This window comes from Sphingobacterium sp. xlx-130 (assembly GCF_011007405.1).
Classification (GTDB): domain Bacteria; phylum Bacteroidota; class Bacteroidia; order Sphingobacteriales; family Sphingobacteriaceae; genus Sphingobacterium; species Sphingobacterium luzhongxinii.
In genome coordinates this window covers 57,672-115,342 of sequence record NZ_WFKN01000002.1, presented here as the reverse complement: position 1 = coordinate 115,342, position 57,671 = coordinate 57,672, and the positions used below count along the sequence as shown (strand labels likewise).

The window sequence follows — 57,671 nt, the reverse complement described above, 5'->3', positions numbered from 1 at the left end:
CTTCTTTAGTAGAAGTGTCTGATGGTGCACAAGCTATAGCTGCCTGTGTGGATCACGTTTTTGATATTATTCTTATGGATGTACAGATGCCTCAGGTCGACGGCATCGAGGCTACCAAACAGATTCGACAACTTCTAGGATATACTGATATACCTATCATAGGTATCACGGCAGGTAATGTCGTTGGTGAGAAGGAAAAATGCATAGAAGCAGGAATGTCTGATTTTCTAGCCAAGCCTATACGACAGAAGGATCTACAAACTGTATTGCAAAAGTATATACGGGTTGAAAGTAATGAACTTGGGGCTCGGGCTGTCTTGGAAGAGCATTTGGACATGCGGGCACTAAGAGAACAGGTGGGAGACGACGAGGATTTTAGATCTTTTTTCTTAAATCTAGTGATCACGGAGATCCGTCAATCGGCTTTGAACTTAGAACAGGCTAGTAAAAACTACGACTTGCAAGCTATAGGAATGGTCTTGCATAAATTACGAGGAACAGCCGCTACAGCTGGCTTATTCAGACTAGATGGATTGGCTACTCAGTTGGAAAATGATCTTACTGTTACGAAAGACTTAGCAAACCGCATCCATGCCATCAGGGAAGAGATCGAAATAGGAATACATTTAATTACTAATTTAAAAGAGATATAATATGTTGATTTTAATAGCAGAAGATGATGAACTGATATTACGTACTATCGAGCATAAACTAGTGAAGGAGGGGCATGAGGTCTTATTGACTCGAAATGGTAAAGAAGCCATCGATACAATACGGGAAAAAGATGTTGATCTCGTAATAACAGATATAATGATGCCTTTTGCATCCGGGATTGAAATTCTTTCTTCTATACGTACATTTGGAAAAAAAGTGCCCGTTATTGTACTTTCTAGTATGGGGCAAGAAGAGGTCGTGGTGGATGCTTTCGATCTGGGAGCATCGGATTTTATGGTCAAACCCTTTAGCCCGAATGAACTGGTTTTGAGAATCAAGAGGTTAATAAATTAAAGGTGTTTTAATTAAGAGTTATGTCACAATTGATCACCATTCATGAACTGGTTGTAGTAATTATTGTTGTATTGCTAATCGTTTTGATCTTGATTATATCTGTTTTGATCTTTAGCTTTTACAGATACAGGTCGCTACAGCATCGGTTTGCGTGGTCAACAATTATCCAACAAAAAATAACGGAAGCTATTGTGGAAGGGGCAGAGAAGATGTCGGGAGATAATTCGTTTTCACTCCATCTCAAGGAGCCTTCTTTTCGTCGTTTTTTCTTGTCCACCTTAGTTTCGTCTGAACAGAAATTTATGGGTAAAGCAAGGGATGAGATAAATAACCTTTTTAGGGTTTATGATCTAGAACAAGAAGCTTGGAGGAAAATCCGTTCCAAACGGGACTATCTCATAGCCGGAGGGATACAGGAGCTCACCGTGATGAAGGTCGAGTCGGCGGTACCACAGATAGCCCTTTTTTTAAACCATCCTCGTCGACAGGTCTATCAAGAAGCACAGTATGCTATTGTGAGTTTTAAAGGGTTTGATGGTTTGTTTTTTCTGGATAAACTTGTAACACCGCTGTCCGATTGGCAACAATTACGGTTGCTACGTTCTATAGATACAGTACCCGACGGACAGATGCAGCACATTGTAAGTTGGTTGGGTAATAAAAATGAAACGGTGGCTGTGTTCGCATTGCGGCTTATAGGGCAGTTTCAGCTTCTTTCCTATTATCCAAAAGTGTTATCTATGTTAGACCACGAATCAATAACGGTACGTAAACATACTGTTCGGATATTACAGAAACTAGAGAATAGTTACACCGTAAGCCAATTGATTTCCTCTTTTGGTCAACAGCAATATGAAGTGCAGTTGGAGATATTAAAGGCTTTGAAAGTCGCAAAAAGTAAGCAGGCAGAACCGTTTCTTCAAGAACAGTTATGGCAACATCCTAATGTAGGGATTAAGGTGGCGGCAGCAGAGGTATTAATGATCTTGGAAGGTAAGTCTTATTTAAAGGATATCGCGGAGTCGCAGGATACGCCAATTCAGATTGTACATATTGTTAAACATGCTTTACAACAACAGATATGTTAGAATTTGCTCATATTCTATATGAAGTAGTAATATGGTTGTTTATTTTATATGCTATAGCCATATTCTTGATTTACAGCTGGGTGGGCTTATATGCCTATGGGGCGGTATTACGGTATAAGCATGAAAATACTTTCACAGATTACAATCTGATTGCAGTCAATCCGAATGCCCCTCGGTTTAGTATTATTGCTCCCGCTTTTAATGAGGGAAAGACTATAGTTGACAATGTACGGTCGCTTCTTTCCATCTATTATCATAAACTGGAAATTATTATCGTTAACGATGGCAGTCGGGATGACTCTATGGAGCAGCTGATCCATGCTTATGATCTGGAGATGGTTTCGTTCTTTATTCAGGGCAATATATGTACGAAGGAAGTAAAGGGAGTATACAAGAGTAAAAACCCAGCTTTCAAAAAACTCCTTGTCGTGGACAAAGAGAATGGAGGTAAGGCGGATGCACTCAATGTCGGGGTGAATATATCTTCAGGCGAGTACATCGTATGTATAGACGTCGATTGTATTTTAGAACAAGACGCTATTTTAAAACTAGCTAAACCCTTTTTGGAACAGACCAATAAACGGGTGATTGCCTGTGGAGGAGTAATCCGTCTAGCTAATAACTGTAAAATTGAAAATGGTAAAGTAATTGAGGTCAACCTACCCCAGACCTGGTTGGGACGTACGCAGGCTTTGGAATATATTCGGGCATTTGTCTTGGGACGCATGGCTTGGTCCAGGGCATCGGGTTTGATCTTGATCTCTGGTGCATTTGGTGCGTTTGATAAGGAGATTGTATTGGCTTGTGGGGGCTATGATAGCGATACGGTGGGGGAAGATATGGAACTCGTGGTACGCATGCGCCGTTACATGGAAGAGGAAAAGAGACCTTATGAAGTGGTGAACATACCGGATCCGTTGTGTTGGACCGAGGTGCCAGAATCAAGGGATGTGTTGAAAAAGCAACGCAACAGATGGATGCGAGGTACAATAGAAACCCTGTGGAAGCATCGTAAATTAATGCTTAATCCGAAATATGGAAGGCTCGGGATGGTCAGTATTCCATATTGGTTTTTCTTTGAACTCTTGGGGCCTATTGTTGAGTTTACGGGGTATTTTATCTTTTTAATATTTTGGATCTTAGGAATCATCAATTGGCCATTCTTCTTCGCACTATTGGCATTAGTAGTTTCATCAGGTATATTATATTCTATTTATGCAGTTTTGATCGATCTAGTGGGGCATCAGGTATATACAAAACGAAAAGATCTATCTAAACTCATAACGACAGCAATATTAGAGCCTATTTACTTCCATCCTATAGTGGTAAAAGCGGGAGTAGAAGGAGCAATCGATTATTTTCGAAAAAAACAGGGATGGGGAGAGATGACCCGACAAGGATTTCAGCAAGGAGTAAAGGGACTGCCATGGTGGCAACAGTTTGGAGAATACCTGCGGATGGTAGTGAAGAACTATACACCTATAGCTGCTGTTTTTTTGCTGTTCTTTCTTTTGACGGTTGGTGTAGAGCGTTGGTGGTACGCTCGGCAATTTGAACAACTGGAAGGTGCTGCTATAGGATGGCCGCTTTTTACAGATAATTTTTGTGTAGGCTTACAGTTTGCGCTTGCGGGGGGGCTTTTCTACCTCTTAATAGGTGCCATCAGTAGTTCCTTAGCAAGAACCTTTGCCATCGTTTCATTTTCGCTGATCATTATCACACAGTTTGTGTTGTTTTTATACTTTTCCGAATCCCGGAATCTACTCGGTGCAGATATATTTTACTATACGACAGAGGAGTTGAGTCAGATTTTGGAGGCAAGTGGTATGCTGAGTTGGACCAATATCGGATTGTTCGCTACGCTACTGCTACTGGTGGGCACACCTTTTTGGATTGTTAGCAAATGGCAGATGAAGACCGTTTTGGTTGGCTGTGTTTTCTTTGTGATCGGACTTCTCGTTTGTTTTGTCCCTATAGACCGGATTAACAATTCGCTTAGTGGAGATGAGTTTGTACAGAATGCCGAACGCAGTAAATGGCGGTATTTCTTGGCTTCGAATGCGACTAATTACATTCAGGAGCATCCATCGATTGCCGGTATATTAGGAGACGATGAAGTCGATGCCATGGGAAAAGATGATGAGTTTCCATTTCTACGTGTAGAAGATACTAAAGATCTGTTAGGACCTTATTTCAATTTAGCAGGCAGTCCTCCAAATCTCGTTGTTGTTATTGTAGAAGGATTGGGGCATGCTTATAGTTCGCCATCCGGATATATCGGTAATTTTACACCGTTCATTGATTCGTTAACTCGACGAGCATTGTATTGGCCGAACAACCTAAGTACATCAGGTCGGACATTCTCCGTGTTGCCTAGCCTATTAGGGTCCTTGCCTTTTGGGACTCATGGTTTCTTGGAGCAAGAGATCCTGCCCAAACATTTTAATCTTTTTAATGTGTTGAAGAAAAATGGGTTCCACACGGGATTCTATTATGGAGGAAATGCTGATTTCGATTTTATGAAGAAATTTGTTCGCTATAGTGAAGTGGACACGCTTATCGATCAATGGGCATACGAACCCCCTTATAGAAAGCTGCCTGCAAATGGTGGTGGCGAGAGCTGGGGGTACGAAGATCAAGCAGTATTTGGTAAAGTGTTAGAAACACAACGACTGCAATCGCAACCGTACCTTAATGTGCTGCTCACCCTATCAACGCATAATCCATTTTTGATCAATAATGTGGAACATTATGAAAAGATCTTTGATAAGCGTTTGAAAGGGGCCGATTTGTCTGCCGCAAACCAAAAATGGGCATTGGAAAATCGTAAACAGTTGGTGTCTGTATTGAATCTGGATGAGGCCCTCCAGCAATTTTTTAAAAGCTATGAGAAACGTCCAGATTTTAAAAATACCCTGTTCGTTATTACAGGAGATCACGCTATGCCTGAAATACCGTTACAGAGTAAGATTGATCGCTATCACGTTCCTTTAATTATATATTCACCCTTGTTAAAGTCTGCTCACACCTTTCGCCATATCGTAAGTCATCTCGATGTTACACCTTCGTTATTGGCTTTTTATAGAGAAAACTATAAGCTACAGACACCTGATCAAGTAACCTGGATAGGCCGTGGGCTTTCTGAAGGGCCTTCTAGTCGTAGCGCTGGTGCTGCGATGATGCAAAGTAAAAATCAGTTGATCGATTTCGTATGGGGCAATTATCATATCTCGGATAATAAACTCTTTAAGCTAGATGCCAAACTAAATGAAGAGCCTATATCGGACGACGCTATGAATGAAGCGCTAATACGTCGCTTTGAAGCTTTTAAGAAGGCTAATAAGAGGTCTTTTACGCAGAAGCAATTGATTCCTGATAGCCTTTATACCCGATATTTTCAGGGAGTTACATCAAGACATTAAAATGTTTTGATGTAACTCCCTGTAAAGTCAAACTGATTACCTTTTTCCTTTGGTCTGAACTCCTGATTGTAGTATGTGGATGATATCGAAAAAAGATTGGTACGTTTGATGGAGAAGTTGTATTCTGCTCCTACTTTAAATGTCTTTAGCTTGTATATGTTGTTGTCTAGTAGGTTGTTGCGGTTTTCTTCAGGACTTAATCCTGTCCCTATGATAAATCCAAGATAGTCATTAGCTCCCTTTGTATAGTAGCGCACTGTTCCAGCGTAAGACTGCGAGATGTTTTTGTTGTCCGGTGTGAGGTAGGTCTTTAAATTGAACCAGAAATTTTGATAATATTTACCCACTGAGGCTGTGTACATCCAAATATTGTCACTGAAATAGAGCTGGCGGTAGCCTATTTCCCCTTCAAAGCTATGAGGTAGGTTTGCATACAAAGATACGCCTGTCCTATATTTTGGGAAAATACCGACATTGTCCGAATAACCTGCGCCTACATATAGATAAAACATTTTTGAAAGTCTGGGGTAAGCTTCCAGTTCGAACTGCACACCATTGTCTGCAAACTTGTTGGCATAATTGGTACGGAATATCACAGATCCAATAGGAGTTGCTCTTTTATAACTCAGCCCTACAATATGCCAGTTGTCTGCAAATTGCTTGTCAAAATGAGCAAAATTGTATGTGAGACCTATTGCATTTTTGGCGGTGTACTCTTTGATACTTATGGATAGAGCCCGAGCCTCAGTATGTTTAGGGTTAATTGCTAAAAGCTGATTTATCGTTTTCTCTGCGAGCTGGTAGTTGCTACTGCTGTTATTTATTTTTGCTTTTAGTAGGAGTAGGTTTTCTGATGATGGGTGAACATAAAGACCCCTGTCAATTAGTGTATTTGCTTTGTTATATTGATCGTTCCAGTATTCCAAGGATCCATAGGCTAAAAAGAAATCTTCATCTTCTACTTTTTGATTATCCAATTGTTCGAATACATATCGCGCAGAATCGATTTTATCGGACCAGGTGTAGAGTCTACCTAAAAAAATACGGATATCCGTGTAGTTTGGTGCCTTTTTTAAGGCTTGCTTACTGAGGTCAATTGCTGCAGGGTAGTCTTTTCGATCAAAGGCACTACTACGTGCGCGTAGAAACAATTCATCGGCAGTGAGATTGCTCTCTTGCCCGGTACTATACACAGGCACAATGAAAAGGATAAGCAGAAGAGAACGCCATTTTTTCCAGATGAAAAATTGTGTTGACATAGGATGATGATGATTACTTGTTAAGTAGGTTAAAGATAACAAAAAAGTGTTTGTACAACGGTGATTTTTTTTGTTACAACTCGATCATTTTTGATAAAGTCGTAGAAAGGTTTATTTTCATTACAACGGTAAAGATATTTTGTTGCTTTTTGCCCCTAGCCATTATGCCGATAGAAATACGTTGTTCCGTATAGAGCCGTACGAACTTAATCGTTTGATAAGTTGGTCCATTAATAAAGTCACCCTTTTTGAAACCTTTAGATTACCATTTGCTAACTTTTAGGTCGTTCACCGCTGATAAACCAATATTTCTAAGCGCCTTTGTAATTGTTTGGTGATAGGGCCTGCGCCAGATTCAAAATCTTTATATCCCAGCACAGAAGTGATAGGAGTTATGTTTTTGGTTGTTGAACTAATAAAAGCTTCTCGTGCCCATTGCAGATCCACTATACTTATGTCTCGGACCTCGACTTCAGTTACTTCCCTTGCTACTTCAATGATTTTTTTACGCGTTACCCCTTGCAATACATCATCGGCTGCTGTTAATAGATTCCCTTCTGAACTCACCAAAAAGAAATTGGCACGTGGACATTCCGAGATGAGCCCATTTTGCACATAGACTACGTCGTCTGCCCCATGCGATTTGGCTACTTTTAATGCCTGTATCCCCATGACATAATCTATCGATTTGACTTGGCTGAAAGGTCGGTGATAGTCAAAGGGGAAAAGTCGTATTCCTTGTTCTTCTTGACCAATATTCCGTGTGATAGAATGTTGACTGATAATCAGGTTGGGCTCAGCGATACTATACCCATCGCTGCTGTATCCGCCGGTTAATAGTATCTTGATGCCCGATTGGGGGATGTTATTTACTTGCATTAATACCTCTATAAAATTCTTGAGTTCGTCTCTAGAATATTTCACGGGGAGATCCATCAATTCTGCAGATCGATAAAAGCGGTCCAGATTGTCTTCTAGAAAGATTGCTGTATTGTTTACTGTTTTGAAATAGTCGAATATACCATAACCACGGGCGATTGCAAGATCATTTGTAGCTAATTTTGCTTCTTTTTCTGGAATCAGAACTCCGTTGAAGTTTACATAGGTTGCGTGCATTTTTGTTTTTTAGTTAGAACTGAATAAATCCGTACGGCTTCCTATTCCTAAAATAGTATAAATCGTTTTCAGATGATATTTTACCGTATTTTCTGAAATAAAGAGCTCATTTCCGATTTCCTTATTTGTTTTACCTTCTTTTAATAGTTCAATGATTTGTTTTTGTCTTGGTGTAAGTGAAAATTGCTCTAGATCTAGGCTATTCTCACCTTGATCATTTATTGCCATGGTCACTCGTTCCAACTCTTTCCGCATCAGTAAATTTTCGTGTTCCAAGAGGAGATTACGTTGTTTACTTACCTTAAATAGGCGTAATAAGACAGTAATTAATACAAGCAAGAGAATAGAAAGTATAGTGAAAAAAAAACGTGTTTTTCCAGCATATTGAATTTCTACATTCTTTCGTGTTGCGAGAAGCTCCTTTTCTAGAACGGTAAGTTTGCCATTCTCAAAAGGTGCATTATACGTACTGGATATCGCTACACCTTGTTTTTCATGCATTGATGCATTTTTATAGTCCTCAATTACGGTATAGAAGTGACTCATGGCATAGTGTAATATGATTTTGTAAAGATCCATATTATACTTTTCTGCGTAATGCATACCTTGGTCAAATGCCTGCTTTGCCTTTTCCTGGTCTTCGAGGTGCTCACTAAGCCCTATTAACTTGGAATAGATAATGGGTAGGTGTTTCGGACTTTGTATCTCTAAGATCGTAATCCCCCTGTTTAATATGGACTCTGCTTGTTTAAATTCCTTATTTCTTATAGCGAGTACAGCTAGCACATTCATATAGAAGGCATGACTTTCCGCATTTAGTAAGTTTAAGTTCTTGAAGTCAATCTCTAATTGTAATTTTGTCAGTTCTTCATAGTTCTGACTATCAAATGTAATTAGCGCTTTTTCAACAAGTACTCGAATTTCCGCTTCTTCCTTTTTGTCTGTTTTTATCCCATATTCGAGTGCTTTATCCAGATTGTTAATCGCCTCTGGATAGTTGAATACCCTTTTATAGGTTAGTGCTTTTTGGAGGTAGGCATTGTATCTGTCATAATTTGAGGCATTGTCGGTATGGATGATATTATCTAGTTTTAATAGGGAAGCCTCATAACCTTTTTTATCATTGAGTTCAGAAATTTCTTGATGCAGTTTGACTGGATCAATAGGGCTGTGCGGGGTACAAGAAAATGTAAAAAGTAGTACAGCAAATAATACGGATAATCTCATTTTTAACGAATCGTAACAAAATATTGGAATTTAATCCATCGCCTTATTTTTCAAATGTAAATAATTACTTCATAATCCGCCAGCTGACGGGGCCAAAGTGTTTTCTGCACGTTTTTGTTTCGAAATGGTGTACATGCTGCTTCGCGCTCATTTCTGTTTGTGCAGTTCCATTACATGGATATTTTATACTTACTAAGATTACAAAAATAGAAAGTTAATATTGCTTTCTGTAGAAATCTCTTGATTTGTTTTTGTTTTTTTGGTCAGTAGGAGCGCGGAAGAATTATTGGTTCTGCAATAGGTTAGTACTAGTGTTATTGAGTATTAGTATTGTTTATCTATTAGGATGACATGTGACTATGTTCAACTTGTTTTAACCTGTGTTTTTTTGTTATAAATGTAATTTTAAATTTCTTTTTTGTTTTTTTCTGCTTTTTCTGTACCGCTATACGGTCTTCTTATGTTTTTTTATAATTCATTTGTTTATAGTTTTTTAGGTTTATTAAGTCCAATTGCGTGGTTTTATTTTTTTTAAAAACTACCCATAGAATAATAGTGTCTACTTAAATCTGATTACAATATTTCTTTTTCTTCCAAACTTCACATTGTTTTTCACAGTGAAAGGCCCAACCAAGAAGTGTGCAGATCAGCGGATTTGGCCTAGAGCTATGAATGAATGTTTGACAATTGTTAAATATTGATGTTATGAAAAGCTATTTAATTGAATGGGACGACTTAATCTTTTCTAAAAAAAGGTTAATTAAATCAATTAATCGTGTGTTTTTTCAGGTTATTAATATGTGTTTGGGACATTGTCCTTAACTTTGTTTTTAGAAAAACAGGTGTTTCACTCTTCTTTCTTGTAATGTTTGCACATGAAGTTAAGTCGCAATGTACATATAACATTGATGCAGGATCTACAGTTGTAAATCTTGTCGGGGTATCTACAAATGGACCTATGGAAGCAGCATTTGTATGGACGTTTAATAATACAGTATATGTCGCTATAAATTCTACCCACGACTTGGCCGATATGTACATTAACTCGCCTACCGTTACCACAACGAATAAGGAAGCGTGTGGAGTTGGGGTTAATTTGATCGTTAATAGCAATTCTCCAGGGACAGATCCAAAAACAGGACTAAAAGGTAATCTGAATGATGCTAAATGGACATTTAGGTTTGACAGAATTACATTGCTCCCATACTTGAATGATGGAATAAATTACATTACGATTCATGGAATTGGTGGAGGTCATGATGTAAATGAGGCACAATACACATTTGTAGTTCCAAAAGTTGACGTGACTGTTTATAAAAACTGGATAGGTGGATCGAATTATCCGAGTATCAATGTAACGCTATATGGTATGGAGGCGAACAGTACAACTGGAAAGATGCAGCAGTAGTATTGGATCAACTGGTACGTACATTGAGAGGCAATCCAACGTTTAAGATTGAGTTATTCAGTCATACAGATAGCAGGGGTAGTCATCGCTCTAATGATCAACTTTCTTAACGTCGTGCAGAGAGCGCTGTAGATTATATTATTTCTAGGAGAATCGAATGGGGCCGGATTGTCGCCAAAGGATACGGAGAGCGTCGCTTGTTAATCATTGTGCCGACGGGGTTAAATGTACAGCAGCAGAATATCAGGCTAATAGTAGGACCGAAGTCGAGGTGCTGAAGTATTAGTTATTAAGTTTCATATTTTACATGGTAACCGATCCCCTCGGTGCCAGATTTGTTTGGACAGCCCTCGCTATTGCGAGGATTTATTTGGTGTTATAATGCTTTTTTTTCCGAGTAATCTTACGTGTCGTGTGGTTCGTAGTTGTTTTCACGCAGATGATTGACCAAAAGCTAGAGGTCTTTTTCAAAAATCTGGTAGAGAGGTGTTATTCAGCTTATCATGCGTGCACTTATGTCTCTTTCTAATGCGAAATGTAGAATGAGTAGTTGATCGCTTCGGTGTTGATTATTGGTGTGCTATGGGATTTTAGGATATCTAGGTTTTCTAAACTATTTGAACCTAATTTCAGCTGATATGTTACGATTTGAAGCTTTGATCCAAATGAGACCGTTATATCCAATACACCTTCTATCGATAGAATTCTTCCGATGAAAGTATCGACGTAGATACCTTCGATATCCGAATTGATGGAGATCATGACTACACCCAGAATATCGGTTAGTGACTGCGATACAATGTATAGCTGATGAGTTGTTTTGGTGAGGATAAGTTTCAAAGTATGCTAGCTGTACTGAAATTCCATTATTGCAGACCTACAGTCAGGCGCGAGCTTTAACAGTCAAGCACAAAAACGCCTGAAGCGGGGAACTTCAGGCGTTTTAAACTAACCAATTATTAACCTAAATTATGAATACTAATATAATATCCAAATCTGTGCCAATTTAATATAATGTCATTTTTGTTTAACCAAAATTAACGTTTTTAGCGTGTATATACTTGTTGTTTTTCGTAACCGGGGTTTTGAGATAAACTTGGGTTTGCTTCTATGGCGCTGATCGGAATAGGAAGCAGTACTTTATATGCTGCGGATACAAAATCTTTCTCTTCTCGGGCGTCAAGGTATTTACCGAAGCGGATTAAATCAGTACGACGATTACCTTCCCAGTATAATTCATAACCTCTTTCCTTTAATATTTTATCCAGATCTACCGTGGTATAGGCAGGCATGCCCCGTTTTTTGTTACGTAGATAGTTGATGTCTTCAAGGGCTCCTGTAGCATCACCAGATCGGAATTTTGCTTCTGCACGCATGAGGTACGTATCGGAAAGCCTATACAGCGGGAAATCGTTTCCTGCATTGCTCGTGTTGGTCGTGGATGGATTTGGAGCAAACTTAACAATTCGTACACCAGCCTCTTCTTTGGAGTTTTTGATACTAAACTCTTTAGTGAAGATCAATGGTGCTCCAGTGCGTGTCTTTAGTGCTACACCTGTAGGCGAGTACTGCTGCCCGATGAGTAGACCTTGGTTAAATCCTAGTTGTCCAATAAGGCGTTTGTCTTTATAGCGTTTGTCGGATGTATCCCAGGTGTCGACAAAGGAAGGAGTAGTACAGCAGCCATTCCATAGACTGGTAAAGTTGCCAAACTTTTGGTTGTAATGCAGTGTTATGGGGATCCATACCGATCCGGTTAGCCCTACGGTCTCATCGTATATAATTGATAAGATCGACTCTGTGCTGTGTAGGTATTTGGCATTGTCATACTGAAATAAACCCCAATAGTCATCTGCAATGTTATATTGCCCCGAACTGATAATGTTATTACACTGCTGTATGGTTTCGTCCCATTTAGGTGTACCTAGAAAAACCTGATGGTTAAGATAGATGTTTGCCAAAAGCATTTGAGCAGCGGCTTTGGATACACGTCCATAAGGGACATCGGTTTTGGATTTCAATGCTGGAATAATTTCATTGAGATCTGAGATCATGCGGTGTACTGCCGCGCTACGGTCTAGAATTACCGGTTTTTTTGAATAATCAGTTTCAGTATGTTCTCGGAACGGAAATTGGCCAAAATTATCTGTTAATTTAAACATACATAACGTCCGGATGAATTTTACCTCGGCTATGTACTGATCTATCTCAGGTGATTTTGGAAAAGCAGATAAATACTGCAGAGCGACGTTGCAACGGGTAATTCCCAGCATAAAGCTGTTCCAGGTATTCCGTATATAGATGTTGGTAGGCGTGTATTCATGTGTGGATAGTGTCTGAAGATCCGGAGTCACCCAGTCCGAACCGCGTGCAGGCCAGGCCAGCTCATCTGTAGTCGCGAGTAGCGTTCCCCATACACCCGATCGGTTTTGCAGATCGCGCATGTAGGCATAGGCCGGAGCAACGATCATTTCCACATTTGCGGGATTGTTGACTAATTTATTGCCATTGACCTCATCAAGTATCTGTTCTTCTATTTTACAGGAGTGAAACAGCAAAAATGTAAGACAAAGTAATAGAAATGTGGGTTTCATATGTGCTGCATTAAGATTTTTCATAATTAGAATTCTACGTTTACGCCAAAAAGTATTGTCCGTGCTTTAGGATAAGTCGTCCAGTCTATCCCGATAGATGGTACTCCCCCAGATGAGTGGTCCGCATTCACCTCAGGGTCATATCCTGAATATTTTGTTATCGTGAATAGGTTATTGGCCGAGAGATTAAAACGTACTGAATTGATCCAATCTACATCCCTTAGCTTGAGATTGTATCCCAAAGTAGCATTTGAAAGACGCAAGTACGAACCGTTTTCAATAAATCGACTACTATAGGTCAATGTTCCATTTGGATTTTCATCGGTCTCTATGGCTGAGTTGCTTGCGTTCCATTCCTTCGCGATGAGTGTATTCTGATTGATGATATTTGCGACATTATTGTATACTTTGTTGCCATATACACCATTGAAAGCTACGTTTAGATCGAAGCTTTTGTATGCTAGAGAGGTGTTGATGCCGTATGAAAAACGGGGTAGAGCCGATCCCAAAGTCTGTTGAAGTTCAATGCCGTTTTCATCCTTTTCAAATAGGCTATTACCCTGTTCATCAAAACCTAAGAATTTTCTGCCCCAGAAGGTGCCTATAGCATAACCGTTTTTGATAATCTGTGAGGAATGGCCTGTGATACCTGGCCCACTAGGCGATCCAGTTGTGATCTGGCTAATAGGCAATCCCGATACCCGATTTTTTATAGTCGTGAAGTTGAATCCCAAATCCCACGTGAGATCTTTCTTTTCTAAGATAACACCGTTTAGAGAGATTTCTATTCCTTTGTTATTGATTCGCATATCCTCAACATTGGTCCACACTCTGGTGGTTGGAGCAGGAGAGACTGAAAAGACCTCTAAAAGCACGTCTTTTGTAGTTTTGTCAAATAAATCTATTGTACCATTCAGACGACCTTGTAGAAAGCCGAAATCTAAACCTAGGTTTAGCTGATCGGTTTTCTCCCATTTAATATCTGGATTTGGGGTGCGTGTCAAGGTCACACCCTGAATAACATTTTTGCTTGATCCGTCTAAGATAGCACCACCCGATGAGCCTAGGAGCATTTGTGAGATTTTATTGGGTATTTCTTGATTTCCTGTAATACCCCAGCCTGCTCTTAGCTTCAAGTTGCTAAATAGATCGATGTCTTTAATGAATTGTTCTTCATTCATACGCCAGGCTGCAGATGCCGAAGGAAAGTAGCCGTACTTATTGTTGCTACCGAACTTTGTCGAACCGTCTGCCCGCATAGTTGCTGTCAATAAATATTTGTCGGAAAGGTTGTAGTTGGCACGACCGAAGAATGATTGCAGTGCATTTTTTAATATGCTTGAACTGACCGCCGCTTGTTTTGAATTACCTAAACTGAGATCGTTGACATAGTCAAAGTCATCAATAGTAAATCCTTCTTCAGTAAGCTTATAGGATTGCGCTTTAAACTGTTGATAGGAGTGCCCCGCCAAAAGATTGAATCGGTGTTTGTTATCAACGTTGAAGTCATAGGTCAGGAAGTTTTCAGCCAAACTACTATTCTGCTCCACATTACTGATATCGACTGTGCCCTTATTGGTCAAATAGATGAGGCTGTGGTGTTGTGTCACTTTTCGTGAAGCATTGGAACGATCCGAAGCCAGATTGATTTTGTATTTTAAGCCCTTAATAATATCCAATGACGCTGTTATATTCCCCAAGATACGGTCATTCTGGTTGTTATCGTTGGTCAGGTTGATCATCGCCAAAGGATTTCTAACATCCTTGCTTAGTTGATAATAACTTCCATCCGGGTGGTAAATAGGTAGTGTAGGGTTGTTTTTTAAAGCCGAAAGAATGACATCTCCCTCAAAACCTCCGGTTTCGCCTATAGGTACACGTCGGTCTTTTGTACGTGCCGCCGTAATATTGGCCTCGATTTTCAGCCTATTGTTGATTAGGTTTTGACTGATGTTGAATCTTGCGGTTAGTTTTTCTAATCCGGTTTTACGGATGATACCTTCTTGATCCATGAAGCCAAGAGATCCCCGATAGTTGCCATTTTCATTTCCTCCTCCATACGAGAGATTGTGGTTTTGGGAATAGGCTGGCCTGTATATTTGATCTTGCCAGTTGGTGCTTGCTCCATAGTCTCCACCCGAGATCCCCTTGGAGGTACGGTAGGATTTGAATGTTTCGGCACTCATGACATCCAGTTGTTTCGGCAGCGTAGATATGGAGGCATTGGAACTTATGTTGAGAATACCTTTGCCACTTTTTCCTTTTTTTGTGGTGATGATAATAACTCCGTTGGCTCCCCTGGATCCATAGATAGCAGTCGCCGAAGCGTCTTTCAAGATATCCATGGAAGCAATGTCATCGGGATTTAGAAAGTTTAGCGGATTTTTAGTGGCATTGCTTCCAGCACCCGATATTGTTGCACCAGAGGGTTGGATATCGGTAATGTCGAGTGGAACCCCATCGACCACGTAAAGTGGGTCTTGCCCCGAACGTACCGAGTTGGATCCCCGTACACGAACCATTGCACCAGCGCCAGGTTCCCCTCCATTGGTGATAATATTGATCCCAGGAGCTCGCCCCTGCATTAACTCAACAGGGTTGGTCACCAGTCCTTTGTTAAAGTCTTTGTCTTTGAGTGATGATATCGATCCTGTTAAATCTTTTTTATTCACAGCACCATAACCTACCGATACGACAACTTCGCTCAGTCCGACAGCGGAATTGCCTAGCGTAACATCGATGTTGGATCTCCTCGCGGTAGATACTGTCTTATTTTCCATACCTAAGTATGAAAAAATTAAAGAAGCATTGCCTGTTCCAACAGTGATTTCATAGCGACCGTTATTATCGGTACTAACTCCACTCGAGGCGCCTTCGCTTTTGACAGATACACCGCGGAGAGGAGTTCCCATTTCATCTGTGACAAGGCCTGTTACTTTTCGTTGTTGCGCACTTTCTTTGGATCTCGTAGCTTTCGTTTTCGGTTTTAAGACGATTAGGCCATCAGGCTTAATCTCGTAGCTGATCGATTCGTTTGGAAACAACTTGTCGAGCACTTGCTGTATAGAATTGTTTTTTACATGGATACTCACCTTTTTAGGGATATCTAGTTGTTCTCTTTGGTAGAAGAAACGATAGGTTGTTTGTCTCTCTATTGCTTTGAGAATGTCGATAATACTTGTTTGATCATAATCAAGATCAAGGGACTGATTTTGTTGTGCAAAGCCGGTATTTAAGCAGAGCATAAATAAAAACAAGTGAGTCCCGTACCAACATCTTTGAAGAAGACGTTGTTTTTTAGGTGTTTTTTGCATAGTTTTAAGTAAAGATTAGTTTTTAAATCCTTTATTAATTGGTCTTTGGTGCCGAAGGAGTTTTCGAAGGGTCTTTCGGCATTTTTTAATGCTTCTTCATTTTACATAAGCCTAGGTATTAAGGTTTGTTTTATTTTATTTTTTGATTTCTACTGTATTATTTTCTCCCATGCGGTACTGAAAAGGAAGTGTCAGTCTGAGAATGTCTAGTACAGAAGCTAATGTTTCGTTGCGAATCGTACCATCATAATGGTAGTCAAATAATTCGGGGTCTTTAACGATAAAATGTACATGGTATCTACCTTCTAGAATTTTAAGTAAATCCTTGAAGTTTTTGTTCTCGAATTTAATCTCGCTTTCTTTCCAAAGTGACGCAAATCTGCTGTCGACTTTTGATAGATGCGATTCATTGTTTTTAGGGTCAAAATAGTATTGTTGACCAGGTTTCAGTATGACTGCTTTAGGACTTTTATTATTCTCAACCAACGGCAGTATTTCTATGGATCCATGTTCCAGTGTGGTGACTACCGGGCTGTTATCAGGAAATGAGCGGACATTGAACGCAGTACCGTGGACCAATACTTTATAAGAATTTGTGCTTACGATAAATGGGGTTTTGGCGTCTTTAATGACGTCAAACCAAGCTTCACCTTCTAAGGATACTATGCGCTGATGATCCCTGTTGTCTTTATGATAACTGATTTTTGAGTTAGCATTTAGCATGATTTTGCTCCCATCTGGTAGAATAGCCTGTGTGATAGCGTTGGTTGGTGCTATAATCGTAATCGGAGTTTCTTGCTCAGCAGAATTAGGGTAATTGTACCAGATCAGCATACTACTTAGTAATCCGAGGACAAAGATCGCGGCACGGGATGTTATTGCTCTAAAGAGCTTCGTACGGGCGATGCGTTTATTTTTAAGCACCTCTTGCTCTATTCTTACTTGTACGCGACGATAGACGTGATTTAGATCATGGTCTGATTCATAGTTTTCAGCTCCAGAGTCTAGCAAATCATATAATTCTTTTTTTGCCTCAGATTCCAATTGAGGTTCAAAAAAGGAACGATCTATCTTCTTTTGAAATTCTTCGTTGTGCATATATAACTATATACGGACAAATCCAATAAGGTACTCACTCCGAGCGAAAATATTTTAATAAAAATAGTAGAATACGAGATAGAGCATATATTTACTGTCGATATGCTGTTTCAAAAAGGACAGTGCCCTATAAATTTGGTTTTCCACTGTGCGGATGGATAGACTTAACTTTTGAGCAATCTCTTCATGCGTTAACCCTTCGACTCGACTCATAGTGAATATAATTTTTCGCTGATCAGGTAATTGTGCGATTAACGTATCGATTTGCTGCTGTAGTTCATTATACTGCAATGTATTCCAGGTGCCGTAATCCAGTTCTGTAGCTGTCATGGCGTTCAATTCCAGTGCAAGCTTATCCAATTTACGTTTTCTTAGTTGATCATAGATGAGATTAATTGCGATTTTGAAAATATATGCTTTTATGTTTCTGTCTTCGTCGAGTTGATTTTGATGCTGCCACAATTTGAAAAAGACGTCTTGAACAAGTTCCTCGGTATCTTCTACAGATTTCAGGTAGGAAAACCCAAAATTGTAAATCCGTGGTGCGTACTGTTCAAAAAGCGTTTTAAAAGCTGGACTATTTCCATCTTCAATAATACTATTATTAGAAAATAGTTTCATCGCTATACTGTGATTAATCTTAATTCGGTTTTTTTTGCGCCGAAAGATACGCAAGTAGTCGAAAAATGCAAAATTAATCTTGTTCCTTCCTTCTTTTGTTTATTGGTAGACCTATGTTCCGGAGAGTCTCTTGTGCGGGCTGATAAACACGGGAGGGATTCTGTGGTTTTCAAAAATCATAAAGAGAACGGCCTGTCTAGCGAATGAATGTGAAATTAGCCTCTTTAGTATCGTGCGAATTGGTGCCTATATATACTTTAAAGTCTCCAGGTTCAGCAACGTAAGCCAAATCTGCATTATAGAATTTTAGATCTTCTTCCGAAAGTATGAATTCCACCGTCCGGCTTTCCCCTTTCTTTAAGAATATTTTCTGAAAGCCTTTTAATTCCTTGACAGGCCGGGTTACACGACCGACCAGATCTTGTATATACAGCTGTACGACTTCCTCGCCATCATAGTCACCGCTGTTTTTTATGCTTACGGATGCTTTTATTTTTACTTCAGGAGTGAGGGTGTGATGATCTAATACGATCTCACTATATTCAAAATCCGTATAGCTAAGTCCATAACCAAAAGGGTATAAAGGAGCATTGTCTACATCGAGGTAATTGGATTTGAATTTTTGAAACCATGGGCTATTTCCCAGCGGTCTACCTGTGTTTTTATGGGCATAGTAAAGTGGAATCTGTCCTACATTTTTAGGAAAAGTAGCTGTGATTTTTCCAGAGGGGTTGACATCGCCGAAGAGGACATCTGCGACAGCTTTACCTGTTTCTGTACCACCAAACCATACATTGAGTATGGCTGGCACATGCTTGTGCTCCCATGTTAATGTCAATGGTCTTCCTGTGAACAATACCAGGACTACAGGTTTTCCTGTAGCCAGTAAAGCCTTTAACAGATTTTGTTGTGTCTGCGGAATATTAAGATCGGTACGGCTTGAGCTTTCTCCTGACATTTCAGAAGATTCTCCCAGAGCGGCTACGATAACGTCTGCCTGTCTAGCTATGGTCAATGCTTCTTTGATAATGTCTTGCTCTGGCCTCTTGTCGCGAGGTATTGTCCGTCCAAACATGGTTGCTCGCTCTTGGTATAAAGAATCCGTCAGCAGATTGCTGCCGAGGTGTGTCAGGATTTCGACTTGATTTCCTAAGGCTTCTTTCATCCCTTCTACCAGTGAAGCCGTAAGGGCATGGTCAGCACTGACACTCCAGGTACCGGGCATATTAGCCCCGGTATTGGCCAATGGGCCGATTACGGCTACAGTTCCTTTCTTCTGTAAGGGGAGTGTCTTATTCTCATTTTTGAGTAGGACAAATGTTTTTGTCGCAGCTTCACGCGCTTTCTCCCTATGCGCTGCCGTGAATATATCCTTTTTTGCTCTTGTCTCGTTGCAGTAACGGAAAGGATCTTCAAATAGTCCAAGTTTATATTTCAATACCAAAACATTCCTGCAGGCATCATCAATCCGTTGTGCTGTGACTCTTCCTTCTAACAAAGATTTCTTAAGTGTGTTTAGAAAACCTTCACCCACCATGTCCATATCTAGTCCTGCCTGCAACGACAGTGCGGATACTGTCTGTAGGTCGCCCAATCCGTGGTCCATTAGTTCATTGACTGAAGTATAGTCAGACACGATCATACCCTTGAATCTCCATTGCGCGCGTAAGACATCGGTTAATAACCATTTGTTAGCTGTTGCAGGGACACCGTTTATATCGTTGAACGAAGTCATAATACTTGCCACACCCGCATCCACAGCTGCTTTGTAGGGTGGGAGGTACTCGTTGTACATTCTGTGTAGGCTCATGTCGGTGCTGCCATAATCGCGACCAGCCTCAGATGCACCATAAAGTGCAAAGTGTTTGACACAAGCAGCCATCGTATTGGGGGCTTTAAGATCATGGCCTTGTAAGCCCTGGATCATAGCCGATGCTATCTGTGCGCCTAGATAGGTGTCTTCACCTGAACCTTCAGAGATACGTCCCCATCTGGGGTCACGAGATATATCTACCATAGGTGAAAAGGCCCAGGAAATACCGTCGGCTGTTGCCTCAGTAGCCGCAATGCGCGCGGTCTCTTCAATGAGAGGCAGATCCCAACTCGCGGCTAGCGCAAGTGGAATCGGAAAAGCTGTGCGATACCCGTGTATAACATCCATGCCAAATATAATCGGTATTTTTAGTCGTGAATGTTTGACTGCCAATTCTTGTGTCTTGCGTATTTTTTCGGGTCCGCTCATGCTGAATATTCCGCCGATCTGTCCCTTCTTGATCTTGGCCTCGACATCTGTCGATACCGCCGATCCCGTTATCGCTTCACCGGCAGTAACAAGATTAAGCTGTCCTATCTTTTCATCCAGGGTCATCTTTTTCATCAACTCATCGATAAAACGATTCATTTCCTGCTCCTGTGCACATAGCATTGTCGGTATCGATAGGATAACCGTTAATAACCAGGTAATATGTAGGTATATCCTGTTCATTATTTCAGATAAGGGCTTTTAAATTCTAGTTTTTTTAATCCATTTTGGATTTCTGGAGCCTGCATAAAAAGATCCCAGATCAAACCCGATCGATAGTTTTCGATCATCACCACGATAGGGCCTTGATCAATAGCCAAGTACCTTTTGGGGAACCAATCTACCGTCTCGCTGTAAGCATCATAGAAGCCATAATCTCCCCATATCTTATCTTTTAGATGACGCATGAGGTAGTTGGCGAAGGCGATACTCTCTGTTGGTGTATAGGGCATCGACGATAGCGCTGCAGTAGGAGAGATTACGCCACTGTCGTTGTCCGGATGGTGGGCATCATATCCTTTGAGGGAGTAGCTCGCCGTCCAGCCCCAGCCTTTGTCTGCACCATAGCCTTTGTAGTGGGCCGGATTCAGATCCGCATAGGCGATATTGATTTTGGTGTGATTGACCACCAGATCCCAATAGTTCGCATAGCGATCTGTCAGATCTTTTGGGTTAAGTCCAAGAAAGCTGTAGTGCGACCAAAATAAGGGGCCTACTTGACCTGCTTTTGCATTATGTTTTAGTACGGTCGGAATATCGTATTTGGATATGGATTGCTTAATAGCGCCTGATCTTGCCCAACCTTCATGATATACTTTCGGATCTATACTGTGTAGGGGGGAGGAGGCTGCGAGTAGATATGCAATAAGGCATTCGTCAAATCCTTGGATAGCATGGTTCATTCCAAAAGCATGATCTGGACTCCAGTGCCAGTATAGGACGTTCTTGTTATTGGTGTAAAAATCCCATTCTATACCTCGCCATAAGCTATCTGCTTTGGCAGCGATAGATTTTTGTTTGGAGTCGCCGTCCTTAAAATATTCCCTAACTGTGATTAAGCCTTGTGCAAGAAAAGCTGTTTCTACAATGTCTCCTCCATTATCCTTGTCCGAAAAGGCTTTAACTGTTGCCTGGTCTCCATTGTACCAGTGTGCCCATGCACCGTGAAATCGAGGTACTGCCCCTAGAAAGTCGATCACTTTGTTCAATTGGGCTTTACCTTGCTCTTTTGTGATAAAGCCTCGCTCTATAGCTACAACTGTGGCCATTAATCCAAAGCCGCTTCCTCCGATAGTGACAACATCTTGGTCATCTAGCGGATAATCCCCGTCGATATGTATGCGTTCACGTGCTAGGCCTGAAAGGGGCTCTGCGCCTTCATAAAAGTAATTAAAAGTCTTTTTTTGGATTTCCGTTAGTAGCGAATCTGTCGACGATTCCATGTGAGAATTGTTCCCATTATGGGTTTTGTTCTCTGCACAGCTAGAGAAAAAAGTTACGGCAATTAGTATAAATAAATTGATGCGCATAGTTAGAAGAAAGCTTAGTTTTAATAGTTAGTTGTTTGAGCTTAGTCGGGCTGCTGTGATATAATAAAATCCTGAACCATTGGTGTTATTTTCACCTGAGGTGATCGTGACTTTTATCTTTCCTTCGGAATCCGGCTTGATTTGATTTGCCGAAACCGTTTTATCGGTATTGCTGGATGTATTTAATCGTACGATGACCTCGTTTGCTCCCTTACAGATATATTTTGTCTCACGGTTGTCGCTCACTCCTCCGCGTGCACCGAAGAATCTAAGGTTGTACGTTAGGTTTTGATCCAGTCCTTTTATTTCTAATGCACTTTGCACAACTGTCATATTGTTGAAGGCCGCTTTGGAGTTGCCAAAGTAGGAAGTTTTAGAAACAGCCGTTGGCATATTTAAGGTGGTGTTGGTCGTTGATGGGCCATCGCCATTAACACCGTTGAAACGTTCTGTGATGGTCAACTTTATACCTACATAGGAACCCATACTGTCTTTTAAATTGATCGAAGTACCCGTTAGGAAGTTGTTGATCTGATTCCAGTGATTTGATGCTGCGGTATTTCCAAAGTCCAGTAATACGGCACTAGATAATGGTCCACCGGTACCTCCTTGAAACTCGGTCATTTCCGTGATGTTGTCCGGATTGGTTATGGCCAAATGCGCCGCATTTTGGGCTATGCTGACTTCAAATGCGGATAATCCTTCAGGTTTATAGGTATTGCCTACGGCAGATTTTCCAAAGATGGCCTCAAACCATGTACACGCGGCGGTATATCGGCCTATAGGAATAGCTAAGTGGTAACCATCTCTTGTAAAATTGTCTTCAACTACCGATGTCCTTCCGTTCTGTATGGCTGTTCCCGATGGAATGATCATATCGATAGGCACCAGGGATTTGGCTTTGTTGACGGCATCTACGATGGCATGGTACATGGTCAGCTGATTTTTATTGTAATTGGCAAAGCCACTATGCGTTGAATTTTGAGCATAGGCCCATGTTTGATGGAGGATGAATTTTACGTCAGGATGCTTGGCTCTGGGGGTTACGTAGTCATATACTTTTTTTAATGATGCAGCCCAGGTGTCATACATGCCTGATTTAGAGCTTACCTGTTGAAAACTAATGTGGGTCCACTTCTCGTCGGCTAAGGTATTGGCGATCGTTTGGTTGGCGGTGGTGGTCTTTTTGCCGTCTTTGTCCGTTTTCCGATAGCTGTATACCGCGGCATTTTTAGATATGTTTTCGGCATGTTGAGCGAGCGAAGCATCGCCGATGTAAAGGTTTCCGATGATCACTTGTTTGCCCTCTGCTTTCGCAAGATCATATAGGTAGTTTTCTACGGCATCTTCGGAAAATGAATTTCCGATTGTCAGGATCCGGATGGTACCATCATCTGGAGGATCCTGTACATAGCTCATCTCCGGACGCTCCATTTTTTGACAAGAAGCAAAGCTGATGCCTACAATCAAAATGCTCAACAACATTTTGATAAGTATATTTTTGTTTTTTATAGCTGTTTTCATATGTGTCTAGTTTGTTTCTCATCAGTTATATGGAATACTCATGAGTCCTTGTGCTTTGCTAAACATGAGTATTTCATAATGGTGAGTTAATAATTAGGATTCTGGATTAAAACACCGCCCGATTTATCGATCTCAGGTTGTGGGATAGGAAAGAAGCGGTTTTTTATTTGATAGCTTACATGACCTGCAGCATGTAAGGTCTCTACGTCTATTCCCCACCGCACTAGATCATAAAATCTTTCATTCTCCATACCCATTTCGACTTGCCTTTCGTGACGTATAGCTTGTCGGAGCTCCTCTTGATTGCGCGTCGTGACAGGAGGTAATATAGTATTGCTGTTACCTCTTGCACGTGCTCTTACCCGTTCGAGGTGCGCTAATGCAATGTCGGTATTGTTGTCACCGCCAAGCTCATTTGCGGCTTCAGCAGCAAGTAGTACGACATCGGCGTAGCGGATGATACGGACGTTGAACCAATTTCCGGCCTGACTACCATATTGCGCACGCAAGGCAGGGTTGGTATAGACCTTTTTGTTCCAGTACGCTCGAGGTAGATTACTTGGTAAGGTCTCACCGTATGGGGTATTGGTCTGTCCGCTAAACAGTAAGGTTGTTTCTTTTCTAGGATCCCCAGGCTCAAAAGCGTCAACTAAGATTTGATGTGGGATATTCCAGCCCCATCCTAGATTAAATTGTCCTGAACCGCGTATCCCTTGTCTGCTGGCATAGGTGACGCCAAAGTTCTGAACCCCATCGGCTAACGCCTGAATCTCAAAAATGGACTCCTTGCTATTCTCACTCTCTTCTCTGAAAATCATATTGTAGGGTACACTAAGGTCGTAGATACCAGAGTTTATTACCTGTGTCGCAGCGGCGAGTGCTTCGGCATAGCGTTGACGAGCCATGAATGTTTTGGTCTGTAAAGCCAGCGCAGCACCTCTTGTGATTCTACCGGGATGTTTGGGCCAGGTCTCCGGTAGCGCCGTCGTTGCATACTTAAGATCTTGGTCGATCAATTGATAAATAGCAGAAATGGGTGACTTTGGTTTATTGGCAGAAGCCTGGTCGGTAATCCGGAAATCAATTAAAGGTACCTCACCAAAGGTACGTACCAGATTGAAATAGGCCCAGGCTCTTAAAAATTTCACTTCACCAATATTTGCCATAGTCTCTGCTTTAGGATTATCCAAAGAATCAGCGATAGCGATTACATTGTTGGACTGATTGATCAGTTCATAGTGTCCTGTCCAGTAACTGTTAGTGAGCCAATGGGAGAGGGGGTATTTAAAATCATCATATATAGGTCCTGCAGCAGCGTAGTCACCATCATTACTACCTAAATGCGCATCGTCGGCCCGTATATTGTGTACGGCTACATAAGGTAGTCCACTCGTAGCCTCACTACGCAGCCCGGCATAAGCCGCAAATACCTGTCCTTCCAACGATCCAACAGGTAGATCTTCTTCTGTAAATCGGCCTTTAGGCTTGATATCCAGCCAATCTGTTCCACAACTACTCAGAATAGCAACAGTAAGTATTCCTAATCCTAATACTTTATATATAGTCTGTTTTATTTTCATCTTGTCGATCCGTTAAAGGTTAAAAATTAAGATTTACACCGAGTGTATAGATAGCTGGAACAGGGTAGGTACCTCTATCGACACCGAATGATGTAGCGCTCCCTCCAATTTCTGGCGTGAATCCCGTATTGTTGGAGAATGTAAAGGCATTCTGCGCATTGGCAAATAAGCGCAGGTTTTTCAAACGTAGTTTACCAAGTGTTTCTTGTGGAAAGGTATATGCTAGGGTCACGTCACGCAATCTAAAGAAACTACCGTCCTCGATAAAGTAGCTAGAATATACCCGGTTATTAGCTCGTCCTTCGTGTATAATGGGTTCCCAATTGCTTGTGCCTTCGCCATTCCAGCGATCCATACGGTCCGTTAGGAAATTGTAGGTGGCAAATTGGTTTTGATTCCAGGTACGCATGATTTCATTACCATATATTCCCTGAAATTCGACATTAAGGTCAAATCTTTTGTATGAAGTCGAAAGAGATAGACCGTAGAAGAAGTCTGGCGTAGGATTCCCGATTCGCGTACGGTCTTTGGTCGTGATGGTACCATCACCATCTATATCCTTATATCGGATATCTCCAGGTTTGAAATCACCTCCACCGAGGCCATTTTTTGCACTCTGGTTGACGTCTGTCTGTGTCTGGAAAATACCATCGTGTACATATCCCCAGAAATAGCCAATGGGATTACCTTCCGTGGTACGCGAGGGGCCATCAATGATATCGTATCCCTTGCTGGATAGACTGACGACATTATTGTCTATTGTCGTGATATTTCCACCTATTGAAAATTTCCAGTCTTCGGAGAGTGTTTGGTTCCATCTAGCTGAAGCCTCTATCCCTTTATTACGGATATTTCCTAAATTGCTTAATCCAGGTAGACTGCCCAGTATACCTGGGACTCGAACCAATACACCGTCCGTGTTTTTGCTGTAGTATACAGCCTCAATATTCAGTCTATTGTTTAATGTGCTGAGTTCAAATCCGGCCTCCCAAGCTTTGACAACTTCCCAGTGTAGATTGGTGTCAGGGATATATTCCGGTCCATAAGCCGGTACGACTTGATTACCAAATACAGCGGTATTCCCGGCCACCATCTGCGCCTGCATCGGGTATTTATTACTGCCTACGCTCTGGTTTCCTAGATTGGCGACCGATCCTTTTATTTTTAAGTTATTGATCACAGTCTGGTTCTGCATAAAATTCTCTTGGCTCAGGACCCAAGCCACACCTAGGGCGTAAAAATCCTGCCAAGGCTTACCGAATCGAGCAAAAGCCGAGCTTCCATCTTTACGGAAAGAGGTGTTGATTAAGTATTTGCCATCGTAATTGTAGAGTACGCGGGCCAGATAAGACAATGTCCGGGTTTCCCAGCCTGTTCCGTTGCCGGTCTGTGTTTTAGGATCTCCAATGCCTACATACCAATAATAGCTGTCATTTGGTATTTCATAGCCGTCTCCTTGTGTACGGCGAGCCGTTGTATTTTCAAAACCACTCATGTAGGTGGTATAACCGACCATAGCCTGTATATTGTGTTTGTCGAACGAATTGTTGTAGTTTAATAACCAGTCGGTTTGTATCTTATAGTATTTGTTTTGATCTTGATTGACTGCTGTAAGCAGGTTGCCGATACGCTCTGCTTTATTGTCACCCTCGATTTCTGGATTATAGACAGAGACAAGCCCATCGTAACTCCTTGTTTGGTTGAATCCATAATCCGCGGATAGATTTGTCCGGAAAGAAAAATTCTTTAAGAATTTGACCTCAGCGTAATAATTTCCTACGATACGGTAATTATTACCGATGAACGTGTTTTTTCGCTCCTCTATAGTTGTCAACGGATTGCCTACCTGTGCCCGTTGAAAACTAGGCATCGTATGGTAAAGACCATACTCCTCGTTGAATACAGGAGCAATAGGAGCTGCCAATATAGTTCCGAACACATCACGGTTTTGAGGTAGCTGTGCACGGTAACCATTTAATACGATACCGGTCTTGAAATTGTCCGTGACTCGAACTTCGTTGCTGAGGTTGAGGGTGATTTGACTGTGTTTCTCATAATTGATAATCCCTTGATCTAAAGAATAGCCCAAGCCCATCCGAAATGAATTCTTGTCCGTTGCGCTAGCTACACTTAGGTTATTATAGTTGAGTATACCATTGCGGAATATCTCGTCCTGCCAGTCCGTATTCGCATTCCAGAAGGAATAGTCATACGGAGCGTCCCCCTGGTTGAATCGTTGTTCTTCATATAATTCCTTAAATTGGGTAGCATCCGTCAATTTCATCCGATGAGAGACATCTTTGAAACCTATTCTAGAGCTAAAATCGAAATTCAATTGCCCGGCTTTGGCGCGCTTTGTCGTAATAGCGATGACACCGTTTGCACCTGCAACACCAAATATAGCGAGTGAAGAAGGATCTTTTAGTACTTCAATACTTTCTACATCATCAGGATTTAGAAAGTTGATATTATCGTTCAATAGACCATCAACAACATATATGGGCTTAGCCCCGTTTATGGAGTTGGTACCACGGATACGGATATCTGGTTCTTGTCCAGGACGTCCTGAATTGGTTACTTGTAATCCGGATACTTTTCCCTGTAGACTCGCTACCGGATTGGTGCCGGGGCGATCCACAATATCGCTCCCCTTCACTTGTACGATAGAACCCGTAAGGTCTCTTTTCTTTGCTGTTCCGTAGCCGATGACCACCACTTCATCGAGGCTTTCATTTTCGCCTTCCAAAAATACATTCAGCTGTGTTCGATTAGCGATCGGTACCGTCTGGGATGCGTAGCCTAAAAAGACAAACTGTAGACTATCCGTGGGAGAGGCAGTGATAGTGAATTGTCCTTTGGCGTCAGTCTGTGTTGCTGTTGGCTTTCCTTTAATACTGACAGTGACCCCCGAGATAGACAGCATAGACTTATTGTCTTTGACTACTCCGTTGACAGTCGTTTGCCCTACTGTGATAAGGGACATGAGCAACAAGGAAATAAGAATAGATAAACTCCTCATATAACTTGGTTTAATTAGATTTATAAAAATAGACACTGGTTGTTGTCTATTGTATTTCAAATTTGCTGATGTATTGTGATGTATCCAATTTTTTGAAATTCACATTACTACTACAAGGGGATATGGTGTTTCTAAAATATAGGTGATGAGAAATGTAATCTGTTGTTAGTTATTGTTTTATGGTTTGTTTTTGATGCACATAAATTTTTATTAAGTGTTTTTTTTACACTTTAAGGTATGAGAGGTAATGATGTAGTGTTTTGCGCTCCTTAGCGCTCCAATAAGAACTCACTTAGGTTCTTATCAGATGGTATATTTAGCTTTTTTCGTAATCGATAGCGACGTATTTCTACTCCTCGGGTTGTAATATTTAAGAGTGATGCTATTTCTTTACTCGACATATTAAGCCTCAGGTAAGCACAGAGTTTGAGGTCATTTGGGACCAATGCAGGAAAGTCTACTTTTAGTTTTTTAAAAAAATTACCGTGTGCTTCGTTAAAGCTTTTTTCAAAGATGTCCCAATCTCGGTCATCGTTGTGTGCCTCGTCAATAAGCTTGTTTATTTTGTGCAATTCTTCGTCACTAAGTTGATTTCCTTCCGCATCTTTCAATTGTTTGAGTTGCTCGTGTAGATTGTTGAGCATTTCATTTTTGTAGACAATATTAGTTGCTGCATTGGCTAGCTCTCTGTTCTTAATCGCTAGTTCACTTTCGAGTTGTTGATTTTTGAGTTTGATGAGTTTTTGCTCATTAAGTTCAGCATCTCGGGCTATGGCCACTTTCTGTTGTTCGAGTAACCTACGCTTAATTTGAAATTGACGCTTTTGCTCTTTTTTAAGCTGTTGGGATCGGAGGAAAATAAATAATAGAAAACCAATCAAGGCATATATTATCAAGGCGTACCATGAGAGGTACCAAGGACTATTTATCTGAAAAGTTAATGTGGTGACAGGGGATATATGGCCATCTGCCGATTTTGCTCTCAGGTGAAAAATGTATTTTCCCGAGGAGAGATTCGTAAAATCTTTATAGGTCATCTGATCCCAACTGGACCAAGTCTCCGAGTATCCTTCTAAAAGGTATTGATAGTGCAGTGGCGAAAGACTATAAAATGGAGTCGAAAATGCAATGCGTAGATTATTGTCTGTATAGTTCAGGATTATTTTTTCGTCATCGATAAGTAATGGCTCTTTCGATATGTTCCATACATTTGAAATGATGGGGTATGGAAGCATCATCTTTTGCTGTTTGGGTTGATCTCTATAGACTGCAAATCCATTATCTAGACCTATCAGAAAATGGGCTTGGTCAATGGGAAATATATTTTCATAATAGTCCATCAGTCGATTTTGCAAGCCATTCAGTGAGGTAGAGTCTATCTCGATTAGACCATTAGGTCCAAAGGATGCCTGTGCAATGTGCGAATGTCTGATAAACCAATATCGGCCTTTTTGAATTGGAATGATCTTGTTGGTATACTGAAAAGAGCCTAATTGTTGGTTTAATTCTTTGTGTAATTTAAATTTTTTAACGATATCATCATAAATAAACAATCCTGAATCCGAGGTGAATACAATGTTGTTTTCAAGGTTGAATACCCCGGTAAAGCCTATCCCGCTTATAGATTTATCGTCTTTGGTTCTGACGATTGTTTTTAAGTTTTTAAAATCAGAACTCAGTTCAATGAGATTAATAGTATTGCGGTTTCCTACCCAATAGTGATGTTGGTCTTTTGCAGCAAAAAAGCGCGTTGGCTCCCGAAGTTCAGGGTATTGTTGGAGAAAAGATAGATTTTCTCGGTTCTGAAATAGTGCTATACCCGTATAGTTACCTTGTAAGATATAATCAGAATTTGGGATCCGTTCAAAAAACCATCCGCCAGTCAACTGCGAAATCTTTTTGAGTTGCATGTTTTCTACCTCAAAAGTCCCATCATTATGGCCGCAGAGCAGCTTGTTGCCTATCATGTCGAGTGACCATACCTGGCCACTTGAAGTTGGAATTTGCCTAAAATCCAGCGATTGAAAAGTGTGTATTCCTTTCCAGGGACTTACGAATAGCCCTTGATTAGTGCCTAGATAGATGTGATCTTTAAAGATGGCTGTAGCATATACAGTTCCTATTTTTCCTAAGAAGTCCGTATGAAAGTATAGCGAACTGTTTATTTCGATCCGGTCTATTCCATTATCAAGACCTACCCAGAGATTTTGCTGTTTGTCTTTTGCGATACTTAGTACGGTATTGTTTTGTAAACCATTGTTTTTGTTGATGTGCTGTATTAAAGCTCCATTCTTATTTATTATGTATACCCCGTTTTGTATCGTCCCGAATGCATATTGATTGTTACTAAGGGGGATTCCGTTATTTATCTGCGCTTTGGCAAGTAATCTACTAGCTTCCGTGTCCCAGCTTTCAATGGACCCATTTTTATTTAAAAAAAATAACCCATGGTGTGCTGTTCCCAATAGATATCTTTCGGTATCATAAGGTAGGATACAAAGTATATTTTTGTTTTTTAGAAAATCCTTATCCTCGACTGGAACCAATTTTTGTTTCTCCCATAAATGCAAACCTGATGGTATCTGTTCAAAATAAAGCCGATCTTCTACCTGATGAGGAAAGAGAAAAGGTTCTCCATTCGCAGTTATAGTTGTTATTGCATTATTTCTGTATATATAGGTTTTTGAAAAGGCGTGAAAGTATATCGTTTCATCTTGGATGATGATTTTCCAGATTTCATCATTGGTCAACAAACTTTTATCTTGAAGTAGATTGGAGATACTTGTGTAGGTCATACGCCCATGTGACTGGCGTTGCCAATATCCAAATTCAGCTTGTCCTCCGACATAGATTTTTCCACTTTTGTCTGCTTTTACGGATCGTACAGCAGATTTGTTTTTCAGTGGATAAAGTTTCCAGTACTGTCCGTCAAATATAAGCAGTCCATCTGTGTTTCCACAGTATATAATGCCATCCTCACCGACGGACATGCTCCAGTTCTGGTTGCCTGCTTTGTACGCAGTTTTGTTGAATTGTTGGACAGACGGGCTTCCTACACGGATGATGTTTTGAGCCTGAACTAAAGCAGAGACTGCACTATATAGTATGGCTAAAATAAAGCTTAAGCGAAAGATCCATCCGGTTAGGTACCTATGAAGCGACGTTGCACTATTTTTAATATAAGATGTCGTACTCAAATTTTGTGATTTATTGTAATGGCGTTTACTAATATAATAATCTTCGTTTTAAGTGCAAAATAGAAGTAGCCATGGTTGTTCGAAACCTTAGCTATACTCAATTTTATCATTCTAGCTTAATGATTGATAAAAATATCGAAATACTTAAGAATGCTGAAGACCTCATCAGTTCTTCCCTTATGTGGCTTTTCATTTTGTGATCGACTTGCTGTAAGAATATCAATCACATCTTTCATTGTGTTTTGTGCTAAAAACCAGTAGAATATGATGATTCTTTTAAAACATGTGTAATAGTTCTATTTTTATAAGATGTTCAAAACAATAATCCTTTTCCATGTTTTAGTTCTGTCTGCGCTATAAATACGAGCTCAGGAATCCGGCTTATTAGGACAGCGGTAGATTCTCGTTTATAGCATCGTTGACTTGTTCCGATTGGTCGCGATGGGATACTCATGGGGGGACTTCGCTAAACATGAGTATTTCATGTTGCTAAAGGTCTTTTTGATAAATAAACTTCTAATAACCTGGGGCTTATTTGCAATTTGGGTTCTTTGTAATCTCTGCAGGTTGAATCGTTTGTTGGTCATTACAGCTGTCATAGTTAAAGACATAGTCAGCTCCTGCCCCTTTTTATTCCATATACCTAGCATCTAAAAAATATGACACCATTTGAGGACAGTGGCGCCAAGGATATAAACATGGGATGCTTTCGGTACATTTCTTTACTATCTTTAAAAATTTAGCTTATAAATATGTTTTTTACAAAAATATGGTTATTTTCAATGATCATAGGTAATATCCATCATTTAAAAAGCGGATGTTTTAATCATTGATATTACACGTAACAACAGTTGAGAGTTTATTAATCTTTATAGTTTATTTTTCGTTTAAGGGAATGCGTTGCGGTCTAGATCTAATATTGGTGAACTTAAAAGAAGAAGAATCATATTTCATTAACACTTATGAAAAAGAAAATATTCCTTTGTTTATCGTTTGCTTTTTTTGTGTGTGTTTCTTTTGCACAGCGAGATACAGCACAAGCCTCAAATGACACACTTAGTAATCAATTAAGTACTAGTTTTAACAAAGTAAGTCAACTTTCTGCCGAAAGATACGCTGATTCGTTAAAGCGAAATGCATTGCAGCAGGAAGTAAATGACTTAGGTGAAAATGATTTAATAAAGCGGAAGGAACTGCTGGACGAACTGAATGCATTAAAAAGGAGAGATTCTCTACACGAGGTTAGACAGCGCAAACAAGTAGATTCACTCCGAAGTTTTGTCAAAGGAAACCCCGTAGTTCTCGCGAATGATACCTTATTTTATATCTATACAAGACAAGGCAGTTTTTCCGCAAGTGATAGGGCTGAGGCGGTAAGTAAACGAATATTGCGACTTACGGAAGATCCTTTGTTTATAATGGATTCTATAAAGATCATTGCAGCCGAACAGACCACCGATTTGATATATAACACAAGCTTGCTTATTTCGATATCACAAGAAGATGCGCTTTGGGAAGAGAGTACCAAGGAAAAATTAGCAGCAAAGATCAAACTGCAAATTGGAAATTCCATTGCTGCTTATCAGAAGGCTAATAGCTGGCAGGTCTTATTGAAGGAAATCTTACTTACATTTTTAGTTATAGGTGTGGTGATACTCTTGATTAAAGGAGTGAACCGTCTTTTTCGCTCGATCGGACTGAAATTGCAGACTTATCAAGGAAAGGTTAATAAGGGGATCAAAATTCAGAATTATGAACTCCTCACCGCACAGCGAAAGCTACGTTTTTTTGAAACATTAAATAACTTTTTGAGGTGGGTTGTCATTGTACTAGTGATTTATTTGGCTTTACCTGTGCTGTTTGGTATATTTCCTTTTACCAAGGATCTTTCTGAAAACTTATTGAGTTATATAGTCTCCCCTTTAAAGAAGATTAGTTTGGCTGTTTGGGACTATATTCCTAATATGATTACCATTTTGGTGCTTATCGTTGTTTTTCATTATTTATTACGTTTTCTACGGTTTATTAAAACTGAAATCGAGCGGGGTAAATTGAATATTTCTGGATTTTACAAAGATTGGGCGAACCCGACATATCAAATTGTTAGAGTTTTGTTGCTCGCCTTCATGTTAGTGGTTATATTTCCTTATTTGCCCGGTCATGACTCTGATATATTTAAAGGAGTGTCGGTTTTTATGGGGGTTTTGTTTACTTTCGGTTCTGCAGGTGCACTTAGTAATGTGGTGGCTGGTTTGGTTCTTACCTACATGCGGGCATTTAAGATTGGCGATCGGGTGAGAATTGGCGAGGTTACCGGTGATGTTATGGAGAAGACACTATTAGTAACCCGGGTACGGACGATTCAGAATGAGATCATTTCCATCCCAAATTCATCGGTGATGGGCAACCACACGACCAACTACAGTGAGGAAGCGAGTAGCAATGGACTTATTATTAATACGACAGTGACTATTGGATATGATGTTCCCTGGAGACAGGTTCATGAGCTTTTGATAGCGGCGGCATTAGATTCAGAATATATAGAACAAGAGCCGAAACCCTATGTTTATCAAACTAGTTTAGACGATTATTACGTTAGTTATAGAATCAATGCCTTTACTAAACAGGCTAATCGACAGGCTTTAATTTACTCTTCGCTACATGCTAATATTCAGGATCATTTCAATAGCGCAGGTGTTGAGATTATGTCTCCACATTATAAAGCCTTGCGTGATGGAAATGCTACGACAACCCCCGTTGAATATTTGCCGCATGATTACAAAGCACCGCCGTTCAAAACTTCTTCGGATGACAATAGCTAAATTGGAACATCAGGCTGAGAGGTGTGATACGAAAAAGGTGACATAAACAACATACTGAAAATAGCACATTTGTACGATTCATGGTTCATATATCGAAAGCATGGGTAAGCATTTGTGGAACGCGACGTCTAGGAAAGCAATTGTTCTTATCTGTTTTTGATAATATTCATGATTTGTTGTAGGTACTTCCTTGTGCAGATAGATGTGATTATGCCTCGTTCAAAGCAGGCTCTTTACTGATCGAACATCCTGCCATCAAGACGATTTCTGTCAAGCAACTGGGAGATGATAGTTAATTTGTTTCAGGTGGGATAACACTCCTAAAGGCTACAGAAAGAGATAAATTACCTAAAAAAGCGTATTCGATAGCCATTCGACCTACAGGTATTACGCTTAAAGCTTGGAATCGAGAGCAGATTATTTCTGCTGTCTACACTTTGATTCAGTTGGGCTATCTCCCTTTGGAAAAGGTATATAGCTATGATCCGGTGCCAGCGGCCATCGCTGGAATAAAAAGCATCATATCTTAGGAGCACAGGCTAATATTTGGACCGAATATGTGCCCACGAAGGAGCATATAGAGTATATGGTATTTCCGAGAGCATTAGCACTGACTGAGGTCAATTGGATCGCCGAACAAGATAAGAATTGGACAGATTTTCATATCCGGATGCAAAAACATTATAAATTGCTGCAAGATCTGCATGTTAATTATTATCGCCCATGATACCATGTTACTTATACCAATGTTTTTGATTTTGAACGCAGAGAAAAAGCCCTTAGTCTGGCTACGGAGCAGATCGATTCACAAAATATTCGCTATACGCTGGATGGCAGTGTGCCACAGGTAAATTCTCCATATTATACAGGCCCATTTGTGTTAAATAGGAGCACACGTATAGAGCAGCTCAATATTTTCTAGATTCGATTGCTATAGGTCCTTCATTGATTGTTGATACGGATATCCACAAGGCTATAGGCAAGCCCGTCAAATATAATAGCTAATGGGATGGCTATGATGCACAAAAGGAACTTACAATGACAAATGGCCTACAAGGGGGGACTTACTTATCATGACGGGCAATGTCAGGGCTTTACCAGGCCAATAGATCTGATTGTAGACCTACATGAGTCGCAGTCGGTTAGTCTAGTAGCTATGAATTTTATGCAGATGATAGGTCCGGGGGGGGGGGGGGGATATGCCGGGCGAACTTGAAGTACTACTTTCTGAATATGGAAAGTATTTTAAGTCCGCAGGTAAAGTCTTTAATGATATTTCGGATCAAGAGGCTAAACTGACATTCAAACGATTTGAGTTGAAATTGGATAGCACACATCACGCACGTTATATTTAGGTAAAAGCAAGTAACCCGAAGCGCGGCTATCTATTTAACGATGAGATCATAGTATATTAAAACTTGTTTTTATTCAAGGAATAGGAATAATTGTACCCAACAAAGCTATCACAGAACAAAATAAGAAGTCACACTAAATATTGGATTATGTTTTGTCTGTAGATATCGATCCGATGAATATCGATGTTTTTTCGACTTTTTGGGTGTTAATTCCTCTAGGTCCTTTAAGTGGGCAATAGTATAGATCGCTTATCTATAGAGACAGTAGCAAAACTCTAGTTTTGTACTGTCTCTTATTTGTCAAAAGGCACCTCTCCTGCTACTTTATTCAACTGCTTTTTTTAATGATGTGCACGACCGCATTTACAAATAGGATTATTGCTGTTACTATCGCAGCTAGATAAACAGTGTGGTTGCTTGGTTTATTGGCCATCGCAATGGCAATCAATGCCCAAACTGACACCAAGCCGAACGCTACCATATTTCGTTTCCAGATCATGAATAGATGGATAAGTGCGGCTATTGAAAACATGACAATTGTCCATAATGTCTCTGATACTCCAAATCCTGCCCACTGTACTTTTTTCAAATAGGCAGCTACATTGGCAATTAAAGCTACAGAAATCCAACCTGAATAAATATAGAAAGGCAATCGAAAAAAAATACTTGTTTTCCAATCCTCTATCTTTAATTCCCGTCGCGTATTTGTTATAATTTTTAATAACGCAACAAATAGCAAAACCATGATCGGAATTGTGAGTAAGGTATATTCATACAGCCAAGTTATTACCCATAAACAATTGGCTACACAAGAGATGGTAAACCACCATCCAACATTTGAAAGGATTTTTTCCTTGGCTTTGGTTTGTCTAGTAAATGGACCATAATAAAACACAAATCCGCAAAGTCCTATGAAAATCAATCCCCAAATAGAAAAAGCGTAGCCGGCCGGAGTAAACAGATTATGGTATTTCCCTGAAATCGTAGCCATTGTTTCCCCGTTAAAAAGTCCATTATTGGAGAGGTAGTTGATTCCTATTGTTGCTACCAAAGCGACGATATTCAATATTTGAAGGGACTTATTCATGATTTTTCTTTCGAAAGTATTTTTTAGATATTATTTATCAATAGCGTCAATCATTTTTTGATCTAGTGGGGCTACACTTGATTTAAAATAGTGAAGTAGCTGTCCATCTTCACTAATCAGATATTTGCTGAAATTCCATTCTGGTTCTTGGTCATTCCATCCATTTAATTGTTTGTCGGATAGCCATTTGAATACCTCTTGTTGTTCCGCATTTTTAATGACTCCCGCTTTCTTAGCTATCGGAAATGTTACACCGTAATTTGATTTGCAGAATTGCGCAATTTCTTCATCACTGCCATTCTCCTGGTTTGCAAAGTCATTTGCTGGGAAAGCGATTATCATTAATTTATCTTTGTACGCTTTGGATAGTTTTTCTAAGTCTTCATACTGTTTCGTGTAACCACACTTTGAAGCTGTATTGACCAAAAGCACTTTTTTACCTTTTAAACTTGAAAAATTAAGCTTTTCACCGTTGTTCAGTGTTACGGAAAGATTGTAGAATGAAGTATTCATTGTTGGAATAGTTTTAGTTTCCGTGGATTTTGTTTGTTGACCATTGCAGGAGAAGCCACTCAGTAGTGTGGCTACTATAAATACATGACTGATAATTGATTTCATGGATGTCATTTTGATGTTTATAAAAATTCAAAAATTAGCTTTCTGTTAAATACAGTACAATTATACTAAATAAAAGTTTTTTTGTGTATTATTTTACTTTTGTTTCTTGGTTATGGGTTATAAATACACTAAACTATCTGGTCGACGTGCCTAAAAGATTGCTGCTTTAATTCCTTAGATGTTGATGATAAGTTAGCAGAGTGTAGTACGCGAGATAGAAAAATAAAATTTTACTTGACGTGAATATCTCCAGTAGTTAAATTTGGACTCGAAAACCTAATAGGTACAACTTTTATTCAAGACATTTTCTAAAAGCTATTAATATAAAATTGTTAGTTATTACATTATGTTTAAAGGATTCATTTTTACCGAACGTTTAAAGTCGAGAATTTTTCTATTAACCCTAACTCTCGCATTAAGTAATCTATTAGCTCCCTCAGAGTTGTTGGGGCAAGAAAGAGACAAACCGGAACAATCCAGTTTTAAAGTTCGTCTAATTAATCTGGAAGTACCTTCAACCGATGTTTTTAGGTACAATGGTACGCTCACTAATACCAGCCGTCAAGAGAAAATATACGAGTTACAATCTAATCTGCCCCCGGGATGGACTATTGCTTATAAAACGGAGGGAATGCAGGTGACATCAGTCAACCTAGATCCTCAATCCAGTAAAGAATTGAGCATAGAAGTCACACCGTCCTATACTGCAGATAATAAAAAACACGTCATTCCGATCAAAGCTATTGCAAATGGCGATACGACTACCATTAACTTGCAGGCCGTTATAAAAGGAAGCTATAAAATGGAAGTCAGTACTCAAAATCAAATTTTGAGTGGCAGTACCACAACAGGAAGCAGCAAGGAAATATTCATTACCGTGAAAAACACCGGTACGCTGCCTTTAGAAAATATCGAACTGACAGCACAATTGCCAAACAAATGGGAGTCAAGCTTTGATATCGATAAAATAGAAAAGCTTGAACCAGGCAAAGCCAAGGAAATCAAAGCACATATCAAGGTTCCAGACAAAACCATTGCCGGTGATTACATGATCAATGTATCGGCCAAGAATGGCAATTTAGAGTCCACTTTAGCCTATCGTGTTGAAGTTAAAACTTCTTTGCTGACGGCTTGGTTTGGGATACTTTTAATTCTATTGGCAGTAGCGTTTATATATGTGTTGATTCGTAGATACGGACGACGCTAGATAGTAACCGTATAAAAGATTTTTGTACGCAATTATTCAACCATCATACGATATGAGTAATCCTATTATACAACTAAAAGGGTTATCCAAGCATTATAAAGACAAAATTGCTGTAGACAACCTTTCCCTTGATATACATAAGGGTGAAATATTTGGACTTTTGGGACCTAATGGGGCGGGAAAGACGACCACTATCCTCATGTTATTGGGCTTAGTCGAACCGACTTCGGGTGAAGCATATGTATGTGGTCAGCATACAACGCGGCATCCCATACGGGTCAAGCAGCGAGTCGGATATCTTCCTGATAATCTAGGTTTTTACGATAATATGTCCGCTCTGGAAAACCTTACTTTTGTAGGAAGGCTTAATGGACTAACGGAAATGGAATCCGAGAACAAGGCGATGAAGCTACTTGATGTGGTGGGTTTGAAAAGTAATGCTTTATGGAAGACCGGAACTTTTTCACGAGGTATGAAACAGCGGCTTGGCCTTGCTGATGTATTGATAAAGTCTCCGGAGGTTATTATTCTTGACGAACCGACCTTAGGTATAGATCCTAGTGGAGTCCGGGAATTTTTGGATCTTATAAAACAGCTTAATAAGGAACAAAACTTAACGGTACTTTTGTCGTCGCATCACCTCCATCATGTGCAGCAGGTCTGCGACCGGGTAGGCATTTTTGTCGACGGCAGATTGTTGGCGCAAGGAAATATAACAAGTCTTTCTAAACAACTATTTAATAAAAATGGCCATGTAACCTTACTGGAAATGCAAAAAAATGAAGCTGGGTTTGAAAAGCTAAGACAGGAGATTGCAAAACTGCCTCATATACAAAATTTGAGCATAATTGATAACAAAATTGAAGTAATGTCTACTGTAGAGCAGACCGCTGACATCGTACGTTATGTCGTCCAAAGGGGATACGATCTAATGGGGGTGCAGCAAAAGACTTATGGCTTGGATGAGATTTATCTCGAGTATTTTAAGAACGAAAAAAATCAAGATGTAAACCATGAAAAATCTAAAGGGATATTTAAGAAAAAAAGTTTTAGAAAATAAAAGATATCATGGTGCCAGCTCACCCATGCATGTACTGTTGCGTAAGGAGATTGCAGAGCATATCCGAAGTTGGAGGTTTATCATTCTCGTGATATTGATCATTCTTACTTTTGTAGTGTCAATATATTCGTCTTTAAGTAATATTAAATCAGTATTTGAAGCAACAGATAGTAGTAAGGAATCTTTTTTCTATTTAAAGCTATTGACCTCAACAGATGAATCCGTGCCTCCATTTCATGTATTTCTCAGCTTTCTTGCTCCGATACTAGGCATTAGCTTAGGGTTTGATGCTATCAATTCAGAAAATAACAATGGTTCGCTAGTACGCTTAATGGCCCAACCGCTATTTAGAGATAATTTGATACTCGCTAAATTTTTCGCGCCTTTGTTGATTGTTGCCTGCTTATTTTTCTCGCTCACTTTTCTGATTGTCGGCTACGCCATGTGCTTGAGTGGTATTGCTATCGAGTGGCAAGAGGTGGTACGTATTTTGGCTTTCAATATCAATACCATTTTGTATGTAGGCTTCTGGCTTAGTATAGCTATTTTTTTATCCATCAGGTTTAAGCAACCTGCAACTTCTGCATTGACCGCAATAGGGATCTGGTTATTCTTTACAGTCTTTTATCAGGTCCTAGTCAATATCGCTATAAAAGCGCTCATACCCAATCCTGCTTACCTTTCTCCAGAACAAATATCCTTTTATAATGAACGCATTCTTGACGTTTTGCGGATCTCTCCGAGCCAACTTTATGTAGATGCTTCCACTACATTACTGATGCCTACGGTGAGAAGCTTAGGCCCAGTATCCATGGAACAGATGGTAAGGGCTATACCCAACGGCATAGGACTGAGGGATAGTTTAATGTTGGTGTGGCCACAATTAAGTGGATTAATAGCGTTTACACTATTGTTATTTGCTATATCGTATTATTACTTTATGCGTAGAGAAATAAGATCATGATATTAAAACCAAAAGGGTTCAGCGTAGCTGAACCCTTTCTTGATTTTTCTTTCTTTTCTCCCAATTTTGGAATACCCCCTAGTAACAAACAATTTGTTATTCGTTTTCGATAAGCATTAAGGGTACTATACCAAAACACATGAATCCCAAAGTAAGTGTGTGGTTCCTATTCCAATAAAAAAAGTTTCTTAATTATACTTAAGTTTAGGGTAAATTTTTCGCGAAACAAATGTATTTTAAGGAGGAGGAATAAATTAATAAATTTTTAAAAAATGAGAAGTAAATTATCTGCCAAAGTTTTGTTAGGACTGATATCGGCTGTGACAATATTTCATCTATGTGTTATAACCCAAATAATCCCTTACACTATCGTGTGGGGCGGTTTATTAAAGAATGAAAGAGAGATGTACATTTTCGAATTCTTTTCTATACTGTTCAATTTATTTTTTGGTTTTATCGTACTTATGAAGGGCGGTTTCATCAAACATTATTTCAGAAAAAATGTTATTGATATTGTGCTTTGGCTTTTCATTTGCTTATTTATACTCAATACAATTGGAAATTTGTGTGCGACTACTGCTTTAGAGAAGATGTTTTCAGTTTTAACTTTAATCCTTGCCTTTCTCACATGGACGCTAATTAGGACTGAAAAGTAAAAAAGCGAAAAATCTAGGTAAAAAGAAGGAGGTATGAAAATATTATTAACCGGTGTAACAGGCTATATCGCGAAAAGACTACTTCCAGTGCTTATCGATAAAGGGTACCATGTGGTATGCTGTGTCAGAGATCAAAACCGATTTTCTTACAATCCGGAATTTAATGACCGTTTATCCATAATTGAAGTAGATTTTTTAAAAACAGATACACTTGCGAAAATCCCTTCAGATATTGATGTAGCTTTCTATTTGATTCATTCTATGTCTACCAAGCAGGGCGATTTTTCGAGAATGGAAGAAATCTGTGCCCATAATTTTAAAGACAGGCTATCGAAGACAGCAACGATGCAGGTGATCTATTTAGGAGGGATAAATAATGGACAGAATCTTTCCAAACATTTAAAATCACGGAAAAATGTAGAATCCATTCTTTCAGAAGGGAATTATGCGCTCACTGTATTAAAGGCCGGAATTATTGTAGGATCCGGGAGCGGTTCTTTTGAAATCATTAGAGATTTGGTCGAAAAACTTCCCGTGATGGTTGCACCTAAGTGGTTAAAAACAAAATGTCAACCCATTGCTATTAGAAATGTTATTGAATTTCTGGTGGGCGTAATTAACAAGCCTGAGACTTATGACAAAAGTTTTGATATTGCAGGCCCGGATATTTTGAGTTACAAGGAGATGTTACTGCGGTATGCCCAAATCAGAGGTTTGCAGCGCAGGATTTTTATCATCCCGGTGATGACTCCGAAACTATCGTCCTACTGGCTCTATTTTGTCACTTCGACATCATATCCTTTAGCCCGAAATCTAGTAGATAGCATGAAGGTCGAGGTGATTGCACAGCCGAATGATTTAATACACATGCTTCACATAGAGGTTATTGATTATAATACTTCTATCAAACTTGCTTTTGAAAAAATTGAACAAAATAATGTGCTTTCGAGTTGGAAAGATGCGCAAAGTAGCACTATTTTAAATCATGGTATAGTTCGTTTATTAAAGGTTCCTGAGTACGGTTGTTTCAAAGATGTGCGTAAAGTACAACTTAGTGCGGCCGAAGGTCCTCTTGCTAGAATATGGTCTATTGGGGGGCATGTAGGCTGGTACTATGGAAATTGGCTTTGGGAGATCCGAGGTTTTATCGATCAACTCGTAGGCGGGGTAGGTATGAGACGTGGTAGAAAGAGTGATTTGGATTTATACCCTGGTGACGCGTTAGATTTTTGGAGGGTGCTGATAGCCGACAAAAGTGAAAGAAGATTACTGTTATATGCAGAAATGAAACTTCCGGGAGAAGCTTGGTTAGAATTTAAAATCGATCAAGACAATGTGCTCACACAGACAGCTACCTTTCGCCCGTTGGGGATTTCGGGGAGATTATATTGGTACGCCGTTTTACCTTTTCATGGGTTTATTTTCAGAGGAATGATTAACCGCATAGCTGCTAGAGATAGAATTTCCACATGAAAATAGTAGAAGAGAATGCCCTATCTGTCGCATCGATTTAACATGTGTCAGTTTTTTCGAAGTTTTTTTGTGTGGTAATAAACGGTTGTTGCTAAACCCGTAGAGGCTTTTTGTGTTTTGTCCTAATACCTGAGCTTTATAAGTATTTCAGTTGATATGGAAAAAGGAGGGGGAAAGCCGCCTGCAATTGGACCGTTCCGATGAACATCGACTTGCTTTTGGGGGGGGGCTGGAGGGGTAACCCAGTACGGTCTTGATGAGAATAAGCTAACCTCTGTCGATAAAGGAGACTTTGTCCTACCCGCTCATATGTTCACGACATGGCGGCCAGATATCCGTTTGAGGGTGTATTATAGCAATCCAAAATGGTACGCTGGGGTATCCGTTCAAGATCTTTTTGCGAATAGCGATAGTGGCGAAGATTTTCAGTTCAATCAGAACTCGCTCGAAGGTCACTATCGAAAAGTACATGGTTATTTCATCGCAGGGGATTTATTCGAATTGGATCCAGGATTGCTTCTTAGACCTAGCTTGTTGATCAAAGATGATTTTAAGGGGCCTACCTCGCTAGATCTTAATGCGATGTTTATTTTTAACGGCAAATTTTGGATTGGAGCCGGATATCGGGCGCGTGCCCAGATTTTTAACCAGGTGTACAATACAGCCTCTGTCAATAAACTTAGCTTGCTGAATTCGCTTTGTGGTATTGCACAATTTTATGTAAGTTCAGAGTTCCGAATAGGGTATTCCTCAGATCATATGTTGAACCGCATGAATGGTTTACAGAATGGTACGCATGAACTTACTTTAGGCATCACCTTCGGGCCTTGATACAATCAGATACTGAGTCCAAGATATTTTTAGATATAATTTGTACTGTTCTAAATGGATTATTCACATGAGAAATAGATCTTATTTAAATAAAAGAAGCGGTCTGCTGTGGCTCGCTTTGGTTACGGCTATGGCACAAGGGCAAGAACAGCCGAGTATGTGTAGCCGCGCCAATATGTTGTATAAGTAGATGCAGCATGCAAAGGCTGCATCTGCATACGAAAAACTCGTTGATGTAAAAGAGCCGGCTATAAAATCAATGGAGCGCTTAGCGCATATTTATTATTATATTAAACAATATGATCTCGCTGAAAATTGATATGCAAGCGTTATCGATCAACAAGGCGCTTCAAAAGAGGCTCGCTATAATTATGCTGAGGTATTAAAGCAGCAGGGGCAAATATGCTGAGGCCAAAGTGCAGTACAAGAAGATTATCGCTGATAACGGTCAGCAGCCGGAATAGCTAGCTGCAATACGTGGAACAGACTCTGCCCAAGTAGGGATGCGTAAACCTACGCCCCATACATTGAGAAATGAACAGTTCTTGAATACCTCATTGGCCGAGTTTGGTGCAGTACCCTATTCCAAAGGAATCTAGTATGAAGCAGAATCCAATTGCCTATTGAAGACTAAAAGTGGAAGGACTGGGCATGCCTTTTTAAAAGTATATAAGGCAGATCGTCAAACGGATAGTACACTGGCTTATCCGGATCAATTGAGATCATCCATCAACGATTCTGTCTACCATATTGGCCCTGTATCCACGAATGCTAGCGGGAATGTATTGTATGTAACTGCTGCACAATGCTATGGTGAGCGACGGCTTGTTGAATCAATGTGCACATGGGGTAAGGTGTAGTGTTGCAGAACATCAAGCCAATAGACGAACAGAAGTCGAAGTTTTAGAACGTTAATGTATAAGTAATTTTACATTTTGTTTTAATAGTTGCAAGCTGCCTCAGATTTGCTGAGGCAGCTTTTTTATTATAAACCGGTTTTGTCTTTTATCAATTGTATTGATCTCTATAGTTTTTTTATTATTTTTGATTCGATGAGACTGTTAATGAGCCTTATGTCGGTTTACATGTTGTTCCTCACTACAATTCCCTGTAGCGATAGTCTCGCTCGTATACTGTGCGACCACGATAATACGTTTACGCTCCACATGGAAGAGATCGAACAGAATGTACATTCAGAAAGCGAACAAGATGCCTGTTCCCCATTCTGCGCCTGCGATTGTTGTGGTATTAAATTATCCTCTTATTCGTTGTTTTTAAGCGAGTGGAAATTGTTAGCACTATTTTATGATAATTACCGTCCTCCGTTTAAAAACATTGGACATGACAGTTGGTCGTCAATCCCGGTATGGCAACCTCCGCAAATGGATATTTAAATCCTCACCCCATTTTTTGTAGGGTTACTTTTCAGGAATAGCAACAATTGCTATTTCCCAACCTATTGTCCATTTTAAACATTAAGAAATGACTGTTTTCATTTTAACGAGAGCACAGTATGCGTTTTTATTGCTCTTTACCATACTATTTTTTAGAACTACCATAAGCCAAGCGCTGTCGGTTTCCGACTTATCGGATAGCACCATGATGCATCATCAATCAGACAGAACGTCAATCTATAAAAGATGGGTTGTCCCGAGTGTATTGGTGTCATATGGAGTCGTTAGTTTTGCTGTACCTCAGCTAAAACAGATCGATGTATCGATCCGCGATGAAGTGTTGCATGAACAGTTTAGGCGTACTTGGATTGATGACTATACCCAATACGCCCCCGCGGCTGTTGCTTTGACTTTGAACCTTTGCGGTTACAGTGGGCGTAATACTTTTAAAGAGGCTTTTTTTATTTACGGTACATCCCAATTGTTGGCTGCTGCAGTAGTGGTCCCTAGTAAGTATTTAATCGGAGAGCAGAGACCAGACGGATCGAACAACCTTTCATTTCCCTCTGGGCACGCGGCTACAGCCTTTTCATCAGCACACTTTATGTATAAGGAATACCGTGACCGAAATTTTTGGTTGAGTGTATCGGGGTATCCTTTTGCTGCATTTACAGGGATTTATAGGGTCATAAATAATAAGCATTGGGCTAGCGATGTAGTCGCGGGTGCTGGTATCGGTATTATTTCGACTGAACTCGCATACCTGCTCTATCCAAGATTTTCGTCTCTATTTGATGGGAAAGACAAGAAGAATTCCGTTACAGTCATGCCTTTTTATCAACAAAACAAAGCTGGTGTTTCACTGCTTAGGGTATTTTAATAAACCGGGGTGTGCTATCGTTAAAAAAAAGCGCAAGCCCCAATTTATTTGTATGTTTAAGGATATGAGCCTCGTTGTATTTTGGTGATCAACTTTGCTGAAAATCTGTTCACAATATGCTGACGGGTCCCCCCTTGTTTGCAAAGAATGTTCGCTCGTTTCCATCGAGTGATAACTGAAACCCGACGATCATTCACATTTTTGGGGTTGTTCTGTTACTTACTGTCTGAGTTTGAACGGTTGTATGTCCGTATAATGCGTTATTGAATAGTTCTATTTTACGCTTGACGCAAGATAACATTATGGAATGTTGTGAAATAACAAAATGTAAAACGCGGATACGCCACCAACGTCAATTTTGGATTAGCATCCACCAATATAGGCTAAGCCTATAAAATCATTCTTTGATAGTTTTGGATTAGCCTACATGTTACTATGTACGGTTTACGATAATAATAATTTTTATGAACCTATTAAAGCATTTATTGTTGGCAGCAACGCTGCTTTTTTCGTTCGGTTTTATGGCTAAGGCACAACAAGTTGATCAGCAAGCGCTGCGTGCCTTTATGGAGAAGCGGTTTGGTCTTTTTATTCATTGGGGGCCTGTGTCGTTACGTGGTACAGAGATCGGTTGGTCCCGCGGACATCAGGTGCCGAGTGCCGATTATGACCAGCTGTACAAGGAGTTTAATCCCATGTTGTTCAATGCAGAAAAGATTGTCGCCATGGCCAAAAGTGCAGGTATGCGTTACCTGACCATTACAGCCAAGCATCACGATGGATTTTGTCTGTGGCCATCAGCATTTACCGACTACGATATAGCGAGCACACCTTACAAAAAGGATGTCATAAAGGCGCTAGCTAAAGCGTGCAAAAAAGTGGATATAGCGTTCTGCATTTATTATTCGGTTTGTGACTGGTATCACCCCGATTATCCGATCCATCGATCTGGAGATAAGCAGTTGGATCCAAAATCCAATATGGCCAACTATGTACAGTATATGAAGAATCAGCTCCAAGAGCTGGTCACCAAGTATGATCCGGAGATGCTCTGGTTTGACGGTGCTTGGGAATCCCCTTGGACAGAATCTATGGGCAGGGAGGTATATTCGTTTCTCAAAGAATTGAAACCTGCACTGATTGTCAATAATCGCCTCGGCAAAGAGATCGCGGCTGTAAATAACAAGAAGATCGATGTTAGTAAGATGATTGGCGACTTTGACACACCTGAGCAGGTCGTAGGACACTACAACCTCGAGCTGCCTTGGGAAAGCTGTTTTACGCTTTGTAAACAGTGGTCATGGAAAGCAAACGATGAGATGAAACCCCTAAAGCATTGTCTGGATATAATCTCGAAGACCGCTGGTGGAAGTGGTAATTTGCTGTTGAACATCGGGCCTATGCCCGATGGGCGTGTAGAAGCAAGACAGCAGCAACGTCTTTTGGAAATAGGGAAGTGGATGAAGACCTATGGTGTAGCCTTATATGGAACTACGGCGGGACCGTATGCTCCTACGGAAGATTATACGACTACCAGAGGTGAAAAAACCTTGTATATCCATATCCTCAATACGGCGAAGACGGAGGTTCAGCTACCGGCATTTACCTTAGGTAAGGTCGCCAAGGCACAGGTGATCGATGGGGAGTCTGTCGATGTTCAGGTCAAAGGGGACAGTCTTTTATTGAACTTGCCGCATCAGCGCAAGGATACGCAGAATTATGTGGTTGCGCTTTCATTGATGTAGTATAGATTTTTCTGTAAAGCAAATAATACCTAAACAATACGATTATATAACATGATAAAAGGATTTAAGATCCAGGACAGACGATTTCCCCTACAGGTAGGGGCGGGGAGTGATGCGATACATAAAGACCCCATTTACTCTTATGCGGTCACGACATTGGTCGATGCGTTGACCAAGTCCATGGCAATTGATTATGCTAAAGATGGCATCCGCGTCAATACGGTACTGTCTGTGGCTGTCATGACACCTACCTTAAAGCAATGGATCAGTGAACAGGAGAATTCCCGTAATATGAATCAGTTTTTAGAAGATATTCATCTTTTGGGCTATTGTCCAGAGGGGGGTGTTATAGCAGATGCCTGCGTGTTTTTGATTTCTGATAAAGCACATTTTATCACAGGGGTAAGCCTGCCTGTGTCGGGAGGTGCCGAACTGGGGTATAGACGTAATGTCTAAAGGATTACCGTTTTATTGAGGTAGATTGCTAATAATGTCCTGTTTGTATTGACTCGGTGTTTTTTGTTTTAGAGATTTGAAAATCTTATTGAAATTGGATAAGCTGTTGAAGCCACAGGAGTAGGCGATGTTGTTAATCTGATCATTATTTTCTTGTATCATTTCGCAGGCATGCATAATGCGCACTTCATTGACGAATTGGATAAATGTTTTCTGTGTTCGACTCTTGAAGTAGCGGCAAAAGGCATGTTTGCTTAAACTCATTAGCGAAGCCACTTTTTCAAGACTTATCGCTGTTCCATAATTTTCAAGCACATATTGAAAGACCTTATCAATACGTTGCATATCTTTTGGTATATAATTATTGGTATAACTGGTTCCAGATAGGAATGTAATTTCTCTTGTCTCCGTTAACTCATTTATAAGATGGAATAATAGGACTGTTTTTTGCATGCCTGTTGCTTCTACCATCTGTTGAAGAATGGTTTTAATTTTTTCCTTGCTCGCTCCGTGAAAAATAATACCTCTTCGCGCTTGAGTTAAGAATTGTGTGAGTTTGGTCGTATCGAAGAAAACACTAAGATGTTGTACCAATCGTTGTGGATCAAAGAATAGTGCGATAGAATAAGCCTGATGTTCATTTTCTTCCGTTAGGTCTGTCGTATCATTATGCCATACATGAGGAAGGTCGGATCCTAAAAAAGTCAACTCATCGTTGTCAAAGTTAGCGATATTATCTCCTATCATCCGCTTACCTTTACTTTTTACGATATAGGTCATCTGACACTCTTTATGAAAGTGAAATTCCGTGGAAAAAGTCTTCCTTTCGGTAATCCGTACGGCAAATATTTCTTGCCCGACGGTCTCAACTACTTTAGCGAAAATAGGTTTCATCCGAATTTAGTGTTTAATGTGCTCGTACGATGTCTGTACCGATGCTAATGCTAAAAATAGATATACTTAGCGTAAGTATAAAATTAAGGGCAATATAGTGTCATCCTATTGAGAAACCGATCTCTTTGTTGCAATACTTTGTTTCATTTGCTTTTTTAAAGAGCTTTCTTTTTGTACTCTTTCGTTTATTGATTGTTTTTTGAGGTAGATGTTAATCTTAATTTAACGCAAGGTTAAAGATAATATAACGCCTTTATTGAGGGTTTGTGCAAGGGTATTGGCTAGTTTTGCATCGTCAAAAAGACAAACCGTCAACCGGTATTAACTTGTATTGTATGTTTCTGGTGATTTCGAATTTTGTTGAAATGTTTTTGTTTTGTTTCTTTTTGAAGCTGGTGACTCTTCGAAATGAAGTTTACTCCTCAACCCGTGAGCATAATTAACCCATATATGTTATGAAACAACGTAATCTATTAACACTTCCTTTGTTATTGTTGCTGTTTTTCTCTTCTTGCAAAGAGGATTCTGCATCAACACAGAGTGAGCATGATCCCAACAAACCAATCGTGCTGACCTCATTTTACCCTGCAGAAGGTGGGGCAAAAGACAAAATCCTATTGAACGGTGAGAATTTTGGTTCTAACCCTAAGAAAATCAAAGTTTATTTTAACAATGCCAAAGCAGCTGTAGTTTCAGCTAGTGGAGGTCGTGTTTACGCTATCGTTCCACGTTTGCCAGGAGAAAATCCAAAGATATCGGTAGTAATCGGTAACGATTCTGTTGTATACGATAATACATTCGCCTATCATGTACAGGCACAGGTGACTACAGTTACAGGAACTGGATCTCGAGAATTTATCGCGGGTACGCTGGATCAGGCGCGCGTTTGCGCCAAATACCTGGAGCTGGATGCCGAAGGAAATCTCTTTATGACCTGGCGGGATGGTAAAGATAATGCGAAATATGGCGTAGGTAGAGTCAGTGAGAAGGAAAACTTGGTTACGGCTATGTATCAGGTAAAAGAAAGCCCTTATCCTTATGCGAATGGAGTTACAGTGGACAGAAAGACTGGAGTAATGACGGTCTCGCATGAGTCTGTTGTTGAAACATTTTTCTCGTTCGATCCTATTGAAGGTTGGTATCCGCGCCAGCGTAATGCCAAATTTGCTCAGGCCCACGGTATACCCAATGGGGATCAATATATGAACTTTATTACTTTCAGTCCTTATGATGGTTATCTCTACAGCCGCTCACGTGATGGAAGTGTGATCAAAATACATCCAGATACGTATGAAGCGACACTGGTCCATAAAGGATCAAAAGCAGCAGGTTCTACATGGCCTTATGGATCACAGTACGGACAAGGAATCAATCCGGCAAAACCATGGGAGCTGTGGATGACACTCCACTCGAATGCCAGTCCGATAGAATACCGTCAGGGACTTATGGTGCTGGATCTAAGGCCAGAGCATATCGGTAAAGGGTTTCGTCGAGTGAATGGTACAGGGGGAAGCGATCATCGCGATGGCCCATTAGAAGATGCTATATTTAACTACCCAAAGGATATTAAGTTTGATAATGCTGGTAATATGTTTATAGCAGATTCGGGCAATCAATGTATCCGTATGGTATCAGCCGATGGAATCGTTACGACTGTAGCAGGTCAGCCTAAGGTAAAAGGCTATAGAGATGGTGGTCCGTTGGAGTCTATGTTCAATGAGCCGTGGGGAGTAGCAGTCAATGAACAGGGCGAAATCTATATTGCTGACTATGGAAACTCACGGATTCGCAAACTAGTTATTGAATAATTAACCTAATTCTATATCATGAGGATTATTTACATTCTGTGTATGCTACCGCTATGCCTATGGTTTACGGGGGTATTTGCACAACAAACAGAAGAATTGATAATTACAGGTACTGTTGTCAATGAAAAAAATGTACCTGTACAAAGTGTTTCTATATACATAAAGGATAGACCTGCAGGAGCAGCATCTACCGATCAGAACGGAAAATTCAGCATTAAAGGGATATATGGCGATATGTTGGTATTCAGTTATGTAGGTTACGAATCGATAGAGCATCTCGTTACAAAGTCGGAAGCTAATTTGAGTATTAAGCTTACGGACAAAAGTCTTGATGTGGAAGAGGTGGTAGTTGTCGGTCTGGGGGCTAAGCAACGGAAAATCAGTTCGGTAGGAGCCATTACCACGGTAGATGTCAAGCAATTGCAGAGTCCAGCTCCATCGATGTCCAATCTTTTGGGTGGACGCGCTGCGGGAGTGATCTCGATGCAGGCATCCGGAGAGCCAGGTGCTAATATTGCCGATTTCTGGATACGTGGTATTGGTACATTTGGAGCAAATGCCAAAGCACTAGTACTTATCGACGGGTTGGAAGGTGACCTGAATACAATTGATCCGGCAGACGTCGAAAGTTTCTCTATTTTGAAGGATGCATCGGCAACGGCGGTATATGGTGTGCGTGGTGCGAATGGGGTGGTTTTAATAACGACCAAAAGAGGTACGGTAGACCGTATACAGATTACTGCGCGAGCTAACTCTACACTCTCTACGCTTAATAGGTTGCCTAAATATCTAGGTGCTTATGACTATGCAAAGCTAGCTAATGAAGCAGCTTTCTCGCGTGGAGAATCACCGATATATAACCCTACTGAATTGGGGATTATTGAGAATGGGCTAGACCCAGATATGTACCCCGATGTCGATTGGCAGAAGGAGATTTTGAACAATAGCTTCTGGCGCCAGAGTTATTATGCCTCAGGGCGTGGTGGATCCGAAATCGCACGTTACTTCTTGAGTCTCGGTGGTAAGAGTGAAACGGCTGCCTATAAAGTAGATAAAAATAGCCCTTATAGTTCCAATGTAGGATTCAATACCTATAATTATCGTGTAAACTTGGATTTGAACCTAACTAAAACGACCAAAGTATATCTGGGATCGGACGGATATTTATCCAGACTATTACAGCCGGGTATCTCAAATACGGATTATATATGGAGAGCACAATCTAGTCTGACCCCACTGTCAGTTCCTACAAAATATTCTAATGGTTTGTTTCCTGCGGCAGGAGGAGGGGAGCTTTCATCGCCTTATGTATTGATCAATCGTACAGGCCGCGCTTCGGAGGAGTGGTATAAAGGCAAGACTACGCTAGCTATAGATCAAGATCTGACCAGCATATTAGATGGTCTTAAGTTACGTATGCAAGGAGCCTATGATATTCATGCTAATTTTAACGAGCGCCGTTGGGTACAACCGGCTCTTTATCAGGCGATGGGTCGTAATTATGACGGGTCGCTTATTATGAAAGAGACGGTACAGGAGAGATCGGCTCAATATCTTAGCGGACAGAGGCAGTTTCGTAAATACCACTTCGAAACTACACTTAACTATGACCAGAAATTTGGAGAAGATCACCGTACGTCAGCATTGCTGTATTATTATATGAGTGACTCTAAAGATACAAGGAAGGCAACAAATAATCTTACGGCTATTCCGGAACGCTATCAAGGGGTGTCTAGTCGATTGACTTATGGATTTAGAGATACATATTTATTGGATGTCAACTTTGGATATACGGGATCGGAAAACTTTCAGCCTGGACGTCAATATGGTTTCTTCCCTTCTGTAGCTTTGGGTTGGGTGCCGACAGGTTATAAGTATGTACAGGAGAAAGCTCCTTGGTTGGATTATTTTAAGATCAGAGCTTCTTACGGTACGGTAGGTAATGACCGTATCACAGATGACATACGTTTCCCTTATCTGACTAAAGCGGATCAGTATATCAGTAATGTATGGGGAATAGGAGGTGTAGAAACAATTGCTGAAACCCGTATCGGGGCTGATAACCTAGCCTGGGAAAGAGCTGTAAAAGCTAATCTTGGAATCGAGGGTAAACTCTTCAATAACAAAATTGACTTTGTGGTAGACTTCTTTAAAGATCAACGTAACGGTATATTCCAGCCCCGTGTGCAGGTTCCTGAATATGTAGGGGTTATTTCCAACCCTTGGGCTAATGTGGGACGGATGTGGAGCGCAGGAGCAGATGGTAATATTAGTTACAATATGCAGATAAATCAAGATATGGGATTTACGGTGCGGGGTAATTTTACCTACTCTAAGAACATGGTGCAGAACTGGGAGCAGCCTTATATGGAGTATTCATACCTAGAGTACAACGGATTCCCTTATGGTTCTATCCGTGGTTATCAGTCTCTCGGTTTGTTTAAGGATGAAGAAGATGTCAAGTATAGTCCCAAACAAACTTTTGGAACAGTATTGCCCGGTGACATCAAGTATAAAGATGTAAACGGAGATGGAGTAATCAATACCTTAGATAAAGTACCATTGACGCACAATGACTATCCCTTAACAATGTTCGGATTTGGTGGTGAATTTCGCTACAAGAACCTATCGGTTGGGGTCTTGTTTAAGGGAACAGGTAGTACACCTTTCTACTATGTGGGAATGCCTAAAAAGTATAAAGATGTCACAGAGATCAATGGAAAGGGCTATATGCCATTCTATAATGGTAGTGAAGGGAATGTAATTACTATGGCTAATGATCCTGCCAACCGTTGGATACCCCGCGAATATGCTTTGCAGGAGGGAATGGATCTGTCCTTAGCAGAAAATCCGGATGCCCGTTTTCCTCGTTTGCAATACGGTAATAATGAAAACAACACCCAGTTGTCTACATTCTGGAAGGATGATGCACGCTATATAAGACTACAGGAACTAACGGTTAATTATCGGGTCAACCCTAATTTTCTTAAGCGCGTAGGGGTTAAATCTATGGATCTACAGTTTGTAGGAAATAACCTGTACATCTGGGATAATGTCAAAATATTTGATCCTGAACAGGCTGCCTGGAATGGACGTAAATATCCAATACCGTCCACTTATTCAGTGCAGGTATATGTTAATTTTTAATACGATTAGATATAGATCAACGATATGAAGACGTCAATAATCATAAAGAGAATAGCGAAAGCGGCCTTTATTATTCAACTGTTTTTTCTGGTGACATCCTGTAAGGACTACCTGAATATCGATAATTATTTCGATGATGAATTTAATATAGACTCCGCTTTTAGTAATGCGCGGAATATGGAAGCTTATATGTGGGGAGCCGCAGCTATGTTTCCAGACGAATCCAGAACGATAAGAGGAAATTATACGCCGGGACCGATGGCTACAGATGAAGGTTTTAACGGTTTGACGGGGGCGGGAACTACCAATATCTATTATGGGATGGATTTTGCAACAGGGAATATCACTCCAGATAAATTTGGTGGGCTTAATCAGTGGGGCAATTATTATAAAATAATCCGTAAGTGTAATCTAATCTTGCAGAATCTGCAAAAGCCAAAGGATATTACTTCGACAGATAGGCTTCGTATAGAGGGGTATACCCGTTTTATCAGAGCTTATGCTTATTACAACATCTTAGTGGATTATGGCCCTCCTATTTTATTGGGCGATGAGGTTGTAAATACCAATGAAAGTATGGAATACTATGACCGTCCGAGATCTACCTACGATGAGGCCATGGAGTATACCTGCGCTGAATTTGAGAAAGCGGGTACACTAATGCCTCCTGATGTCGGTCTTTTAAATTTTGGACGACCTACTCGAGGTGCTGCTTTTGCTATGATCGCTCGTCTACGTTTGATACATGCTAGTCCTTTGTATAATGGAGGTAATGCAGCGCGCTCTTACTTCGGAAGCTGGACGCGTAAGACTGATGGTGTGCATTATGTATCACAGCAGTACGATGAGAGTAGATGGGCCGTGGCAGCGGCAGCTGCGAAACGTGTTATGGATATGGGGAAATACCAGTTATATACTGTTCCTGCAGACAACCTGACCGCTCAACTACCTTCGGGGGTAACTTCGGATCCAAATTTCTATGGATCATATCCTAATGGTGCTTTGGGTATAGATGCCTTCAAATCCTATTCGGATATATTTACCGGTGAGTCTGTTGCGGCGATTAATCCGGAGTTTATCTGGGGAGTTAGTGCGCCCTATATCAACTCGGACATCAATCAGGGGGCTTTCCCGCCTACACTGGGTGGATGGGGGCGTTTCTGTGTGACGCAGAAAGTAGTGGATGCTTATCTGATGGAAGACGGACGTAGCATACAGGAAGCTCGTGGTGATACCTATTTTGAAAGCGTAGCCGATCTACCTGCAGGCGGAACTTTTAATGACCTCTTTACGGAGCAGTCTAAAACTTTCTCTGGATACCCACTCAATGCTGGTGTGTATAAAATGTACGCAAATCGTGAAATGCGATTTTATGCCTCTGTTGGTTTTAACGAAGCCGTATGGCAGGCATTGTCAACGTCTGATGCTGCATTACAGAATCATACTGCGAAGTATTATTTTCAGGACCTTGATGGCCGTGGTGGTGTATCTGCGAGCTCACCTAACTATCCGATTACTGGATATATTATTAAAAAATGGGTTCACTCGTATGATGCAAAAACTGGTACAGGAGCTCGCACACTTCCGAAATTCTACCCTATTATCCGGTATGCGGAGATCTTATTGTCTTACGCTGAGGCATTGAACAATCTGAACGGTAGTCATACGGTCAAGATGGGAGAGAGAGATTATACGATGTCAAGAGATGTGGAAGAGATTAAGAAAGCATTTAACCAGGTGCGCTACCGTGCAGGTCTACCAGGATTGTCTCCAAATCAATTAACTTCGGCGGCGACTGTTCAAAAAGAGCTTGTACGTGAACGTATGGTGGAGTTTTTGTGGGAAAATAGACGTTTTTACGATGTACGTCGTTGGGGAATGTATGAGGAAACCGAGCGTGAACCTATTATGGGAATGAATCCGGATGGTGCGACTAAGGAAGCGTATTATAGACGTGTGATCCCTGGGACGTCATCTTTCTTGACAAGAGAAGTGAACAAGAGATTGAATTGGGTACCTATCCCGCGTGCCGAAATGAGAAGATTGCCTTCTGCGGATCAAAACCCAGGATATAATTAAAAAAGTAGTACCTGAAAACTAAAGAAATAACAGATGAAACGAAGATATATAACAGTTCTTGCACTCCTGTTGGGATTGGCTTCATGCAAGGATAATGAAGTGTTTGAGAAAGAAATGTATAAAAATGAGGTTTCCCTGATTAGTAGCGAAAATCACAATGTCTTTCAAGAGGTGGTGCATATGACAGGTGAAGAAATCATTGGCTTTGTAGCTGCTTCTGCTGGTGGTACATTGGCTCCAGCAAAGGATCTAGTCGTAGGATTGGAAGAGGATGCCGAGCCGCTAAAGGAATATAACTGGGCTAATTTTGATGCTGCTGAGGAGCTCTATGCTAGGCTGTTGCCTCAGGATAAGTACGAGATCATGGATGATAAAGTGGTGATCAAGGCTGGTGAGCGTACGGGAAGGACGATGATTAAATTGAGACCAGAGGGGCTATCACCAGACTCGACTTATTTTATCGGATTGAAGGTTGTTGATCAGTCAGGTGTCGAGATCAATCCGAAGAAAAGTACGATGCTATACCAGGTGTCTTTTCAGAATGATTATGCCTCGCAAGTGAATAGTTCGATGTATATGATGACGGGGGTGAAGGATGATGTCATACCGGTTGCGGCCAATAAAAAGCTTTTTCCATTGACTCATAATAGTGTAAGATTGACTGCAGGTAATGAATTGTTCGAACCAAAGCTTGCGAACATTGATAAAAACTCAATGATATTGGAAATTGATGATTCTAATCGGGTGACTATCAGGCCGTATAAGACTATACATGTTGTGCAATTGGATAACGATCCTAAATATCCGAATATATTTCAGGTAGAAGAGTCTTTTGGTAAGAAAACGAATGTATTCTTGCTCTCTTATCAGTATTCGGTTGATGGGGGGAAAACTTACAGTAAGATGAAAGAACGCGTGGAGATGCAGGTTAAATAATAAATGAAGGAATCCATGAAAACGACTAATTATCATAAAATTAAGGCGATGGCAAGAGTGGTTTTTTCTTTTGTCCTATCCCTGACAATGTTATTGACGTCCTGTAAAGATGAAAATGAGGTGAAGGGCCGGTTTATGTTAAAGGACAATCCATCGAAGATGGAGGTGTCTTCGCGGGGCTCTTCGGAGACCTATACCGTGCAATCTAGTGGTCACTGGAAGGTGGAACCACAGCGTAAAGAGAAGTGGCTAAAGATCGATCCAATGGAAGGTAATGGCGACGGTACATTTACAGTGACGGTGAATAAGAATATGGCTCAGGAAGCCCGTAATGTAACGCTCTTTTTTACAGTAGATGGTCAGCTTCATAATAGCGTGCTTAAGATAGAACAGGCAGCTGGGACAGGAGAAGGAGAAAATGAGGAACCTTATATTTACCTTGATGGAAAGCCGACTAAACTGGAATCAGAGGAAGCTGGTGCTGTGACAAATTATGTCTTGCGTGCTAATGGAAAATGGCGCTTGGAGTTGGAAGATCAACCAGACTGGGTTAATGTGGAGCCAAAGGAAGGTCAAGGGGATACGCCGGTAAAAGTGACCATTGATAAAAATACGGATCTAGAACGTACAGCAAACCTGTTGTTCTTTTTGGATGGTATACAGCAGGAAAATGTGTTGAGTATCCATCAAAAAGGTCAGAAGCTACAGGTTTCAGGAGATTTAGTCTTGAAAGAGGACTTTAGTTGGTTGAACTATGGGAGCGAAATATTTAACGCGACTACAGGCGAGACAAGAATTGGCTCTTGGAAAGCAGAAGAGCTGGCTAAAGGTTGGACAAGTACTATTAATACAACAACAGGAGCTAGCGATTATGCCTCTATCTACGCACGTCCAGGGTTTGTGAAATTAGGACGTACCAATTATGGTGGAGATCTGATATCGCCTAAGTTGGA

At 40.4% G+C, this 57,671-nt stretch carries 39 protein-coding genes and 2 pseudogenes (2 of these 41 cut by a window edge); 24 read left to right on the top strand and 17 right to left on the bottom strand.

Annotation, left to right across the window (positions count from 1 at the left end; all coding sequences use genetic code 11):
* The 4 genes in view from G7B18_RS02855 to G7B18_RS02840 are tightly spaced (at most 20 nt apart) and all read left to right on the top strand, a layout consistent with a single transcriptional unit that may run on beyond the window.
* On the top strand, window positions 1-653 hold the final stretch of the coding sequence (locus G7B18_RS02855; protein ID WP_164122045.1) for a response regulator. It extends 3,259 nt beyond the left edge of the window; 653 of the gene's 3,912 nt are visible here — the last part of the coding sequence; its start codon lies beyond the left edge, outside the window; its stop codon occupies window positions 651-653.
* 1 nt (window position 654) lies between these two features.
* Window positions 655-1,008, top strand: coding sequence for a response regulator transcription factor (locus tag G7B18_RS02850; protein ID WP_079642615.1), 354 nt, complete (start codon window positions 655-657; stop codon window positions 1,006-1,008).
* Between the two features lie 20 nt (window positions 1,009-1,028).
* Window positions 1,029-2,096: a HEAT repeat domain-containing protein gene (locus tag G7B18_RS02845; protein WP_164122044.1), complete on the top strand. Its 1,068-nt coding sequence runs from the start codon at window positions 1,029-1,031 to the stop codon at window positions 2,094-2,096.
* Window positions 2,090-5,518, top strand: a complete 3,429-nt coding sequence (locus tag G7B18_RS02840) for a sulfatase-like hydrolase/transferase (RefSeq protein WP_164122043.1) — start codon at window positions 2,090-2,092, stop codon at window positions 5,516-5,518. Before G7B18_RS02845 ends, G7B18_RS02840 begins: the two co-directional genes overlap by 7 nt.
* Here the strand turns inward: G7B18_RS02840 and G7B18_RS02835 are convergent.
* From G7B18_RS02835 to G7B18_RS19290, 3 genes are all read right to left on the bottom strand, one after another.
* Window positions 5,515-6,777, bottom strand: a complete 1,263-nt coding sequence (locus tag G7B18_RS02835; RefSeq protein WP_164110738.1) for a YaiO family outer membrane beta-barrel protein — start codon at window positions 6,775-6,777, stop codon at window positions 5,515-5,517. The two genes, G7B18_RS02840 and G7B18_RS02835, sit on opposite strands and share 4 nt — an antisense overlap.
* Before the next feature lie 288 nt (window positions 6,778-7,065).
* Entirely contained in the window at window positions 7,066-7,893 is an 828-nt protein-coding gene (locus G7B18_RS02830; RefSeq protein ID WP_164110736.1) for an aminotransferase class IV, read from the bottom strand.
* Window positions 7,894-7,902: 9 nt separating this feature from the next.
* Window positions 7,903-9,120, bottom strand: coding sequence for a helix-turn-helix transcriptional regulator (locus G7B18_RS19290; protein ID WP_317164264.1), 1,218 nt, complete (start codon window positions 9,118-9,120; stop codon window positions 7,903-7,905).
* 865 nt (window positions 9,121-9,985) lie between these two features.
* Between G7B18_RS19290 and G7B18_RS02820 the strand changes: the two genes are divergently transcribed.
* A complete protein-coding gene (locus G7B18_RS02820; protein ID WP_164110734.1) occupies window positions 9,986-10,528 on the top strand; it encodes a hypothetical protein in 543 nt (180 codons plus the stop codon).
* 525 nt (window positions 10,529-11,053) lie between these two features.
* Here G7B18_RS02820 and G7B18_RS02815 read toward each other — a convergent pair.
* From G7B18_RS02815 to G7B18_RS02765, 11 genes are all read right to left on the bottom strand, one after another.
* A complete protein-coding gene (locus G7B18_RS02815) occupies window positions 11,054-11,368 on the bottom strand; it encodes a hypothetical protein (protein WP_164110732.1) in 315 nt (104 codons plus the stop codon).
* Between the two features lie 206 nt (window positions 11,369-11,574).
* Window positions 11,575-13,146 carry a RagB/SusD family nutrient uptake outer membrane protein gene (locus G7B18_RS02810; RefSeq protein ID WP_240452755.1) on the bottom strand — a complete coding sequence of 524 codons (1,572 nt, stop codon included), beginning with the start codon at window positions 13,144-13,146 and terminating at the stop codon, window positions 11,575-11,577.
* 2 nt (window positions 13,147-13,148) lie between these two features.
* Complete coding sequence (locus G7B18_RS02805) at window positions 13,149-16,436, bottom strand: TonB-dependent receptor (RefSeq protein ID WP_164110730.1); 3,288 nt, start codon at window positions 16,434-16,436, stop codon at window positions 13,149-13,151.
* A 135-nt stretch (window positions 16,437-16,571) separates the two neighbouring features.
* On the bottom strand, window positions 16,572-17,534 hold the full coding sequence (locus G7B18_RS02800; RefSeq protein WP_164110728.1) for a FecR family protein: 963 nt from the start codon (window positions 17,532-17,534) through the stop codon (window positions 16,572-16,574).
* A gap of 54 nt (window positions 17,535-17,588) precedes the next feature.
* A complete protein-coding gene (locus G7B18_RS02795; RefSeq protein ID WP_164110726.1) occupies window positions 17,589-18,155 on the bottom strand; it encodes an RNA polymerase sigma factor in 567 nt (188 codons plus the stop codon).
* A 196-nt stretch (window positions 18,156-18,351) separates the two neighbouring features.
* Complete coding sequence (gene bglX / locus G7B18_RS02790) at window positions 18,352-20,640, bottom strand: beta-glucosidase BglX (RefSeq protein WP_164122042.1); 2,289 nt, start codon at window positions 20,638-20,640, stop codon at window positions 18,352-18,354.
* Window positions 20,640-21,986: a glucoamylase family protein gene (locus tag G7B18_RS02785; RefSeq protein WP_164122041.1), complete on the bottom strand. Its 1,347-nt coding sequence runs from the start codon at window positions 21,984-21,986 to the stop codon at window positions 20,640-20,642. The genes bglX and G7B18_RS02785 overlap by 1 nt, the downstream gene beginning before the upstream one ends.
* Window positions 21,987-22,013: 27 nt before the next feature.
* The gene (locus tag G7B18_RS02780; RefSeq protein ID WP_205601695.1) at window positions 22,014-23,510 is read right to left on the bottom strand and encodes a DUF4886 domain-containing protein; all 1,497 of its coding nucleotides are present in this window, start codon (window positions 23,508-23,510) and stop codon (window positions 22,014-22,016) included.
* An 86-nt stretch (window positions 23,511-23,596) separates the two neighbouring features.
* Window positions 23,597-25,090, bottom strand: coding sequence for a RagB/SusD family nutrient uptake outer membrane protein (locus G7B18_RS02775; RefSeq protein WP_164122040.1), 1,494 nt, complete (start codon window positions 25,088-25,090; stop codon window positions 23,597-23,599).
* A gap of 19 nt (window positions 25,091-25,109) precedes the next feature.
* Window positions 25,110-28,109, bottom strand: a complete 3,000-nt coding sequence (locus tag G7B18_RS02770) for a SusC/RagA family TonB-linked outer membrane protein (RefSeq protein ID WP_164122039.1) — start codon at window positions 28,107-28,109, stop codon at window positions 25,110-25,112.
* A 269-nt stretch (window positions 28,110-28,378) separates the two neighbouring features.
* Window positions 28,379-31,306, bottom strand: coding sequence for a triple tyrosine motif-containing protein (locus tag G7B18_RS02765; RefSeq protein ID WP_164122038.1), 2,928 nt, complete (start codon window positions 31,304-31,306; stop codon window positions 28,379-28,381).
* 962 nt (window positions 31,307-32,268) lie between these two features.
* Here G7B18_RS02765 and G7B18_RS02760 point away from each other — a divergent pair.
* The 4 genes and pseudogenes from G7B18_RS02760 to G7B18_RS02740 all read left to right on the top strand — a co-directional run bounded on the left by G7B18_RS02760 (window position 32,269) and on the right by G7B18_RS02740 (window position 35,483).
* On the top strand, window positions 32,269-34,128 hold the full coding sequence (locus G7B18_RS02760; protein WP_164122037.1) for a mechanosensitive ion channel family protein: 1,860 nt from the start codon (window positions 32,269-32,271) through the stop codon (window positions 34,126-34,128).
* 520 nt (window positions 34,129-34,648) lie between these two features.
* Window positions 34,649-34,855: pseudogene (locus G7B18_RS19370) on the top strand (family 20 glycosylhydrolase); the annotation flags it as partial.
* 57 nt (window positions 34,856-34,912) lie between these two features.
* Window positions 34,913-35,050: an FN3 associated domain-containing protein gene (locus G7B18_RS19365; RefSeq protein ID WP_164122061.1), complete on the top strand. Its 138-nt coding sequence runs from the start codon at window positions 34,913-34,915 to the stop codon at window positions 35,048-35,050.
* A gap of 277 nt (window positions 35,051-35,327) precedes the next feature.
* A complete protein-coding gene (locus tag G7B18_RS02740) occupies window positions 35,328-35,483 on the top strand; it encodes a hypothetical protein (protein WP_164122035.1) in 156 nt (51 codons plus the stop codon).
* 328 nt (window positions 35,484-35,811) lie between these two features.
* Here the strand turns inward: G7B18_RS02740 and G7B18_RS02735 are convergent, their stop codons facing one another.
* Window positions 35,812-36,570, bottom strand: a complete 759-nt coding sequence (locus G7B18_RS02735; RefSeq protein WP_164110712.1) for a tryptophan-rich sensory protein — start codon at window positions 36,568-36,570, stop codon at window positions 35,812-35,814.
* Between the two features lie 30 nt (window positions 36,571-36,600).
* Window positions 36,601-37,188 (bottom strand): glutathione peroxidase, encoded by a 588-nt coding sequence (locus G7B18_RS02730; RefSeq protein ID WP_164110710.1) that lies wholly within the window; start codon window positions 37,186-37,188, stop codon window positions 36,601-36,603.
* 346 nt (window positions 37,189-37,534) lie between these two features.
* Between G7B18_RS02730 and G7B18_RS02725 the strand changes: the two genes are divergently transcribed.
* The 10 genes and pseudogenes from G7B18_RS02725 (at window position 37,535) to G7B18_RS02680 (ending at window position 47,854) form a co-directional block, all read left to right on the top strand.
* On the top strand, window positions 37,535-38,395 hold the full coding sequence (locus tag G7B18_RS02725; RefSeq protein ID WP_164122034.1) for an NEW3 domain-containing protein: 861 nt from the start codon (window positions 37,535-37,537) through the stop codon (window positions 38,393-38,395).
* A gap of 52 nt (window positions 38,396-38,447) precedes the next feature.
* The gene (locus tag G7B18_RS02720) at window positions 38,448-39,455 is read left to right on the top strand and encodes an ABC transporter ATP-binding protein (protein ID WP_164110705.1); all 1,008 of its coding nucleotides are present in this window, start codon (window positions 38,448-38,450) and stop codon (window positions 39,453-39,455) included.
* Complete coding sequence (locus tag G7B18_RS02715; protein ID WP_164110703.1) at window positions 39,409-40,419, top strand: ABC transporter permease; 1,011 nt, start codon at window positions 39,409-39,411, stop codon at window positions 40,417-40,419. The genes G7B18_RS02720 and G7B18_RS02715 overlap by 47 nt, the downstream gene beginning before the upstream one ends.
* A 689-nt stretch (window positions 40,420-41,108) precedes the next feature.
* Window positions 41,109-42,548: an SDR family oxidoreductase gene (locus tag G7B18_RS02710; RefSeq protein WP_164122033.1), complete on the top strand. Its 1,440-nt coding sequence runs from the start codon at window positions 41,109-41,111 to the stop codon at window positions 42,546-42,548.
* Window positions 42,549-42,830: 282 nt separating this feature from the next.
* Window positions 42,831-43,379: pseudogene (locus G7B18_RS02705) on the top strand (type IX secretion system membrane protein PorP/SprF); the annotation flags it as partial.
* 623 nt (window positions 43,380-44,002) lie between these two features.
* Window positions 44,003-44,239, top strand: a complete 237-nt coding sequence (locus G7B18_RS02700) for a hypothetical protein (protein ID WP_164122032.1) — start codon at window positions 44,003-44,005, stop codon at window positions 44,237-44,239.
* Between the two features lie 192 nt (window positions 44,240-44,431).
* The gene (locus G7B18_RS02695) at window positions 44,432-44,773 is read left to right on the top strand and encodes a DUF6660 family protein (protein ID WP_164126254.1); all 342 of its coding nucleotides are present in this window, start codon (window positions 44,432-44,434) and stop codon (window positions 44,771-44,773) included.
* A gap of 88 nt (window positions 44,774-44,861) precedes the next feature.
* Window positions 44,862-45,653 carry a phosphatase PAP2 family protein gene (locus G7B18_RS02690; RefSeq protein WP_164122030.1) on the top strand — a complete coding sequence of 264 codons (792 nt, stop codon included), beginning with the start codon at window positions 44,862-44,864 and terminating at the stop codon, window positions 45,651-45,653.
* A 464-nt stretch (window positions 45,654-46,117) separates the two neighbouring features.
* Entirely contained in the window at window positions 46,118-47,398 is a 1,281-nt protein-coding gene (locus G7B18_RS02685) for an alpha-L-fucosidase (RefSeq protein WP_164110691.1), read from the top strand.
* A 51-nt stretch (window positions 47,399-47,449) separates the two neighbouring features.
* Entirely contained in the window at window positions 47,450-47,854 is a 405-nt protein-coding gene (locus G7B18_RS02680; protein WP_164122029.1) for an SDR family oxidoreductase, read from the top strand.
* Between the two features lie 12 nt (window positions 47,855-47,866).
* On the opposite strand, the gene G7B18_RS02675 is transcribed toward G7B18_RS02680, so the two are convergent.
* Window positions 47,867-48,748, bottom strand: a complete 882-nt coding sequence (locus G7B18_RS02675) for a helix-turn-helix domain-containing protein (RefSeq protein ID WP_164122028.1) — start codon at window positions 48,746-48,748, stop codon at window positions 47,867-47,869.
* 455 nt (window positions 48,749-49,203) lie between these two features.
* Between G7B18_RS02675 and G7B18_RS02670 the strand changes: the two genes are divergently transcribed.
* The 5 genes in view from G7B18_RS02670 to G7B18_RS02650 are tightly spaced (at most 33 nt apart) and all read left to right on the top strand, a layout consistent with a single transcriptional unit that may run on beyond the window.
* Window positions 49,204-50,556: an IPT/TIG domain-containing protein gene (locus G7B18_RS02670; protein ID WP_164110685.1), complete on the top strand. Its 1,353-nt coding sequence runs from the start codon at window positions 49,204-49,206 to the stop codon at window positions 50,554-50,556.
* A gap of 18 nt (window positions 50,557-50,574) precedes the next feature.
* A complete protein-coding gene (locus G7B18_RS02665; RefSeq protein WP_164122027.1) occupies window positions 50,575-53,703 on the top strand; it encodes a SusC/RagA family TonB-linked outer membrane protein in 3,129 nt (1,042 codons plus the stop codon).
* 24 nt (window positions 53,704-53,727) lie between these two features.
* The gene (locus tag G7B18_RS02660; RefSeq protein ID WP_164110681.1) at window positions 53,728-55,782 is read left to right on the top strand and encodes a RagB/SusD family nutrient uptake outer membrane protein; all 2,055 of its coding nucleotides are present in this window, start codon (window positions 53,728-53,730) and stop codon (window positions 55,780-55,782) included.
* Between the two features lie 33 nt (window positions 55,783-55,815).
* Window positions 55,816-56,718, top strand: coding sequence for a BT_3044 domain-containing protein (locus tag G7B18_RS02655; protein WP_164122026.1), 903 nt, complete (start codon window positions 55,816-55,818; stop codon window positions 56,716-56,718).
* A gap of 15 nt (window positions 56,719-56,733) precedes the next feature.
* A protein-coding gene (locus tag G7B18_RS02650; protein ID WP_240452754.1) for a BACON domain-containing protein crosses the window boundary here: on the top strand, window positions 56,734-57,671 show its 5' portion. The gene runs 334 nt beyond the window's last position; the window shows 938 of its 1,272 coding nt (coding positions 1-938); it begins with the start codon at window positions 56,734-56,736; its stop codon lies off the right edge, out of view.

Bases quoted from the DNA above. Each gene is read 5' to 3' on its own strand.
- G7B18_RS02850 (WP_079642615.1), top strand. From the start codon at position 655: ATGTTGATTTTAATAGCAGAAGATGATGAACTGATATTACGTACTATC.
- G7B18_RS02845 (WP_164122044.1), top strand. From the start codon at position 1,029: ATGTCACAATTGATCACCATTCATGAACTGGTTGTAGTAATTATTGTT.
- G7B18_RS02840 (WP_164122043.1), top strand. From the start codon at position 2,090: ATGTTAGAATTTGCTCATATTCTATATGAAGTAGTAATATGGTTGTTT.
- G7B18_RS02835 (WP_164110738.1), bottom strand. From the start codon at position 6,777: ATGTCAACACAATTTTTCATCTGGAAAAAATGGCGTTCTCTTCTGCTT.
- G7B18_RS02830 (WP_164110736.1), bottom strand. From the start codon at position 7,893: ATGCACGCAACCTATGTAAACTTCAACGGAGTTCTGATTCCAGAAAAA.
- G7B18_RS19290 (WP_317164264.1), bottom strand. From the start codon at position 9,120: ATGAGATTATCCGTATTATTTGCTGTACTACTTTTTACATTTTCTTGT.
- G7B18_RS02820 (WP_164110734.1), top strand. From the start codon at position 9,986: ATGTTTGCACATGAAGTTAAGTCGCAATGTACATATAACATTGATGCA.
- G7B18_RS02810 (WP_240452755.1), bottom strand. From the start codon at position 13,146: ATGAAAAATCTTAATGCAGCACATATGAAACCCACATTTCTATTACTT.
- G7B18_RS02805 (WP_164110730.1), bottom strand. From the start codon at position 16,436: ATGCAAAAAACACCTAAAAAACAACGTCTTCTTCAAAGATGTTGGTAC.
- G7B18_RS02800 (WP_164110728.1), bottom strand. From the start codon at position 17,534: ATGCACAACGAAGAATTTCAAAAGAAGATAGATCGTTCCTTTTTTGAA.
- G7B18_RS02795 (WP_164110726.1), bottom strand. From the start codon at position 18,155: ATGAAACTATTTTCTAATAATAGTATTATTGAAGATGGAAATAGTCCA.
- bglX (WP_164122042.1), bottom strand. From the start codon at position 20,640: ATGAACAGGATATACCTACATATTACCTGGTTATTAACGGTTATCCTA.
- G7B18_RS02785 (WP_164122041.1), bottom strand. From the start codon at position 21,986: ATGCGCATCAATTTATTTATACTAATTGCCGTAACTTTTTTCTCTAGC.
- G7B18_RS02780 (WP_205601695.1), bottom strand. From the start codon at position 23,510: ATGAAAACAGCTATAAAAAACAAAAATATACTTATCAAAATGTTGTTG.
- G7B18_RS02775 (WP_164122040.1), bottom strand. From the start codon at position 25,090: ATGAAAATAAAACAGACTATATATAAAGTATTAGGATTAGGAATACTT.
- G7B18_RS02770 (WP_164122039.1), bottom strand. From the start codon at position 28,109: ATGAGGAGTTTATCTATTCTTATTTCCTTGTTGCTCATGTCCCTTATC.
- G7B18_RS02760 (WP_164122037.1), top strand. From the start codon at position 32,269: ATGAAAAAGAAAATATTCCTTTGTTTATCGTTTGCTTTTTTTGTGTGT.
- G7B18_RS02740 (WP_164122035.1), top strand. From the start codon at position 35,328: ATGCCGGGCGAACTTGAAGTACTACTTTCTGAATATGGAAAGTATTTT.
- G7B18_RS02735 (WP_164110712.1), bottom strand. From the start codon at position 36,570: ATGAATAAGTCCCTTCAAATATTGAATATCGTCGCTTTGGTAGCAACA.
- G7B18_RS02730 (WP_164110710.1), bottom strand. From the start codon at position 37,188: ATGAAATCAATTATCAGTCATGTATTTATAGTAGCCACACTACTGAGT.
- G7B18_RS02725 (WP_164122034.1), top strand. From the start codon at position 37,535: ATGTTTAAAGGATTCATTTTTACCGAACGTTTAAAGTCGAGAATTTTT.
- G7B18_RS02720 (WP_164110705.1), top strand. From the start codon at position 38,448: ATGAGTAATCCTATTATACAACTAAAAGGGTTATCCAAGCATTATAAA.
- G7B18_RS02715 (WP_164110703.1), top strand. From the start codon at position 39,409: ATGAAAAATCTAAAGGGATATTTAAGAAAAAAAGTTTTAGAAAATAAA.
- G7B18_RS02710 (WP_164122033.1), top strand. From the start codon at position 41,109: ATGAAAATATTATTAACCGGTGTAACAGGCTATATCGCGAAAAGACTA.
- G7B18_RS02695 (WP_164126254.1), top strand. From the start codon at position 44,432: ATGAGACTGTTAATGAGCCTTATGTCGGTTTACATGTTGTTCCTCACT.
- G7B18_RS02690 (WP_164122030.1), top strand. From the start codon at position 44,862: ATGACTGTTTTCATTTTAACGAGAGCACAGTATGCGTTTTTATTGCTC.
- G7B18_RS02685 (WP_164110691.1), top strand. From the start codon at position 46,118: ATGAACCTATTAAAGCATTTATTGTTGGCAGCAACGCTGCTTTTTTCG.
- G7B18_RS02680 (WP_164122029.1), top strand. From the start codon at position 47,450: ATGATAAAAGGATTTAAGATCCAGGACAGACGATTTCCCCTACAGGTA.
- G7B18_RS02675 (WP_164122028.1), bottom strand. From the start codon at position 48,748: ATGAAACCTATTTTCGCTAAAGTAGTTGAGACCGTCGGGCAAGAAATA.
- G7B18_RS02670 (WP_164110685.1), top strand. From the start codon at position 49,204: ATGAAACAACGTAATCTATTAACACTTCCTTTGTTATTGTTGCTGTTT.
- G7B18_RS02665 (WP_164122027.1), top strand. From the start codon at position 50,575: ATGAGGATTATTTACATTCTGTGTATGCTACCGCTATGCCTATGGTTT.
- G7B18_RS02660 (WP_164110681.1), top strand. From the start codon at position 53,728: ATGAAGACGTCAATAATCATAAAGAGAATAGCGAAAGCGGCCTTTATT.
- G7B18_RS02655 (WP_164122026.1), top strand. From the start codon at position 55,816: ATGAAACGAAGATATATAACAGTTCTTGCACTCCTGTTGGGATTGGCT.